Source organism: Micromonospora humida, from assembly GCF_016901255.1.
Lineage (GTDB): Bacteria > Actinomycetota > Actinomycetes > Mycobacteriales > Micromonosporaceae > Micromonospora > Micromonospora wenchangensis.
On record NZ_JAFEUC010000009.1, the window covers coordinates 1 to 57671 of the forward strand.

Here is a 57671-nt window from a genome sequence, read left to right on the forward strand (position 1 = left end):
CGAATATGCTACGCGTCCACTGTGCAACTCTGAACAAACACCAAACAACCCCCCACAGTGTGGGTGTGTGTGTTGTTTGATATGTTCATAGTGTTACGGCGGTCATGGCGGAGGGGAAACGCCTGGTCACATTCCGAACCCGGAAGCTAAGCCCTCCAGCGCCGATGGTACTGCACTCGGGAGGGTGTGGGAGAGTAGGACACCGCCGGACAACCTTTCAGTTGAGGCCAACCCCGAACAGGGGTTGGCCTCAACTGCATTCCACACCAACTCCCCCCAGAACTGCTCCCCGCCATCGGTGGGAGAACCCCCGCCACCTAAGGCGGGAACTCAAGCCGCCCCGGACGCGGAAAGGTCACGCCCCCGGAACCCCTCGCCTCCGGAACCCCTCGCCCCGGCCCAAGGACCCCAAGGCTGAGCGCTGGTGGGCTGAGCGCTGGTGGGCGGAAGAAGCGGCCATCCCGACACGGGATACCCCTACCTTCCCGACACGGGCGATTGGCAGTCCAGACACAAAGCGGCGCCCAGCCCCAGCCCAGCACGGAATACGCCCACATCCCCGATACCGGGCGGCACGCGCCCAGACACAGACCACACCCGCCCCCGGCCCGGTCCCGACCAGCACGGGATACCCCACATCCCCGACTTCGGAGTAATCAACAACCGCTGAAGCAACCGACCATGACACGCCACGACGGCACACCAAGCGCCAAGCCAAGCTGACCTACCGCCACCCATCAGCAGGCAGCCCCGCACGGCCACCGGCCGGCGACATCACGATCACCCTGACCGCCCCAGTACCGGCGCGGTCAGCTCGACCCCGTATACAGGGACCGCTTGGGTGGCGACGTTGCGGTAATGCTCGGCTGGAAAGGCGCAACGTCGCCGACATGGCACGGTCAGCGCAAGGGCTCCGAGGGAGACAGGGGCGGCGAGGGCAACCGGGGGTCGAGGAGGCGGAGGGCGTCCTGGTGGCGACCGGGGAGCTGGGCGAACGGCGAACTGGGCCAGCGGCGAACGGGGCCAGGGGCGAGCGGGGAGCTGGGCCAGGGGCGAGCGGCGAACTGGGCGAGCGGCGAGGGGCGAGCCGGCGGCGGTCAGTCCCGGGTCTGGATGCCTTCGCGGAGTTGGCGGAAGAGGCCGGCCGAGTCGTCGACGGAACGGTTGGCGAACATGCCCATCGCCACGCTGCCGTGGTCGGCCCAGCCGCAGATCGCGAAGTCGCCACCGTCACCGCTGGTCCGACCACACTTCATCACGCCGCCGTACTTCCCGGCGGGCACTGTACGGAGGTCGGTCACCTTGCCGGTCTCGTCGGCCATCAACCGGAACAGGCTGTCCAGGTCGCGTTCCGGCTGCCAGAGCAGCGTGGTGCCACCGAAGAACAGCACCGTCCGCTTCTCGTCGGCGGGGTCGCGGTAGACCGTACCGATGCTGCGGTCCAGGTCGATGTCGGCGGCGAATCCGGCGCGCAGGTAGTCGGCGGTGCTGCGGGCCCGGTCGGAGTCGTCGCGGGTGAGACCGGCGAGGTGGCCGGGCGGGTCCAGCCGGACGTCCTTCTGCTGGGCGATGCGCCAGCCCGCGGTGCCGAGCGCGGCGGCGCCGACGAGGCCGACCACGAGCGCGCCGGTGAGCGCGATCCGCCGGCGTCGGGACACCGGGCCCCGCCCCTGCGGGCTCTGCTCCGGGTCGTGGGTGCTCAACCGGATCGGCTCGTCGGTCAGCTCGACCGGTTCGGGACCCTCGATGAGCTGACGCTCGGTGAGATGTGCGTCGGACATGTTCGCCACCGTACGCGAATGACCGGTGGCGCACGTCGGGTCCGCCGAAGCGCTCCGTAGACTTTCCCAGGTGACCGAGAGACTGGATGCCCGACGCCCCGACGCCCCGACCCTTGCCGGCCAGTACCAGCCCGGCGAGGTAGAGCAGCGACGGTACGAGCAGTGGGTAGCCGCCGGCCACTTCCGGGCGTCGGCGCAGAGTGACAAGCCCCCGTTCACCATCGTGATCCCCCCACCGAACGTCACCGGTGTGCTGCACATGGGCCACGCCCTGGACCACACCGTGCAGGACTCGCTGGTGCGCCGTAAGCGGATGCAGGGGTACGAGGCGCTCTGGCTGCCCGGCACGGACCACGCCGGTATCGCCACCCAGAATGTGGTGGAGCGGCAGCTCGCGGGTGAGGGGCTGTCCCGGCACGACCTCGGTCGGGACAAGTTCGTCGAGCGGGTCTGGCAGTGGAAGGCCGAGTCCGGCGGGGCGATCCTCGGCCAGATGCGCCGGCTCGGCGACTCGGTCGACTGGGACCGGGAACGCTTCACCATGGACGAGGGCCTGTCCCGGGCCGTGCAGACCATGTTCAAGAAGCTCTACGACGAGGGTCTGATCTACCGGGCCAACCGGATCATCAACTGGTGCCCGCGCTGCCTGACCGCCCTGTCGGACATCGAGGTGGAGCACACCGACGACGAGGGTGAGCTGGTCTCGATCCGGTACAGCGACGACGTGGTGGTCGCCACCACCCGGGCCGAGACCATGCTCGGGGACACCGCCGTGGCCGTGCACCCCGACGACGAGCGGTACCGGCACCTGGTCGGCACCGAGGTCGAGGTGCCGTTGACCGGCCGGCGTATCCCGATCGTCGCCGACGAGCACGTCGATCCGGCGTTCGGCACCGGCATGGTCAAGGTGACCCCGGCGCACGACCCCAACGACTTCGAGATCGGCCAGCGGCACGACCTGCCCGCCCTGACGATCATGGACGAGCGGGGCGTCATCACCGCGCCCGGTCCGTTCCAGGGCCTGGACCGGTACGAGGCCCGCCCGGCGATCGTGGCGGCGCTGCGCGAGCAGGGCCGGGTCGTGGCCGAGAAGCGGCCGTACGTGCACGCGGTGGGGCACTGCTCGCGGTGTCGTACCACGGTCGAGCCGCGGCTGTCGTTGCAGTGGTTCGTCAACACCACCCCGCTGGCGAAGGCGGCCGGCGACGCGGTGCGCGACGGCCGGGTGAAGATCGAGCCGGCCGAGCTGGCCAAGCGCTACTTCGCCTGGGTCGACAATATGCACGACTGGTGCATCTCCCGGCAGCTGTGGTGGGGCCACCGCATCCCGGTCTGGTACGGCCCGACGGGCGAGATCGTCTGCGTCGGCCCGGACGAGACGCCCCCCACCGGCGAGGGCTGGGTCCAGGACGAGGACGTCCTGGACACCTGGTTCTCCAGCGGCCTGTGGCCGTTCTCCACCCTCGGCTGGCCGGAGCAGACCCCGGACCTGGCGAAGTTCTACCCGACCAGTGTGCTGGTCACCGGCTACGACATCCTCTTCTTCTGGGTCGCCCGGATGATGATGTTCGGCCTGTACGCGATGGACGGCCGGCAGCCGTTCGACACGGTCGCCCTGCACGGCATGGTCCGCGACCAGTACGGCAAGAAGATGTCGAAGTCGTTCGGCAACGTGGTCGACCCGTTGGACTGGGTCGACCGGTACGGGGCCGACGCGACCCGGTTCACCCTGGCCCGGGGCGCGAACCCGGGCGGGGACGTCCCGGTCAGCGAGGAGTGGTGCCAGGGCTCCCGCAACTTCTGCAACAAGCTGTGGAACGCCACCCGGTTCGCGCTGCTCAACGGCGCGCACACCACCGGCCCGCTGCCGGCCGCCGACGGGCTCTCCACCGTCGACCGGTGGATCCTGTCCCGGCTGGCGCACGTCACCGCCGAGGTGGACGAGCAGTTCGAGGCGTACGAGTTCGCGAAGGTGTGCGACCTGCTCTACCACTTCGCCTGGGACGACGTCTGCGACTGGTACGTGGAGCTGGCCAAGCCGGTGCTCGCCGAGGGCGGGCCGGCCGCCGACGCCACCCGCCGGGTGCTCGGGCACGTGCTGGACCAGTTGCTGCGGCTGCTGCACCCGGTGATCCCGTTCGTCACCGAGGAGCTGTGGACGGCACTGACCGGCGGCGAGACCGTCATGACGGCAGCCTGGCCGACCGCCGACCGTACTCTGGTGGACGACGCCGCGGAGCGCGAGGTCGGCACCGTCCAGCGGGTGGTTACCGAGATCCGGCGGTTCCGCTCCGACCAGGGGCTGCGGCCCACCCAGCGGGTGGCCGCCCGGCTGGACGGGCTGGCCGGGGTCCAGATCGCCGCGCACGAGCCGCTGATCCGTTCGCTGGCCCGGCTGGACGCCCCGGCCGACGACTTCCAGGCCAGCGCCACCCTCGCCATGCCCGGTGAGGTCAGCGTGGCGCTGGACACCCGGGGGTCGATCGACGTGGCCGCCGAGCGGGCCCGGCTCACGAAGGACCGGGCGGCGGCCGAGAAGGAGGTCGCGCAGGCCCGGGCGAAGCTCGACAACCCGGCGTTCGTCGGGAAGGCGCCCGAGCCGGTGGTCGCGAAGATCCGCGACCGGCTGGCGGTGGCCGAGGCCGACCTGGTCCGCATCGACGCCGCTCTGGAGGCGCTTCCCTCGTGACCGACCGCACCGATCAGACCAGCCGGCCCGGGGCCGGGCGCGGTGAGTTCGCCGCCGTCGACGCCGAGCTGGCCGCGCGCGGGTTCACCCGGATGCACTTCGAGCTGGACCGCATCGAGATGCTGCTCGACCTGCTGGGGAGCCCGCAGCGGGCGTACCCGTCGATCCACCTGACCGGGACGAACGGCAAGACGTCCACGGCCCGGATGATCGACTCGCTGCTGCGGGCCTTCGGCCTGCACACCGGCCGCTACACCAGCCCGCACCTGGAGACCGTCCGGGAACGGATCAGCCTGGACGGGGAGCCCGTCGACGAGGCCCGCTTCGTCGCCACGTACCGCGAGGTGAAGCCGCTGGCCGACCTGGTCGACCAGCGGTCGGCCGAGCCGCTCACCTACTTCGACCTGACCACCGCGTTGGCGTTCGCCACGTTCGCCGACGCGCCTGTCGACGTGGCGGTGGTGGAGGTGGGGCTGGGCGGTGCCGAGGACGCCACCAACGTGCTCCAGGCCGGGGTGGCGGTGCTCACCCCGATCGGGTTGGACCACACCGAGTGGCTCGGTGACACCCTGGAGGACATCGCCCTGCACAAGGCCGGCATCATCCACTCCGGGGCGACGGTCATCGCCGCCGCGCAGGAGGAGGAGGCGGCCCGGCCGATCCTGGAACGGTGCGCCGAGGTCGGTGCCACGGTCGCCCGGGAGGGCGCGGAGTTCGGGGTGCTGCGCCGGGCGGTGGCCGTCGGCGGCCAGGTGCTGACCCTCCAGGGCCTCGGCGGGGTGTACGACGAGGTGTTCCTCCCGCTGCACGGGGCGCACCAGGCGCAGAACGCGGCGGTGGCGCTGGCCGCCGTCGAGGCGTTCCTCGGGGCCGGGGCGAAGCGGCAGCTCGACGTCGAGGCCGTCCGGGAGGGTTTCGCCGCGACCAGTTCCCCGGGCCGGCTGGAGAAGGTGCGCAACGCCCCGACGGTGCTCCTCGACGGGGCGCACAATCCGCACGGGATGGCCGCCACGGTCACCGCGCTGCAGGAGGAGTTCGCGTTCAGCAAGCTGGTCGGGGTGCTCGCCGTGCTCGGCGACAAGGACGCCGCCGGCCTGCTGGAGCTGCTGGAACCGGTGCTCGACTCGCTCGTCGTCACCCGCAACTCCTCACCCCGGGCGATGCCGGCCGAGGAGCTGGCCGAGCTGGCCCGGGAGGTCTTCGGGCCGGACCGGGTCCAGGTGGCCGACTCGATGCCGGATGCCATCGAGGCGGCCGTCGCCGAGGCCGAGTACGACGTGCCCGGCGAGTTGGCCGGGGTGGGGGTGCTGGTCACCGGTTCGGTGGTGACGGTGGCCGACGCCCGACGGCTGCTGAAGCGATGACCGGCCCGACCCCGGGCCGCCCGCACCCGGACCGCCGCCCTGCCGACCCCCCGGAGCCGGCCGGAAGCGCCGGCCCGGCCGGAAGTGCCGGAACACCCGACCGCACCGCCCCGACCGCAGGCACCGGCCCGGCGCAGGACACGGACCCGGCCGTAGGCAGCGGAACGTCCGACCGTACCGGCCCGGCCGGGCGGCGTTCGGGGCTGCGTAACCCCGAGGCGGCCGTCCGGGGTCTCGGGGCCGGGACGCTCGGCCTGGAAGCGCTGGTGCTGCTGCTGGCCATCCAGCCGATCCGGCTGGTCGGCGGGCACTTCGGCGGGGCGGCGATCGCGGCCACCGTGGCGCTGGCCGTGGCGGCGGTGCTGCTGGCCGGCCTGATGCGACGCCCGTGGGCCTGGTCGGCGGGCACCGTGTTGCAGGGGCTGCTGCTGCTCGCCGGCCTGCTGCACTGGTCGCTGTTCGGGCTCGGGGTCATCTTCGCCCTGGTCTGGGCGTACGCGTTGCACGTGCGGCGGGTCATCCTCGGCTGAGCCGGGTCACGCCTCGGCGCGTTCCCGCCACTGGGTCAGTGCGATGCCGTGCCCGTCCGGGTCCCGGAAGGCGGCGGCCCACACCTCCAGTTTGGTGCCCCGGTTGACCACCCGGGGCGCGTAGGTGAACCGGACGCCGGTGTCCTTGAGCCGCCGGTACGCCGCCTCGATGTCGTCCACCTCCAGGTTGACGTGGACCAGCCGGCGGCTGATCGGGGCGGCCCCGGTCACCTCGCGCAGCACCAGCCGGGTCTGCCCGGAGGCGAGCACCGCGTTGCCGGTGCCCCGGTCGAACTCCTCGAAGCCGAGGTCCCGGTAGAAGTCCAGCGAACGGGACAGGTCGGTGACCAGCAGGGTCAGCCCGACGCCGCTGATCGGGCCGGCCGCGTCGTCGCCCCCGGCGGTCGCGGCAGCCGGGTCGTACCCGAAGATCGCCTCGTCCAGGTCGGGGTCGAGCCGGCCGTCACCGGTGGTGGGCCCGTCCAGCGGTACGTCGACCGGGTCGAGGATCGGCGCGTCGAACCGTTCCTCGGCGGGCGGCCGGGGGGCGGGCGCAGCGGTGGCCGGGCCGGCGGCGGCACCGGTGGGGGTGGTGGTGCCGGCAGGGCCGGTGGCGGCAGTGGACGCGGCGGCGGTCGAAGCGGCGGCGGTGGGGGCGGTGGCGCGGCGGGGGAGTTGGCCGGTCGCCGGCTGCTCGACCAGGGTGCCCTCCAGCACCACCGGGCCGCCCGGCCGCTGGTGCACCACCACCCGCTCCCGCTCGTCGGTCAGTACCTCCACGTCGTCGCGCAGCGGCTCGGCTCGGACCGGGTCCGGGTGCGGCGGCTCCGGACGCAGCGGATCGGCCCGGACCGGGTCGGCGGGCGGCGGGTCGCGCAGGTCGTCCCGGAACTCGTCGTGGAAGTCGTCGTCGGCCGTGCGGCCCGCCCACGGCGGGGCCTCCTGCTGGATCAGCAGGTCGTCGAGCGGCTCGGCGTCGGCGTACTCCGGGGGCAGGTCGGTCACGCCCGCGGCGGCCTCGGTGTGGGTCGGCACCTCGTCCCACAGGACGCGGACGTGCCGCTGGTCGTCCAGGGCCACCCGGATCGGCAGGGTCTGCCCCAGCGACGGCCACTTCGCCACCGGCACCCGGGGCTCGATGATCTTCTTGGACCGGGGCGGCAGGCCCGGCGCGTCGATCACCAACTGGAGCTCGCACCGGCCGAAGGAGTACTGGGTGGGGGGTTCGGAAGCGCTGTGCACGTGCCCGACGCCGACCACCCAGGTGCGTCCGCCGCCGCGTACGGTGCCCAGGGCGACGGCGAGCACGACCAGGGCCACGCCGAGCGCGACGATGGCCCAGCTGGTCATGCCCAGCCCGAACAGGACGACGAAGACCGCCACGGTGCCGAGCACCGCGGCGATCAGCTTGCGTACCGGCGCGATGGTGCGGTTCCCGCCATTCGCCACAGTGGACCTCCCAGGGGTCAGAGCCAGGCTAGGCCGCGCGGCGACCGAGGGAAAGAGCAGCCGCCGCGCCGGTGCCGGTACCGGGTCGCTAGGCTGACCGTACCCAGCCGAACCGCCTTGTGCGCACAGGAGGAACCCAGCGTGTCCAGCAGCAGCCCGGATGAGCGCACCCTCGTACTGATCAAGCCCGACGCCGTGCGTCGTGGCCTGGTCGGCGAGATCATCTCCCGTTTCGAGCGCAAGGGCCTGCGGATCGACGCGCTGGAGATCCGGACGCTCGACGGCGGGTTCGCCGACCAGCACTACGCCGAGCACGTGGACAAGCCGTTCTACCCGCCGCTGAAGACGTTCATGACCAGCGGGCCGCTGGTGTCGCTGGTGCTCTCCGGCGACCAGGTGATCGAGGTGGTCCGGGCGATGATCGGCAGCACCGACGGGCGTAAGGCCGCCGCCGGCACGATCCGGGGTGACCTGTCGCTGTCCAACCGGGAGAACCTGGTGCACGCCTCGGACTCCACCGACAGCGCCAAGCGCGAGATCGCGCTCTGGTTCCCCGCCCTGGGCTGACCCCGGGACACCCGGCCGGCGGCCCAGGGGCGCGGAGCCGCGTCAGGTGGCCGGGCGGTCGCGGAACGGGCGACCCCGGCCGAGCGCGTCGGCGTACCCCCAGCGGCCCCTGATGTCGAGCAGCTCGATCTGGCCCAGTTCCTCGGGGACCGCGGCGTCGACGGCGAGATGGTCCTCGTACGGTTCCAGCCCGAGCAGCGCGCGCAGCAGCATCAGGGGCGCTCCGGCCGACGGCGCGTACGGGCTGTCGGTGAAGCCGTGCGGGACGGGGACGTGGGTGGTGGCCCGGTCGTAGCCGGTGAGGTACGCCGGCAGCCGGCCCTGGAAGTGCCGGGCGGCGTCGAGCAGCCCGGTGGCGACCCGGGCGGCCTGCGCCCGGAACCCGGCCCGGCGCAGCCCCCAGGCGATCAGCGAGTTCTCCCAGGGCCAGACCGCGCCGGTGTGGTGGCCCAGCGGGTTGTAGTCGGCTGCCGTGCTGGCCAGGGTGCGGATGCCCCAGCCGGAGTACAGCGCCGGGGACATCAGGTGCGCCACCAACTGCTCGGCGCGGTGCGGGGCGACGATGCCGGTGCACAGCAGCTGTCCCATGTTGGACGTGAGGGAGTCCAGCGGGACGCCGTCGAGCTGCACCGCCACCGCGTAGTGGCCCTGGTCGGGCAGCCAGAAGTCCCGGTCGAACCGGTCCCGCAGCCGGGCGGCGTCGCGTTCGAGCCGGTCGGCCCAGGCGGGATCGTCCCAGAACCGGCGGGCCATCCGGGCGGCCCGGCGGCGGGCCTCGAAGGCGTACCCCTGGATCTCGCAGATCGCCAGGGGGTAGGTGGCCGGTCGGCCGTCGGCGAAGCAGATCGCGTCGGCGGAGTTGCGCCAGCTCTCGTTCTGCGGTCCGGTGCGGGTCGGGCGTCGGGTGGACCAGACGTAGCCGCTGTCGGCCCGGTCCGCGTCGTGGTCGAGCCAGCCGATGGCGGCCCGGATCTCGAACTCGAACCGGCGTACCAGTTCCGCGTCGCCGGTCCAGCGTTCGTACTCGTCGAGCAGGATGACGAAGGCGGCGGTGGTGTCGGCGGCGCTGAAGCTGGCCGACTCCGGGGTGTCGTTGAACGCGCCGGAGTCGCCGTACCGGCTCTCCTGGACGATCTTGCCGGGTTGTTCGCCGCGGAACGGGTCGTGCCGGACGCCCTGGCTCAGCGCCAGGATGCGCAGCGTGTTGACCGCCCGTTCGGGCATGAAGGGCAGGGCCTGGAAGCTGCTGACCAGGCTCTCCCGGCCGAGCAGCGCCATCGACCAGGGCAGCCCGGTGGCGGGTAGCGCGGTCTGGAAGTTCAGCCCGGGGTAGTGCAGCGCGGCCAGGTCCCGCACGCCGTACTCGTACGCCTGCTGCAGGGGTTTGTGGTCGGCGCGCAGCCGGGGTACCCCGGCGGTGCGGGCGCTGATGTCCCGGCCCCGCTGATGCTGGCTGCGCCCCACCGAACTGGTCAGCCGTTCCCGCAGGTCACGGCGGTGCAGGTCGCGCAGGAGGGCGAGCACCCGCAGCCGGGTGGACCAGGTGCCGTGGGGGTCGACGGTGAACGTCCAGGTCAGGCCGTGCTCGTCGAGCGCGGCCGGCGTGCTGGAAGTGATCACGGTTTCCCGGTGCAGGCCGGCCCGCTTGTAGTGCAGCCGTAGCGCGTCGTCGGCGATGGCGGCGGTCACCGGCCGGGCCCGGCGGAAGCCGTCGCGGACCTCCAGTACCTCGGCGAAGTCCGCACCCGCGTCGAGCCGGACGACGTAGCGCACCGGTTCCGGCGCGTAGTTGAACAGGGTGATCTCCTCCTCGTACTCCGGACCGACCCAGCGGTGCCGCAGCACGGAGGTGGTGGCGTTGACGTAGTGGGTGGGTTCGCCGGGGACCAGTCCGAACTTCGCCTCGTAGGTGGCGACGTCGTCGACGGAGAGCACCGAGAGGGACTCGGTGTTGATGGTCAGCGCCCAGGTGGACAGGAACCGGGTGTCGAAGGAGAAGAGCCCGAGCGGGGAGGTCGGGGTGGCCCGCACGTCTCCGTTCTTCTCGCTGATCATGAACATGTTCCCGGCGAAGACGCTGGTGACCTCGTGCAGCCCGATGACACCGGAGGCGGTGTGGGGGACCAGTTCGGCGGCGGGTTCGGTGCCGACGCTGTCGGCGGCGACCGGGAGCAGCCGCCGGAAGGTGAACAGCAGCGCCAGGTCGCCGGCGACCGAGGCGTCGCCGCGCAGCAGCATCGACACCATGTTGTCCCGGCCGGCCAGCAGCCGGACGAACGCCTCGGGTCGGACCTCGACCGTGCAGTCGGGGTGTTCGCCGGTGCGTGCGACCTGGATCTGTGCGCCGTCGAGCCGGACGAACCAGGTGGCGGTCTCGCCGCCCTCGGCGACGACGTCGAACCGGAGCAGTCCGCTGGGGGCGACGGGCAACCGGCCCCGGCCGTCGGCGACCAGGGCGGCGAAGAACTCGTCGATCCGCCCGTCCACGGCCCGCTCCCGTCCCACCACTGCGCCACCCGAAAAAGGTCCAGGTGTGCCAAAAGGAACAATACGCCGTGCCCGAACCGACCGGGCGCGCTTAAGTGGAAGAACGCCACTACCTGCGAAAACGCCGGGGAGGGTTCGACGATGGACGGGCAGACTGCCGCCGGGATGCGGTACTGGACGTACGGGCACGGCAGGCGCGGCACCTTCCTGCTGGTGCACGGCTGGTGCTGCGACCACGACTTCATGATGCCCCTGGCCCGGCACCTGGCCACCCGCCAGGACCGGGTGATCGCCGTCGACATGCCGGGCCACGGGGCCAGCCCACCCCCGGCCGACGGCTACGCGGTCACCGCGATGGCCGGTCACCTGCGGGCCTTCGCCGCCGCGCTCGACCTGCGCCGGGTCTTCGTGATCGGGCACAGCCTGGGCGGGGTCTGGTCACTGCAGGCCGCCGCCGGGGACCGGGACCGGTTCGCCGGGCTGGGGCTGCTCGACTCCGCGGTGGCCGGGGCACCCGGTTCCGCCGCCGCGATCGCCCAGGTGGCGGCGTCGCTGCGGGAGGACACCTCGGGCGCGGTCCGGGAGTCGATCGTCAGGTCGTACTTCCCGCCGTACTCCGACCCGCGCCTGGTGGAGCGGGTGGTGGCGGCCACCGCCCGCCCGTCGACCGAGGTGGCGTACGCGCCGATCGCCGGGCTGGCCGACTGGATCGCCGCCGAGCAGGACGTGGCCGCCCTGCGCCGCTGGGACCGCCCGCTGCTCTTCGTGGGCAGCAACGCCCCGTTCGCCGACTACGCCCGGCTGGCCGAACTCGCCCCGCAGGCGTTCATCGGGCAGGCCGTGGGTTCCGGGCACTTCGTGCAGCTCCAGGTGCCGGCGCAGGTCGACGCGATGGTCGACCGCTACCTGGAGGTCACCGACTAGCGTCGCCCGCACCGCCTCAGAGGGTGTCCAGCGAGGCGCGGCGACGGGACTCCGCCTCGAAGACCGTCAACAGACCGGCGGCCAGCACGGCGTAGCCGACCCCGACGGCCAGCTCCGCTCCGATCGCCGGCAGGACGTCGCCCAGCGGGGCACCGCCGGCCAGCCGCCGGGCCGCGTCGGCGGCATGGGTGATCGGCAGCACCGCGCCCACCGCACGGATGCCCGCCGGCAGGCTGTCGGCCGGCACGTTCACCCCGGTGAACAGCAGCAGCAGCGCCACCGCCACGTTCGAGATCAGGAAGACGTCCCGGAAGCGCAACCCCAGCGCCCCCAGGGTCAGCCCGAAGAAACCGCAGGCCAGCGCGGCGGTGGCCAGCGCCAGCAGCAGGCCGGGCAGGGCGGTGGCCGGGACCCGCAGGCCGAGCAGGAGCGCGGCCACGGTGAGCGTGCTCGCCGCGATCAGCAGGCCGTTGCCGGCGTACGGCAGCACCCGGCCGAGGAAGATGGCGGTGCGGCTGCGCGGGGAGAGCAGCACGTGCCCCAGGGTGCCGAAACGCCGCTCGTTGGCCACCGCCATGGTGCCGCCGTAGACGCAGGCCAGCGCGGCGGTGAGCACCGCGTTGCCGACGATGTAGAACCGGTCGTCGGCGACCCCGAACTCCCGCCCCAGGTAGGCGAAGAAGAAGAGTTGGAACAGCGGGCCCACCAGCAGGGTGCCCACGAAGATCGACGGGGTGGTCCAGTTGAACAGGGCCCGGTAGGCGATGACCCCGCCCACCCCGACCAGCCGCAGCAGCGCGCCCACCGGTGCCTCCTCAGGCCAGGGCCAGGGTCGCGGTGACCCGGGCCCGGCGCTCGACGTACGTCATCAGGGCCCAGCCGGCGGCCAGGCAGGTCAGGCTGATCGCCAGGCAGACGGCCAGCGCCGGCCAGACCGGCCCGCCGGACGCGGCCTCGTGCACCGCGCGGGCACCCCAGGTGGTCGGCAGCACCGCGGCGACCGGCCCGGTCCAGCCGGGCAGCGCGGTGACCGGCACGAGCATCCCGGAGACCAACCAGATCGGGTACTCCAGCATGTTCGCCAGCGCGTTGGCGTGCCGCAGCAGCACGAAGCCGGACGCCAGCAGCAGCCCGAACATGCCCAGCCCGGCGATGCAGCCGGCGACGGCCACCGGGAAGGCCACCGGGTGGGCGAAGTCGAGCGGGATGCCGTACAGCAGCCGGCCCCAGGCCAGCGTGGCGAGCATCGCGTACGTGCCGGTGATGCCGGTGGCCAGGGTGACCGGCAGCAGCACCAACGCCGGCGACCGGGGCGCCAACATGATCATTTCCAGGGTGCCCTGCCAGCGCTGGTTCTGGATCGCCCCGCCGGAGCCGAACAGCACCGTCGACCAGACCCCCATCAGGCCCGCACCGACCGCCGCCTCCAGTAGCCGGTCCGGCTCACCGCCGGCCCGGAACAGGTAGACCGCCAGGGTCGCCTGCACCACCGGGACGATCAACGCGATGGCGATCTCGAACGGGGAACGGCTGAGCTGCTTGACGTGCAGCAGCGCACCGACCGCGATCATCCGCACGGTGTTCACGCCGGCACCGGCCCGGCCACCGGCGTCGGAACCGCCGCCCGGTTGACGATCGCCACGTACGCGTCCTCCAGGGTGGGCTGTCGGGCGGTCACCCGGCCCAGCCGTACCCCGTCCAGCTCCCGCAGCACGTCGGCCTGCACGTCCACCCCCGCGTCGGACTGCACCCCGAGGACCTGCGCCGCCCCGTGCACCGCCAGGCTCACCTCGCGTACGCCCGGCCGGGCCCGGATCGCGGCCAGCTGCCCGTCGGTCACCCCGTACGCCTCCACCTCCAGCACCCGCCGGCCGTCGGCGTGGTGGCGCAGCTCGGCGGGAGTGCCCAGGGCCTGGATCCGGCCGCCCGCGATCACCGCCATCCGGCCGCACAACTCGTCGGCCTCGGCCATGTAGTGCGTGGTCAGCAGCACGGTGGTGCCGGTGGCGGCCAGGTCGGCGACGGTCTGTCGCAGCTCCCGGGCGGCCACCGGGTCGACCCCGATCGACGGCTCGTCGAGGAACAGCACCCGGGGCCGGTGCAGCAGCCCCCGGGCGATGTGCAGCCGCTGGCGCATCCCCCGGGAGTAGCCCTCGACCCGGTCGTCCTCCCGGCCGGTCAACCGGACCAGCTCGAACAGTTCGGCGATCCGGCGCTTCTGCTCCCGGCCCGGCACGCCGTACAGCTCGGCGAAGTAGCGCAGGTTGTCCCGGGCGGAGAGCCGGTCGTAGAGCCCCCGGTCGCCGCCGAAGACGTACCCGATGCGACGGCGCACCTCGCGGGTGTGCCGGACCACGTCGAAGCCGCAGATCCTCGCCGTGCCCGCCGTCGGGACGAGCAGGGTGTTGAGCAGCTTGATGGTGGTGGTCTTGCCGGCGCCGTTCGGGCCGAGCAGGCCGAACAGCTCACCGTGGCCGACCGCGAGGTCCACCCCGGCGACGGCGTGCACCTCCCGGCGCTGTGGTCGTAACCATCCGGTCCGGCTGCGGTAGCTGCGGTGCAGCCCGACCGCCTCGATCGCGTGCTCACCCATGGCCGCGAATCTATGGGCCGGCCCGGCCGCCCGCACCCCCGTTACTCGGCGGCGGCGACCCGGACAGGTCGAGTATCCTTGCCGGTACAGGCGACGACCCGGCCATCACCGGTGAGCCTCCGGAAGAAAGGGCCCGCAGGGCCCGACTAGAACCGGACGGGGCGGCCCGTCACAGCCGGCCAACGAGCGGGCGGTCGATCCTGACCGTCAAGCGGGGTGGTACCGCGGGCCCGGCCCGGGGCGTCGACCACGACGTACCGGCGCGGGCTCGTCCTCGCAGACCACGAGACCAGTGAGCTGCCAGAGGAGACCGACCCCCGATGGGCTATCCGCTGCACGACCCGACCGCCGCCGGCGTCCCGGCGAGCCCGGACCTGCCCGACGTCGAGCGCCGCGTCCTGGAGCACTGGCGCACCGACCAGACCTTCGAGGCGTCGGTGACGGCCCGGCCGGCCGGCGACGACGGCAAGAACGAGTACGTCTTCTACGACGGCCCGCCGTTCGCCAACGGCCTGCCGCACTACGGACACCTGTTCACCGGGTACGTCAAGGACGTGGTGCCGCGCTACCAGACCATGCGCGGCCGGCACGTCGAGCGGCGCTTCGGCTGGGACTGCCACGGCCTGCCCGCCGAGGTGGTGGCCGAGAAGCAGCTCGGCATCACCAGCAAGGCGGAGATCCTCGACCTCGGGGTGGCCCGGTTCAACGAGGCGTGCCGCTCCTCGGTGCTGGAGTTCACCCAGGACTGGGAGCGGTACGTCACCCGGCAGGCCCGCTGGGTCGACTTCACCAACGACTACAAGACCCTCGACCTGGACTACATGGAAAGCGTCATGTGGGCCTTCAAGACCCTGCACGACAAGGGCCTGGTCTACGAGGGCTTCCGGGTACTGGCGTACTGCTGGCGGTGCGAGACGCCGCTGTCGAACACCGAGACCCGGATGGACGACGTCTACCGCGACCGGCACGACCCGACGCTTACCGTGTGGTTCGGGCTGACCGCCGACGAATCCGCCCCGGAGCTGCTGCGTGGGCCGGTCAGGCTGGGCGTCTGGACCACCACGCCGTGGACCCTGCCGTCCAACCTCGCGCTCGCCGTCGGCCCCGACATCGAGTACGCGGTGCTCGACCGCGACGGGGAACGGTTCGTCGTCGGCGCGGCCCGGCTCGGCGCGTACGCCAAGGAGCTGGAGGGCTACCAGCAGGTCGGCACCGTGTACGGCCGGGACCTGGTCGGACGGCGGTACACCCCGCTCTACGACTTCCTCGTCGAGCAGGCCGGCGAGAACGCCTACCGGGTGCTCGGCGCGGACTTCGTCACCACCGAGGACGGCACCGGGATCGTGCACCTCGCCCCGGCCTTCGGTGAGGACGACCAGAACGTCTGCAACGCCGCCGGCATCCCCACGATCGTCACCGTGGACGACCACACCCGGTTCACCGCGCTGGTCCCGCCGTACTCCGGTGAGCAGGTCTTCGACGTCAACAAGCCGGTTATCCGGGAGCTGAAGGAGCGGGGGGTGGTGCTGCGGCAGGACACCTACACCCACTCGTACCCGCACTGCTGGCGCTGCGACACCCCGCTGGTCTACAAGGCGGTGTCGTCGTGGTTCGTCGCGGTGACCCGGTTCCGGGACCGGATGGTCGAGCTGAACCAGCAGATCAACTGGACGCCCGGCCACATCAAGGACGGCTCGTTCGGCAAGTGGCTGGCCAACGCCCGGGACTGGTCGATCAGCCGCAACCGGTTCTGGGGCTCGCCGATCCCGGCCTGGAAGTCCGACGACCCCACCTATCCCCGGGTGGACGTCTACGGTTCGCTGGCCGAGATCGAACGGGACTTCGGCGTACGCCTGACCGACCTGCACCGGCCGGCCGTCGACGACCTGGTCCGCCCCAACCCGGACGACCCGACCGGTCGGTCGATGATGCGCCGGGTGCCGGAGGTGCTGGACTGCTGGTTCGAGTCCGGGTCGATGCCGTTCGCCCAGGTGCACTACCCGTTCGAGAACGCGGACTGGTTCGAGCACCACTACCCGGGCGACTTCATCGTCGAGTACATCGGGCAGACCCGGGGCTGGTTCTACACCATGCACGTGCTGGCCACCGCGCTGTTCGACCGGCCGGCGTTCCGCAACTGCCTCAGCCACGGCATCCTGCTCGGCTCCGACGGGCGCAAGATGTCCAAGAGCCTGCGCAACTACCCGGACGTCTACCACGTCTTCGACGCGTACGGCTCGGACGCGATGCGCTGGATGCTGATGTCCTCGCCGGTGCTGCGCGGCGGCGACATGCCGGTCACCGAGCCGGCGATCCGCGACGCCGTCCGGCAGGTGCTGCTGCCGCTGTGGAACGTCTGGTACTTCTTCTCGCTCTACGCCAACGCCGACGGGCACACCGCCCGGCGGCGGGTGGACAGCACGCACCTGCTCGACCGGTACGTGCTGGCCAAGACCCGGGAACTGGTGGAGACCGTCGGCGCGCAGATGGACGCGTACGACATCTCCGGGGCGTGCGGCACCGTCCGGTCCTACCTGGACGCGCTGACCAACTGGTACGTGCGTCGCTCCCGGGACCGGTTCTGGTCGGGCGACGCCGACGCGTTCGACACGCTGTGGACCGTGCTGGAGACGCTCTGCCGGGTGGTGGCGCCGCTGGCCCCGCTGACCGCCGAGGAGATCTGGCGTGGGCTGACCGGCGAGCGGTCGGTGCACCTGACCGACTGGCCGTCGGCGCAGGACCTGCCCGCCGACCACGACCTGGTCGCGGCGATGGACGCCACCCGGGACGTCTGCTCGGCGGCGCTGTCGCTGCGCAAGGCCAAGGGGCTGCGGGTCCGGCTGCCGCTGCCGAAGCTGACCGTGGCCTCCCCGGTCGCCGACCAGCTCCGGCCGTTCGCCGACCTGGTCGCCGACGAGGTCAACGTCAAGGAGGTGGCGTTCTCGGCGGAGGTCGCCAGCTACTGCCAGCAGGTGCTGACGGTGGTGCCCCGGGCGCTCGGCCCCCGCGTCGGCAAGCAGGTGCAGCAGGTGATCAGGGCGGTCAAGGCGGGGGAGTGGGAGCTGCGCGACGGCGCTCCGGTCGCCGCCGGGGTCACCCTCGCCGAGGGCGAGTACGAGCTGCGCCTGGTCGCCGCCGACGCCGAGCACTCCGCGCCGCTGCCCGGTGGTGAGGGCGTGGTGGTGCTCGACACCGAGGTCACCCCGGAACTGGCCGCCGAAGGGCTGGCCCGGGACGTGGTCCGGGTCGTGCAGCAGGCCCGCCGGGACGCCGACCTGGACATCTCCGACCGGATCGTGGTGTCGGTGTCGGCCTCCGAGCAGGTCCGGGCGGCGGTGTCGGCGTACACCGGGTTCGTGGCCCGGGAGGTGCTCGCCGACACGGTGGACTTCGCCGACGGCGTCGACGGCTTCGCCGGTGAGGTCGGCGACGGCGAGCGGGTGACGGTGACCGTCCGCCCGGTGTGAGGACGTCGGTGGGTCCCGGCCCGACGGGCCGGGACCCACCGACCACCCGCGCCATCCAGCAGGCGGACGCGCGTGCACCCGTTGGGTCCTACGGGCGTCCGTCCGCTACCGTGACACCGCCTGTTTCACCGTACGACCGCCGGAGGACCCGTGCCGCTGCTCTACACCATCGGCAAGCTCACCGTGGGACCCGCGATGCGGCTCGCGTTCCGCCCGGTCGTGGAGGGGCTGGAGCACATTCCGGCGAGCGGCGGCGCGATCTTCGCGGGCAACCACCTCTCCGTCGCCGACGAGCTGCTGCTCGGCACCGTCGTTCCCCGGCACCTCGCCTTCTGGGCCAAGTCGGAGTACTTCACCGGCACCGGCCCGAAGGGCGCGCTGTCCAAGTTCGTGCTCACCGGCCTGGGGGCCATCCCGGTCGAGCGGGCCGGTGGCCGGGCCGCGCTGTCCGCGTTCGACGCGGCCATCCCCGCGCTGCGCGGCGGTGACCTGGTCGCCGTCTATCCCGAGGGGACCCGGTCGCCCGACGGCCGGCTCTACCGGGGACGGACCGGCACCGCCCGGCTGGCGGTGGCGGCCGGGGTGCCGGTGATCCCGGTCGGGGTGACCGGCACCGACAAGGTCCAGCCGATCGGCACCCGCATTCCCCGCCCCGGCAAGGCGAAGATCGTCATCCGGTTCGGCAAGCCGCTGGACTTCACCGGCCGCTCCGACGACCGCACCTCGCTGCGGGAGATGACCGACGAGCTGATGGCCGAGATCCAGAAGCTCACCGGCCAGGAGTACGTCCCCCGGTACGCCCCCCGCCGCGCCGAGCCCACCTCGGGCGGTACGCCCACCGCCGGCAGCGCCCCGGCCTGACCGCCGCGCCCGCACCCGACCGGCGCGGGCCGGTGTGACCGGCACCGCCGCCTGACCTACCTGCGGGGCTGACCGCAGGACCAGCCCGGCCTCCGTACGGTGGCCGGGCTCAGCCCTGCTTCGGGATGACGATCTGGGCGCGCATGGTGGCGAGCAGTCGGGCGCTGTCGTCCACCGAGAGCCGGGTGAACACACCCGTGGCGCTGCTGCCGTGGTCCACCGAGGTGCAGACCACCACGTCGGTGCCGTCGGACGAGCCGGTGGCGCAGCGTTCGTACCGGCCCCGCACGCCGCTGTCGACAGGTTGGGGGGTATCCAGCTTGAAGGTGTCGGTCAGCCGCACCATCGCGTCGTCCGCGTCGGACTCCGGCCGGAGCCGGAAGCCGGTGTCACCGAAGACGATCACCCGTTTGCCGTCGGAGGTGCTGTAGACCCCGGCGTAGACGTCCTCGGCGAGCAGGTTCGCCTTGCGCACCTCGGTCTTGAGCTTGTCGACCTCGCTGCCGGAGTCCGACCGCAGGGTCAGGTCGGCCACCTGAGCGGGCAGGGCGGCGTCGGCCGGGTACTGCTGCCAGGCCGGCTTGCCGAACCAGGCGGGGCAGCCGCAGCAGCAGACCAGGCTGAGCAGCAGCACCCAGGGCCAGCGTCGCCGCTTGCGGCGGACGTACCCCTTGGGTGGCCGGTTGGGCGGTGGCTGCGGCGGCGGGGCGGGCGGCTGCGGGCGGACCCGCCGCTGCTTCGGCGGGCGGGGCGGCCTGGGCGGTGGCTGCGGTGGCGGTGACGCCGGGCGGGCCGGGGCTGGCGACACCGGGCGCGCCGGCGGCAGGGGCGCCGGCCGCGCGGCGGGCACCGGCGTGACCGGGTACGGCCGGGTCGGCGAGGGCGTGACCGGTCCGGCCGGTGCCGCCGACTGGTACGGCGCCGCCGGGCTGTGCTGGTGGGGCGGGGTGGGGGTGTGCTGGTGGGGCGGGACCGCCGCGGCGGCGGGCGGCGGCTGGTCGACGGCCGCCGGGTAGGGGTGGGTCGGCGGTGGCGCGTACGGCAGCGGCACCGGCTCCGGATGGTGTACGTCCCAGCCACCGGTGTCGACACCCGCCCACGGGTCGACCGGGGTGCGGTGTTCGGGCAGCTCCGGCGGGGGCGGTGGAGGTGGCGGAAGCGGCACGAACTGGACCGACTCACCCCACGCGGGGCGACGCGGCGGCGGTGGGGGCACGGCGGCGGAACCGCTCCACCGGGGTACCGCGGGCTCCTCCAGCGTCTGGTCGGGACGCTGCCCGCCCGGGTGCTCGACCCGGGTGGCGTCCGGCCGCTGCTCCACGCGGGTGGCGTCGGGACGCTGCGCCACCGGCGTGTCGTCGGGATGCCGCTCGATCCGCGTGGGGTCGGGACGCTGCTCCGGCCACCCGGCGTCGGGCTGCTCCACCCGGGTGGCGTCGGGCCGGTGCGGTGCGCCGGGCGGAGTGATCCGGCCCGGAACGGCGGCCGACCCCCGGGCCGGGGTGACCGGGCCGGGTGCGACCCCCCGCGCCAGCCTCGCCGACTCCACCGGATCGGCGGACGCGACCGGGCTGACCTGACCTGCTGGGCTGGTCGGCTCCGCCGGGCTGGTCGGCTCCGGCGGGTCGGATTGAGCGGCAGGGCCGGTAGGTGCCGGCGGGCCGCCCTGCGTCGCCGTGTCGCCCTGCGCGGTCGGGTCGTCCTCCGTGACCGGGTCGCCCTTTGCGGTGGGGTCGTCCTGCGGAACCGTGTCATTCTGCGCGGTCGGGTCGTCCTCCGTGACCGGGTCGCCCTTTGCGGTGGGGTCGTCCTGCGGAACCGTGTCATTCTGCGCGGTCGGGTCGTCCTCCGTGACCGGGTCGTGCTGGTCGGCCGGGGCGTCCTGCGCGGTCGGGTCGGCGGGCCGCGGTGAGGTGTCGGGGGGCGGCGGTGGTTCCGACTCCGTGTCGGGCCCGGGGGAGTTGCCGGCGGGCGGCGACAGGGCGGGCCCCGGTGCGGTGGGGACGGCGACCGGTTCTGCGGGGGCGGTGGCGTCACCGGCCGGACCGGCGGAGTCGGCCGGCGGAACCGGAGCGGGTGCGGCGGCCGGCGTCGCCGGGTCGGTGGGGTCGCTGGGCGGCGGTACGGGGAGGTCGGCCGGACCGGTGGCGACCACCGGATCCTGCTGCCGACCCGGGACGGGGTCGTCCCCGTCGGCCGGCCGGTCTGCTCCCGGCTGCGGCTCCGGCATCGCGGCAATCTCCTCTCGCACCGGTTGCGAGGTTAGTACCGGGCCGCCACCTCGACCAATCGGCCGCCCTCGGCCCCCGCCGACCGGGAAGCCTCGCACAGCCGGCCCGGGGCCCGCCGGTGCGGTCCCCGTCGGTCGGCCGACCGGTGACGGTGGGACGGCTGACGGGAGCGGGCAGGTCGGCGGTGCGACGAGCCGTCCGCCGGTGGACGCGTACCCTTGGGCTCCATGAGTGCTCCGTCCACGACCCCGCGCCCCGCCGCGGCCCCGACCGACGACGCGGCGGTCACGTCGCCGCACCACGACGCCACGTTGTCGGTGTGGCCCCGGCTGGAGGCGCTGCTGCCCCAGGTGACCAAGCCCATCCAGTACGTCGGTGGCGAGCTGGGCGCGGTGGTCAAGGACTGGGACGCCGCGACCGTACGGTGGGCGCTGATGTACCCCGACGCGTACGAGGTGGGGCTGCCCAACCAGGGCGTGCAGATCCTCTACGAGGTGCTCAACGAGCTGCCCGACGTGCTGGCCGAGCGGACGTACGCGGTCTGGCCGGACCTGGAACGGCTGATGCGCGAGCACGACGTGCCGCAGTTCACCGTCGACGCGCACCGCTCGGTGCGCCGGTTCGACGTGTTCGGGGTCTCGTTCTCCACCGAGCTGGGCTACACCAACCTGCTCACCGCGATCGACCTGGCCGGCATTCCGATGCTGGCGGCCGACCGCACCGACGCCGACCCGGTGATCGTGGCCGGCGGGCACGCCGCGTTCAACCCGGAGCCGATCGCCGACTTCATCGACGCCGCCGTGCTCGGCGACGGCGAGGAGGCGGTCCTGGAGATCACCACGATCGTCCGGGAGTGGAAGGCGGAGGGCTCCCCGGGCGGCCGGGACGAGCTGCTGCTGCGGCTGGCCCGCACCGAGAGCGTCTACGTGCCGCGCTTCTACGACGTGGACTACCTGCCCGACGGCCGGATCCAGCGGGTGGTGCCGAACCGCCCGGACGTGCCGTTCCGGGTGCACAAGCGCACGACGATGGACCTGGACGCCTGGCCGTACCCGAAGAAGCCGCTGGTGCCGCTGGCCGAGACGGTGCACGAGCGGTACGCGGTGGAGATCTTCCGGGGCTGCACCCGGGGCTGCCGGTTCTGCCAGGCCGGCATGATCACCCGTCCGGTGCGGGAGCGGTCGATCACCACCGTGGGGCAGATGGTGCAGCAGGGGCTGGAGTTCTCCGGCTTCCACGAGGTGGGGCTGCTGTCGCTGTCGTCGGCCGACCACTCCGAGATCGGCGACATGTGTTCCGGCCTGGCCGAGCAGTACGCCGGCACCAACGTGTCGCTGTCGCTGCCGTCGACCCGGGTGGACGCGTTCAACATCGACCTGGCGCAGGAGTTGTCCCGCAACGGCCGGCGTACCGGGCTGACCTTCGCCCCGGAGGGCGGGTCGGAGCGGATCCGCAAGGTCATCAACAAGATGGTGTCGAAGGACGACCTGATCCGTACGGTGGTCACCGCGTACACCAACGGCTGGCGGCAGGTGAAGCTGTACTTCATGTGCGGCCTGCCCACCGAGACCGACGCCGACGTCCTGGAGATCGCCGACATGGCGCACGAGGTGATCCGGGCCGGGCGGGCGGCCACCGGCTCCAAGGACATCCGCTGCACCGTCTCGATCGGCGGGTTCGTGCCCAAGCCGCACACCCCGTTCCAGTGGGCGTCGATGGAGCGGCCCGAGGTCATCGACGGTCGGCTCAAGCTGCTCAAGCAGGCCATCAACGCGGACCGCTCGCTCGGCCGGGCCATCGGTTTCCGCTACCACGACGGCGAGCCGTCGCTGATCGAGGGCCTGCTCAGCCGGGGTGACCGCCGGGTCGGCGCGGTGATCCACGAGGTGTGGCGCAACGGTGGCCGGTTCGACGGCTGGAGCGAGCACTTCTCGTACCAGCGCTGGGTGGACGCCGCCGCGGCGGTGCTGCCGGGCTTCGGTGTCGACCTGGACTGGTACACCACCCGCGAGCGCGACGAACTGGAGGTGCTCCCCTGGGACCACCTCGACTCGGGCCTGGACAAGGACTGGCTCTGGCAGGACTGGCAGGATTCGCTGGGCGAGTACGAGCAGGACGACTGCCGGTGGACCCCGTGCTTCGACTGCGGCGTCTGCCCGTCGATGGACACCGAGATCCAGATCGGGCCCACCGGCCGCAAGCTCCTACCGCTCACCCCGGTGACCGCGTTGAAGGTGCCCACCGGCGCCCAGCAGTGACAGGCGACGGGACGGGTCGGCGCGCCACGGCGGGCCGCCCGTCCCGTTGCGGCGGGTGTGCGGCTATCGTCACCGGCAGCCCGCGCCACGGCGGCCGGTGACCAGACCGAGGAGTACGACGATCAGCAGGAAACCACAGCCGGAGGGCGGGCAGGCGCCTGTCGTCCAGCGTGTCCGCATCCGGTACGCCAAGCGCGGGCCGTTGCGGTTCACCTCCCACCGGGACTTCGCCCGCGCCTTCGAGCGCGCCCTGCGCCGGGCCGCCGTGCCGGTGGCCTTCTCCCAGGGCTTCACCCCGCACCCGAAGATCTCCTACGCCAGCGCCGCCCCCACCGGCGTGGCCAGCGAGGCGGAGTACCTGGAGGTCGGCCTCCAGGCGGCGGTGGACCCGGAGCAGCTACGGGTGGCCCTCGACGCGGCGCTCTCGCCCGGCCTCGACGTGCTGGACGTGGTGGTCGCGACCGGGGGCAGCCTGGCGGAGCGGATCGAGGCGTCGTACTGGCGCATCGAGCTGCCCGGGGTCGAGCAGGCGGTGGCGCAACGGGCGGTCGCCGCCTTCGTGGCCGCCGAGGAGGTGCAGGTCGAGCGGATGACCAAGCAGGGCCGGCGGACGTTCGACGCGCGGAACGCGGTGACCCGCATCGATGTGTTGCCCCCGGTGCAGACGCCTTCCGGGGCAGCGGAGCCGTCATGTGCGATACTCGAACTGGTCGTACGGCAGGTCACCCCGTCCGTACGACCCGATGACGTCCTTTCCGGCCTCCGCGTGGTGGCCGCCCTGGAGCCGCCGGTCTCCCCGAGGGTGATCCGGCTGGCGCAGGGCGTGTTGACCGCGCAGGGCGCGATCGTGGATCCGTTGGACGCGGATCGCGGCGGGGCAGCCATCGGAGAACGCTGACCGTCGGTCGGCGTTCTGGCAGGCAGACTTCGGCGGTCGCGCACGTCGCGCGCTCGGCGGAAACACTTTTGCGGCGATCCTGCGTGGCAGCGCTCACCCGCGCCCGGGGCCGCCAGAACTGGAGAACGTCCATGCTCGAGAACGAGCCCGAGGGCGGCGAACGGACCGGTTCCCAGCCGGCCGGGGACACCGCCGACAGCACCATCGGCACCGGCGCGGGAGCCGCCGCCACGCCACCGGAGGGCGCTGCGGCGTCCACGGACGGCACGGCGGCACCGACCCGGCGGCGGGCCACCCGGCGACGGGTCGCGCCGCTGAGCCAGCCGGAACTGACCGGGGGAGCGCCCGCCGAGGCGTCCGGCAGCGCCCCGTCGGCCACCGACGAGTCACAGCAGGCCGAGGTGATCGTCCCGGTCGCCGGTGAGCTGGACTCCGCGCCGAAGACCACCCGCCGTCGTCGCAAGGCCACCCCGGCCAAGGCCGCCGAGGAGCCGGTGGTCGTCGACGGGGTCGAGGAGGGCAGCGCGGAACTGGTGCCGCCGGTGAAGGTGACCCGGACCCGGCGGAAGAAGGCCGTCGCCCCGGCGGCGACCGAGCCGCCCGTCGAGGCCCCGGCGTCTCCGCCGGCCGCCGAGGTGGTGACCGGCCAGGCGTCGGTGGGTGAGGTTTCCGCAGCTCAGAGTGATTCTCCCGAGGAGGAGCCCGCCGTGGAGGCGGCTGCCCCGGCCGAGCCGACCGTCGCCGACGAGGCCGAGGAGCCCGCGGCCGACCAGGCCGTGGTCGCGGAGCCCGTGGCGCAGGAGCCCGCGTCCGACCGGCCGGCCGCCGGGTCGCCATCGCCGGCCGCCGGCGCGCAGACCGGGGAGGTGTCGCCGGGCGTCGCCGTGCCGGCCGCCGACGAGCCGGCGGAGCCGGCCGAGCCGCAGCCGCGTACCCGCCGGCGGCGGGCCGCGATCGCCGCGCCGACCGTCCTGTTCATGGCCCCGCTGCCGGAGGAGCCGCCCACCTTCCGGGTGGTCGAGCCCGGCCCGGTCGCCGAGGAGCCCGTCGAGGAACCGGTCGAGACGGGGCGGCGGCGTCGCCGTGGCCGCCGTGAGGCCGAGCCGGTGGAGGCCGTCGAGCCGGTCGAGGTCGTCGCGGAGGAGCCCACCGGCGAGGCCGAGGAGGGCGTCGACGACGAGGACGAGGACGACGACGAGTCGGCCGCCGCGCGTCGCCGTCGCCGCCGGGGCCGCCGGGGACGGGGCCGGGGCAAGGGCGGTGCGGACGACACCGACGAGGACGAGACCGAGGAACCGGCCCAGGCCGAGGCCGAGGGTGAGGGCGACGACGCCGAGGACGAGGGCGACGGGGACGGGCTGACCCGTCGTCGGCGGCGGCGTCGCCGTCGGGGTGCCGGTGACGTCGAGGGTGGCGCCGACGACGGCGTGCCCACGGTGGTCAAGATCCGGGAGCCCCGCAAGGCCGTCGACGAGGTGCAGGGCGTCTCCGGTTCGACCCGGCTGGAGGCCAAGCGCCAGCGCCGCCGGGACGGTCGGGAGCAGCGCCGGACCCGCCCGCCGATCCTGAGCGAGTCGGAGTTCCTGGCCCGCCGGGAGGCGGTCGACCGGGTGATGGCGGTGCGTCAGCGGGGCGACCGTACCCAGATCGCGGTCCTGGAGGACGGCGTCCTGGTCGAGCACTACGTCACCCGTAACTCGTCGGGCACCATGGCCGGCAACGTCTACCTGGGCAAGGTGCAGAACGTCCTGCCCAGCATGGAGGCGGCCTTCGTCGACGTCGGGCGGGGACGTAACGCCGTCCTGTACGCCGGTGAGGTCAACTGGGACAGCACCGGCCTGGAGGGGCGCTCCCGCTCGATCGAGCAGGCACTGCGCTCCGGGGACTCGGTGCTGGTCCAGGTCACCAAGGACCCGATCGGGCACAAGGGCGCCCGGCTGACCAGCCACGTCGCGCTCTCCGGCCGGCACCTGGTCTACGTGCCCAACGGCAACGCCTCCGGGATCAGCCGCAAGCTGCCCGACACCGAGCGCAAGCGGCTGCGGGACGTGCTCAAGAAGCTGGTCCCCGACGGCGCGGGCGTGATCGTGCGGACCGCCGCCGAGGGCGCCAGCGAGGACGAGCTGGCCCGGGACGTCAAGCGGTTGCAGGCCCAGTGGGAGGACATCCAGGCCAAGGCGACCGCCGGTGGCGCCCCGGTGCTGCTCTACGAGGAGCCCGACCTGGTCATCCGGGTGGTCCGGGACCTGTTCAACGAGGACTTCCGCGAGCTGGTCATCGAGGGCGAGCAGTCGTACGGCATGGTCGAGTCGTACCTGTCGCACGTCTCGCCGGACCTGGTCGACCGGGTACGCCGGTACGTCGGCACCGCCGACGTGTTCGCCGAGTACCGCATCGACGAGCAGATCATCAAGGGGTTGGACCGGAAGGTCTTCCTGCCCTCCGGCGGCTCGCTGGTGATCGACCGCACCGAGGCGATGACCGTCATCGACGTCAACACCGGCAAGTACACCGGCTCCGGGGGCAACCTGGAGGAGACGGTCACCCGCAACAACCTGGAGGCGGCCGAGGAGATCGTCCGCCAGCTACGGCTGCGGGACATCGGCGGCATCGTGGTGATCGACTTCATCGACATGGTGCTGGAGTCCAACCGCGAACTGGTGCTGCGCCGGCTCACCGAGTGCCTGGGCCGGGACCGCACCAAGCACCAGGTGACCGAGATCACCTCCCTCGGTCTGGTGCAGATGACCCGTAAGCGGATCGGGGCCGGTCTGCTGGAGGCGTTCAGCGAGCCCTGCGAGTGCTGCAAGGGTCGCGGCCTGGTGATCCACACCGAGCCGGTGCCGGAGAAGCCGCGTACCGGTGGCGGCGCGGGCGAACGGGTCAAGGCCGTCGCCTCGGCGGTGACCACCCCGGCGGCCGAGCCGACGGCCACCGCCACCACCCCCTCCGCACGGCGGCGCGCCCGCAAGGCGGCGACGGTGGAGCGGACCGTGGTGGAGACCACCGAGACCCCCGAGGTCGAGGTCGCCGCCCCGGCGGCCGACAACGGCTACCACGACACCATGGGCTACGACCTGTCCCGGTACGAGTCGCAGGCCCCGGCCGCCCCGGCCGCGGCCGACGCTCAGACCGGCGAGTCGGCCCGGCTCGCCGGGGCGGACGACCCGGACGCGCTGGGCGACTCCGACTCCGAGGGCGACGACGACGGGGAGGCCGGCACGGGCCGGCGGCGCTCCCGCCGGGGCGGTGCCCGTCGCCGTACCCGGCCGTGACCCGTTGAGCCGTACCCGGCCGTGACCGGCTGAGCCGTACCTGACGGCAGTGGGCCCCTTCCCCGGCGTACCGCCGGTGGGAGGGGTCCTGCCGTGCCGTGGGTACGGCGATACCATCGGTCACCCCCGGCTAGGAGAAGACCATGCGCCGCCTGCCCGCCGCCCTCGTGGTGACCGCCGTCCTGCTGGCCGGCGTCGGCTGTTCCGGTGACCGGGCCGACGCGCCGACGGCCTCCGGCCGGCCGTCCGGTGCCGCCACCCCCGCCTCCGTGGTCCCGTCGGCGGCGGTGAGCGGCTCCCCGGCCGGCGGCAACGGGCCGCAGGTCTGCGCCGACGCCGAGGCGGCGTCGACCACGGCGGTGCGCACCTACGTCGAGGAGCTGGGCAAGATGATCGCGGCGGTCGGCGCGAACGACAGCGCGGCGGCGGAGACCGCCCGCAAGCGGGCGGAGACGGCGCTGACCACCTGGCGGACGGCGCTGCGGCAGCAGTCCGGCCGGGCCACCGATCCGCAGCTGAAGACCCTGCTCACCGACCTGGCCACCGAGATCGGCCGGCTCGGCACCGACGTCGACTCGATCGACGAGACCGAGCTGGACCGGCTCCAGCAGCGGCTGGACCAGCTCTGCGCCCGCTGACCGCGGGCCCGGCCGGCGGGGGGTCGGTTTGGGCGGCGGGCGGGTGATGGCGTACTCTTTCCTGCGGCGCACTTTGGTGTGCCGAGTTCCCGCGTGCCCGCGCTGCCGGTGTCACAGCTACCCGGCGAGTTGCCATGGGAACGACCGCCAGCAGCCTCAACGACAGGGAGTCCGCCTCCGATGTACGCGATCGTCAAGACCGGCGGCAAGCAGTACAAGGTCGCCGAGGGCGACGTGATCGAGGTCGAGAAGCTCACCGGTGCCCCCGGTGACGCGGTGAAGCTCACCGCGGTGCTCCTCGTCGACGGTGACGACCTGGTGACCGACGCGGCGAAGCTTGCCAAGGTCGCGGTGTCCGGCGAGATCGCCGCGCACACCAAGGGCCCGAAGATCCGGATCCACAAGTTCAAGAACAAGACCGGCTACCACAAGCGCCAGGGTCACCGCCAGCCGCTGACCCAGGTCAAGGTGACCGGCATCTCCAGCGGGAAGTAGGTCGTCGGACAATGGCTCACAAAAAGGGTGCGTCCAGCTCGCGTAACGGTCGTGACTCCGCGGCCCAGCGACTCGGCGTGAAGCGCTTCGGTGGTCAGGTCGTCAGCGCGGGTGAGATCCTCATCCGTCAGCGTGGCACCAAGTTCCACCCCGGTGACCTGGTCGGCCGCGGTGGCGACGACACGCTCTTCGCGCTGGCCGCCGGTTCGGTCCTGTTCGGCACCAAGCGGGGTCGCAAGACCGTCAGCATCGTGCCGCAGTAACACGCAGGCGAAGCGGGCCGCGGACCTGGGGGTCCCGGCCCGCTTCGCCGTTTCAGGTGGGGGTTGCTCCCACCGCCGGGTGCCCGCCGCCGTCGCGGCGGGGCCCGGGGGGGTGCTTTTCAGGTGCGGGGCCGGACCCCGCTGGAAGGATTGGCGTCGTGACGACGTTCGTTGACCGGGTCGTCCTGCACATGCAGGCCGGCGACGGCGGGCACGGCTGTGTCTCCATCCACCGGGAGAAGTTCAAGCCCTTCGGCGGCCCGGACGGGGGTAACGGCGGGCACGGCGGCAGCGTCTCGCTGGTGGTCGACCCGCAGGTCACCACCCTGCTGGACTTCCACTTCCGCCCGCACCTGAAGGCCGACAACGGCAAGGGGGGCGCGGGCTCGAACCGGGACGGCGCCAACGGCCACGACCTGCTGATCAAGGTGCCGAACGGCACCGTCGTGCAGACCCTCGACGGCACGGTGCTGGCCGACCTGGTCGGCGCGGGCACCACCTTCGAGGCGGCCCGGGGCGGGCGCGGCGGCCGGGGCAACGCCTCGCTGGCCAACGCCCGACGCAAGGCCCCCGGCTTCGCCGAGTTGGGCGAGCCCGGCGACCGGCTCGACGTGGTGCTGGAACTCAAGAGCGTCGCTGACGTCGGCCTGGTGGGTTTCCCGTCGGCGGGCAAGTCGTCGCTGATCTCGGTGATCTCCGCCGCCAAGCCGAAGATCGCCGACTACCCGTTCACCACCCTGGTGCCCAACCTGGGCGTGGTCCGGGTGGACAACCACACGTTCACCGTCGCCGATGTGCCGGGGCTGATCCCCGGGGCGGCCACCGGCAAGGGTCTGGGCCTGGAGTTCCTGCGCCACGTCGAGCGGTGCGCCGTGCTCGTGCACGTGGTCGACACGGCGACCCTGGAACCGGGGCGGGACCCGCTGGCCGACATCGACACCATCGAGGCGGAGCTGGCCGAGTACGGCGGGCTGGCCGACCGGCCCCGACTGGTGGCGCTGAACAAGGTCGACGTACCGGACGGGCAGGACCTCGCCGACATCGTCCGTCCCGACCTGCAGGCGCGCGGATTCCGGGTGTTCGACGTCTCCGCGGCGACCCGGGAAGGGCTCAAGGAACTGACGTACGCGATGGCGGAGCTGGTGGACCAGGCCCGCCGGGCCGCCCCGCCGGCCGAGCCGACCCGGGTCGTGATCCGGCCGAAGGCGGTCGACGACGCCGGGTTCACCATCGAGGCGCAGGCCGACGGTTCGTTCACCGTGCGGGGTGTACGACCCGAACGCTGGGTCCGGCAGACGAACTTCGACAACGACGAGGCGGTCGGTTTCCTCGCCGACCGGCTGGCCCGGCTGGGCGTGGAGGAGAAGCTGGCCAAGGCCGGCGCCAACCCCGGGGACCTGGTCCGCATCGGTGAGCGGGAGTTCGACTGGCAGCCGACCCTGTACGCGGGCGTCGACTTCATCCCCGGCAACCGGGGTACCGACGTCCGGCTGGAGGAGAAGTCGACGCGTCCCGCGGCGGCCGAGCGGTTGGCCGCCCGCAAGGCGCGTCGGCAGCGCCCGGAGGACGAGCTGGACCCGGCCCCGGAACCGGCGGACGACGACGAGGACGGCGACGGGGACGAGGAATAGCCCGGTACCGGTCGGGTCCGGGTCGTTTCCTGGAAACCTTCGTGAAACGGACCCGTCCTACCGTGGGCTGATGCTGATCGAGTCCCGTCCCGCCACCGACCCGGAGGTCGACGCGCTGGTCGCCGCCCAGCAGCGGGAGCTGCGCGAGGCCGACGGCGGGCTGGACGGGCAGGCCACCGTGGTGCACGACGACGTCCGCTACCTGGTGGTGGTCGACGGCGGCCGGGTGGTCGCCTGCGGTGGCCTGCAGTCCCTCGACGACGGGACCGGCGAGCTGAAGCGGATGTACGTGCGGCCGGCGTACCGGGGGCGGGGCATCGCCCGGCAGTTGCTCTGCGCGCTGGAGGAGCTGGCGTTCCAGCAGGGCCACTCGGTGCTCTGCCTGGAGACGGGCAGTTACCTGCCGGCCGCGATCGGCCTCTACACCTCCTGCGGCTACCAGCCGATCCCGGTGTACGGCGAGTACGTCCACAACCCGTACAGCGTGTGTTTCGCCAAGCGGCTGCCGGTGGCGGCCTGACCGGGTGGTGGGTCAGCCCCGGTCGAGGGGGACGTCCAGCCGGCCGCCGGTGCCGGCGTCGTTGGACAGCAGCAGGCCGACGGCGAGCATGCCCAGGCCGAGTCCCAGGTGCAGCCAGCTGTCCGCGCCGTTGACCGGGATGATGTTGGCCGGGGCGTCCCGGGAGACGGCGAAGCCGTACAGCCAGAGCGCCAGGTAGACCGCCCCGCCGACGGTGAGGTAGAGCCGGGCGCCACCGAGCCGGCGGGCCAGCACCAGGCCGACCAGCCCGAAGATCAGGTGCAGCAGATTGTGCAGGACCGACACCTGGAACACCCCGAGCAGCTTCGCCCCGGAGTGGTGCCCGGCGAAGGCCAGCTCGTCGTAGCCGGTGGTGACGCCGGGGACGAAGCCGAGGACGCCGAGCAGCAGGAAGACGGCCGCGACGGCAGCGGCGACCGGCTGGACCCGGGGCTTGGGGGCGGCCGGGGCGGGTCGTCGTACGGCGTGGGCCATCGCTGTCACCTCCACGGGAGCCAACTGCTCGGCACAGTCGGACGATCCTCACATTCTGGGCCGACCGGCGACTTTCGGCGGGGAAAACGCGAATTGTGCAGGGACCCCGGCCGTCAGGTGCCCGACCGCCCGGATCGGTGCCACCCCACAAACCGGTCGCGACGAGCGCCCGCGTCGTGGACCGTCCGGTCAGCGGCCCCGGGCGGCCGGGTCGGCCCGGACCCACCGGGTCAGCTCGCCCGGCTCCACCGGGGCCATCCGGCGTCGTAGCGTCCGCACCGAGTGGGCCGGGCGGCGCACCCGCCGACCGGCGTAGCGCACCCCGCCAGGGCCGACCCGACGGGCCACCGCGAGCCACCCGCAGAGCCCGCGTTCGAGCAGCCAGAACGGCGCGGCCAGGGCGGTGCCCGGGGGGAACACCGCCGTTCCGCCGGCCCGCCGCCGGCCGATCTCCGCCAGCGCCACCGCACCGGCCGCCCCGACGGCCAGCAGCCCCGGTCGGCGGGCCACCGACGCGGCCACCACCGCAGGCAGCACCGCCAGCGCCACCAGCAACCGCGCCGGTCGGGCCAGGTCGTCGTACGCCTGGCGGACCCGCTGGCCGCGGAAGTGCGCCGCGGTCGGCGGCAGACGGCGGACGTAGAGCCAGGCGGGGCTGGCCTCGGTGCCGCCGTACGCGCGCACCGTGCGGACCAGTTCCAGGTTCTCGAAGAGCACGTCCGGGTCGTAGCCGCCCATCGCCCGGAAGGTGCTGCGCCGCACCGCCAGGGTGCCCGGCCAGTCGACGCCGAACGCCCGGTTGAGCAGGGTCCGGCCGGTGTCCCACCAGGCGTGCCAGGGCAGCGGGTCGAAGTAGTTCTGCGGGCGGACCAGGTCGACGGTGTCCAGCAGCCGGTGCACCACCCGCAGCTCCGCCTCGGTGTACCGGACGTCGTCGTCGGCGATCACCACGTGCTCGTGCCGGGCCGCCGCCACCCCGGTCAGCACCCCGCGTACCTTGCCGTTGAGCCCGTGCACCGCCGGATCGGGGGGCAGGTGCCGCAGCAGGCCGTGCCAGTGGGCGGCGTGCCGGGCGAACACCGGCGGCGGCGAGCCGTCGACCACGGTCACCTCGACCAGCCGGCACAGGGCACGCAGGTAGCCGGTCAGCTCGTCCAGGCCGTCGTCGTCGGTCCGGTGCAGGGGCAGGACGTACTCGACGGGGAGCCGGGGCGGGCGTGGCGGGCCGCCCGGCGCGGCGGCCGGGCGGGACCCGACCGGGGCCGGACGCGTCGACCCGGCGGGGGCGCTCACCCGCGAGCCCCGTGCCGCCGGGCGGCCGGCATGCCGCGGACGTCGGCGAGCACCAGGCCGCTGGGCGGCAGGGTCGGCACCTTGGACAGGTCCAGGGCGAGGTCCTGCGGCGGGAGCCGGTAGTCCATCGCCCCGGTGAGCAGGCCGACCGCCTGCTTCATCAGCTCGATGGTGATCCACTCCCCGGCGCAGCGGTGGCCGCCCAGGTGGCTGCCCCCGCCCTGCGGCACGAAACCGTACGGGTCGTCCCGCCAGCCGGCGAACCGCTCCGGGCGGAACCGCTCCGGCTCGGACCAGATCCCGGGGTGGTGGTTGGTGCCGTACAGGTCGAGCAGCACCCGGCGGTCGGTCGGGAAGTGGTGCCCGTGCCACTCGAAGGGGTGCCGCACCCGGGCGAAGGCGACCGGGAAGAACGGGTAGTAGCGGCGGACCTCCTGGACGAACCACTCGGTCGGCTCGTCACCGGCGCGCACCCGGTCCCGCCAGTCCGGGTGGTCGTGCAGGGCCAGGGCGGCGAACAGGACGTACCGGTCGACGGCGACGGTGGGACGCAGCACGTTGATCAGTTCCACGGCGGCGACCCGGCGGGGGAGCAGCCGCCCCTCGGCGTCGCGGTGCTCGGCGATCACCGCGAGCGCGCTGCCCTCGGGCGCGGCAACGGTGCCGACCCGTACCCGTTCCACCAGGTCGGCGATCCAGCGTTCGGCCCGCAGGCGACCGCGCAACCCGCGCCAGTGCCGGGGGCCGAGCGCGGCCGGTCCGTCGATCATGGCCTGCATCTGGGCGTTGCGCCGGCCGACCTCGCTCTCCGGCAGGGGTACGCCCGCCCAGGCGCAGACCGCCCGCAGCAGCATCGGGCCCACCTCGTCGCGGAGCACCACGGGACCGCCGCCACCCCAGGCCGCCAGCCGGATCCGCCACTCGTCGGCGAAGAGCCGGCCGATCCGTTCGACCGCCGAGGGCGTCATGATCGACATGAACATGGCCTTGCGGTCGGTGTGGGCCGGACCGTCCAACCCCTGCACCCCACCCTGCCCGGTCAGCGTCCGCTGGCCCCGCTTGGGTGCCGCACCGGCACGCCGGAAGCGCTCCGGGTCGTAGAACAGTTCCGCCGCGGCCCGCCCCCGCAGGAAGATCGTCGGCTCCAGGAGGAACCGGGCGGTGAAGATGTCCGTGTCGTAGCGCTCACACCTGTTGCTGATGAACCGGTAGCCCTCGCGAAAGAACGCCAGCGTGCTCTCCGGGCTGCGGTCGGCCGGTGTGGTGGCCATCGGGCTCTCCTGACGCGGTGACGGTCGGCGGACCCGGCTGGTCGGCCGCGGGTCGTCTACCCCGGTTCGGGGCCCTGAATCCCGCCGTGCCGCCGGACGGTGACCGGGTGCCCGCTGGCCCCTCCCGGGCCGCCGTGAACCTGGTTGGCTCGACACCGGGCCACCACGGGCGGCCGTGGGGCGTTCGACGACGGGGAGGACCGGATGCGGGAGAACACGCCGCCGTACTGGCGTCAGCGACAGGTGGTCGACGTGCTCGGCCGGGCCGGCGGGGACCACCCGCCGGGGCGGCCGCTGCTCGCCCGGCCGCGCCGGCCGTCCCGGCGGTTCACCGTGCACCTCGGGTTCACCGCCGACGGGCCGGAGCACGCCCGGGAGCTGGCGGTGGCGTACGCGGAGGCGCTGAGCCTGCTACGCCCGGAGCTGGTGCTGGCCTCGGTCGCGCTGTCCCCGGCCGATGCCTGGCGGGACGCGGAGCGGCTGTTCTGTTCCGCCGTCGGCCCGGACGGCGACCGCTGCGCCGACGTCGCCGGCCACCCCGGGTTCCACCATGCCCCGGGGCCGGGCGGGCTGGGCTGGGGCGAGGGGGACGGGTGAGCCGTCGTCCGGGCACCGCCGCGCCGGCCCGCGTCGGCGCGGGGCGGCGGTCGCCCGACGGGCCGGTGCCCCCGGGCGTGGGGCGGGTCGCCGCGTACCGCCCGGGGGTCGCCGCCCGGCGGTCAGTCCAGGTCGAACTCGCCGTCCTGGGCACCGGCGACGAACGCGTCCCACTCGGCCTGGGTGAACACCAGCACCGGGCCGTCCGGCTCGGCCGAGTTGCGCATCCCGATCAGGTCGTCCACGAAGGCCACCTCGACCGCGCTGTCGGAGGTGTCGCCCTCGGCTCGCTGCCAGACCGCCCGGGACAGGTCGAAGTCGCCCTTGGGGTGCTGACCCATTGTTGATCCTCCATTGCCGCGCGTATCGGGGAGCCCGGCCGGCTCCCCGTCGGGCAGGATAAGCGGATGCCGAGCCTGACCCGTGTAGAGGCGACCGCGCGTCGCGCACTGATCGATGTCGAGTCCTATCAGGTGGACCTCGATCTCACCGGTGGCGACGAGCGTTTCCGCTCGACGACCACCATCCGGTTCCGCGCCGCCACCCCCGACGCCGAGACGTTCGTCGAGGTCAAACCCGCAGTCCTGGAGGCGGTCCGGCTCAACGACCGGAAGCTCGACCCGGCGGCCCTCGCCGACGGCCGGTTCCCGCTCACCGGGCTGGCGGCGGAGAACACCCTCACGGTCACCGCCGAGATGGCCTACACCAACACCGGCGAGGGGATGCACCGCTTCGTCGACCCGGCCGACGGCGCGACGTACCTCTACGCGATGTCCTTCCTGGACGAGGCGCCACGCATCTTCGCCGCCTTCGACCAGCCCGACCTCAAGGCCCCGGTGACCCTCGCCGTGACCGCTCCGCCGCAGTGGACGGTCGCCGCCAACGGCCCGCTCGCCGCCAACCCGGCCCCGGGACGCTGGGAGTTCGCCCCCACCGCGCCCCTGGCCAGCTACTTCGTCACGCTGATCGCCGGCCCCTGGCACGTACGGCGGGACAGCCACGGCGACATCCCGCTGGGCGTCTACTGCCGGCAGTCGTTGGCCGCGCACCTCGACGCCGACCTCGACGAGATCCTCACCGTCACCAAGCAGTGCCTGGACCGGTTCCACCAGCTCTTCGCCGAGCCGTACCCGTTCGTCAAGTACGACCAGGCGTTCGTGCCGGAGTTCAACGCCGGGGCGATGGAGAACCCGGGCCTGGTCACCATCCGCGACGACGACGTGTTCCGCTCGGCGGTCACCGACAGCGAGCGGGAGCAGCGGGCCACCACCATCGCCCACGAGATGGCCCACATGTGGTTCGGTGACCTGGTCACGATGCGCTGGTGGGACGACCTGTGGCTGAACGAGTCCTTCGCCGAGTACCTGGGCACCCGGGTCACCGCCGAGGCGACCCGGTTCGACCGGGCCTGGACGACCTTCGCGATCCGCCGCAAGGCGTGGGGGTACGCCGCCGACCAGCGCCCGTCCACCCATCCGGTCGCCCCGGAGGAGGTCGCCGACGCCGCCCAGGCCCTGCTCAACTTCGACGGCATCTCGTACGCCAAGGGCGCCAGCGTGCTCCGCCAGCTCGTCGCCTGGCTCGGCGACGACGCCTTCCTGGCCGGGCTCAACCAGCACTTCGCCGCTCACCGGTTCGGCAACGCCACCCTGGCCGACCTGCTGGCCAGCCTCAGCGCCGCCAGCGGGCGGGACCTCACCGACTGGGCCGACCGCTGGCTGCGTCAACCGCAGGTCAACACGCTGCGGACGGAGACCTCGGTGGACGCCGACGGCCGGTGGTCCTCGGTGGCGGTGGTGCAGACCGCGCCGTCGGAGCACCCGGTGCTGCGCCCACACCGCATCGCGGTCGGCCGGTACGCCTCCGACGGCGCGGTGGAACGGGTCGAGGTCGATCTCGACCCGGCCGCCGACGACGGACGCACCGCGCTTCCCGCGCTGACCGGGCGGGCCGCCGGGCTGCTCCTGCCCAACGACGGTGACCTCACCTTTGCCAAGATCCGGCTCGATCCGGCGTCGGTGGACGCGGTCGGTACGGTGCTGCCCACACTCACCGACCCGCTGGCCCGTGCGCTGCTGTGGGAGGAGACGCTGGACGCCGCAACCGACGGCGAGCGGCCGGTGTCGGCGGTGGTGGCGCTGCTGACGGCGGCCCTGCCCACCGAGACCGAGGTGGCCGTCGCGGAGAGCGTGCTCGCCCGCAGCCGCAACCTGGTCGACCGCTATCTCGACCCGCTCGCCCGGGACGCCGCGCTGCTGCGTACGGCCGACGCCTGCGCCACGCTGCTCGCCACCGCCCCGGCCGGTGGGTCACTGCAACTGGCCGCCGCGCGGGGGCTGCTCTCCGCCACCGCCGACGCCGACCTGCTCGCCGGGTGGCTGGTCGGCCGGGGCGTGCCCGACGGGCTGGCCGTCGACGCCGAGCTGCGCTGGGCGCTGCTGCACCGGCTGGTGGTGCTGGGCGCGGCCGGCGAGACCGAGATCGCGGCCGAGGCGGCGACCGACCGCAGCGCCACCGGCGCGGAACGGGCGGCCCGGTGCCGGGCGGCCCTGCCGGAGGTGGCCGCGAAGGAGGCCGCCTGGGAGATCGTCACCCGGGACACCACCCGCTCCAACCGGCTCGTCGAGGCGGCGGCCGAGGGGTTCTGGCAGCCGGACCAGGCCGAGCTGACCGGCACGTACGTCGACCGGTACTTCACCGAGATGCCGGCGGCGGCGCGGCGGCGTACCCCGTGGGTGGCCGAACGGGTCGCCCGGCTGGCCTTCCCCCGCTACGCCGTGGCGCAGCCCACGCTGGATTCGGCCGCGACCCTGCTCATCCGGGACGACCTGACCCCGGGGTTGCGCCGCAGCGTCGTCGACGCCGCCGACGACCTGCGCCGGGCCCTGGTCGCCCGGACGGCGGTCGCGGCGGCCGCCGCCTGAGGGTCGGTCCGCGCCGGGCCCCGGCGGGCCCGGCGCGGGGCGGCCTACGATCATGGGGTGGAGGACGACATCCGACGGATCGGCATCATGGGCGGCACCTTCGACCCGATCCATCACGGTCACCTGGTGGCGGCCAGCGAGGTGGCCGACCGGTTCGCCCTGGACGAGGTGGTCTTCGTGCCGACGGGGCAGCCGTGGCAGAAGGCGGACACCCCGGTCAGCCCGGCCGAGGACCGCTACCTGATGACGGTGATCGCCACCGCCTCCAACCCCCGGTTCCAGGTCAGCCGGGTCGACATCGACCGCGGCGGCCCCACCTACACCGTCGACACCCTGCGGGACCTGCACCACGAGTACGGCCCGAAGGCGCAACTGCACTTCATCACCGGCGCCGACGCGCTGGAGCGGATCCTGTCCTGGAAGGATCTGGACGAGATCTTCGCGCTGGCCCATTTTATCGGGGTGACCCGGCCCGGGTTCGAGCTGACCGACAAGCACCTGCCCGCCGACACCGTCAGCCTGGTGCAGGTGCCCGCGATGGCGATCTCCTCGACCGACTGCCGGGAGCGGGTCGGCCGGGGGGAACCGGTCTGGTACCTGGTGCCCGACGGTGTGGTGCAGTACATCGCGAAACGACGGCTCTACCAGCGGTGATTACGCCCGGTTACAGCTACTTCGTCCCGGTAAGCGGCCAGAACTGACAAGTCGTCTCCGCGCCGGGTGTGAGACGCTTGACGGGTCGCACTGTTGATCGAAGGAGAACGGTGACAGTTTCCGAACGCGCTCACGAGCTGGCGATGGCCGCCGCCCAGGCCGCGGCCGACAAGAAGGCGCAGGACATCGTCATCATCGACGTGGGTGACCAGCTCGCCATCACCGACGCGTTCCTGGTGGCCTCGGCGCCCAACGAGCGTCAGGTGATGGCCATCGTCGACGCCGTCGAGGAGCGTCTGCTGGAGCTGCCCGAGAAGGCCAAGCCGATTCGCCGCGAGGGTGAGCGGGGTGGCCGCTGGGTGCTGCTCGACTACGTCGACATCGTGGTCCACGTCCAGCACACCGAGGAACGCGAGTTCTACGCCCTCGACCGGCTCTGGAAGGACTGCCCCCAGCTCCCGTTCGTCGACCGCGACCTGGTCGAGGCCGACGCCGCGGGTGCCGCCGCCGAATGACCCGCCTGATCATCTGGCGGCACGGCAACACCGACTGGAACGCCGCCGGTCGGGTGCAGGGGCAGATCGACGTACCCCTCAACGACCTCGGCCGGGAGCAGGCCAGCGCCGCCGCCCCGCTGCTCGCGGCGCTGCGCCCGGCCGTCGTCGTCGCCTCCGACCTGAGCCGCGCCGCCGACACCGCCGCCACGCTCACCCGGCTCACCGGCCAGCCGGTCCGCCCCGACGCCCGGCTGCGGGAACGGCACTTCGGCCAGTGGCAGGGCCTCGCCCTCACCGACGCCGCCGCCCGGTTCCCCACCGAGCACGCCCGGTGGCGGGCCGGCGACCCGGACCCGGGAGCGGGCATCGAACCCCTCGACGACCTCGGCAAGCGGGTCGGCGAGGCGTTGCTCGCCGCCGTCGAGCTGGCCGACGGGGGCACCGTCGTGGTCGCCACCCACGGTGGCGCCGCCCGGCAGGGCGTCGGTCAGCTCCTCGGCTGGGACCACACCGTGCTGCGCAGCATCGGCTCGCTGGCCAACTGCCACTGGACCGAACTACGCCACAACGACCTGCGGGGCTGGCACCTGCGCGCGCACAACGTCGGCCCGCTCACCCCGCCGCCACCGGCCGAGCCGGTCTGAACCGACCGGTCCGCACCGCCCCGGGTCGACCGGTCCGGGAGGTCCGTGCCGGCCGGCCGGGGCGGGCGGTCCCGGCATCGGCTAGCGTGCCGGGCATGTCCGTCGCGGTCGTCACCGACTCCACCGCCTACCTTCCACCCGGGCCGGTGCGGGCGCACCGGTTGACCGTGGTGCCGCTGACCGTCGTACTCAACGGCGCGGAGGGGCTGGAGGGGGTGGAGACCCACCCTGCCGACGCCACCCGGGCCCTCGGCGGCCGGCGGGTCTCGGTGAGCACGTCCCGGCCGTCCCCGGCGCAGTTCGCCGCCACGTACCGGCGGCTGCTGGCCGACGGCGCGGACGGCGTGCTGTCGGTGCACCTGTCGGCCGAGCTGTCCGGCACGGTCGAGGCGGCCCGGCTCGCCGCCGCCGAGGTCGGCGACCGCGTCGAGGTGGTCGACAGCCGGTCCACCGGCATGGGGCTGGGCTTTCCGGCGCTGGCCGCCGCCGGTGCCGCCGAGGCGGGCGTCGACCTGCCCGGGGTACGCGCGGCGGCGCTGGCCGCCGTCGACCGCACCACCATCTTCTTCTACGTCGACACGCTGGAGTTCCTGCGCCGGGGTGGCCGGATCAACGCGGCGGAGGCGTTGCTCGGCACCGCCCTGTCGGTCAAGCCGATCATGCACATGCCGGATGGTGCGATCGTGGTGCGCGACAAGGTGCGTACCGCCAGCCGGGGGATGGCCCGCCTGATCGACCTGGCGGTCGAGGCCGCCGCCGATGCCGAGGTGGACCTCGGGGTGCACCACCTCGCCGCCCCGTACCGTGCCGAGCACCTCGTCGAGGCGCTCACCGCCCGGCTCGGCGACCGCCTGCACGACACGTACGTCTCCGAGGCCGGTGCGGTGGTCGCCGCCCACGCCGGGCCGGGCCTGGCCGGTGTCGTGATCCACCGCCGGCAGGCCTGAACGGGTCGGCCGCCGTGCCCGTCGGTCGGGGTCCGCATAGCAGATCCGGCCATGATCAGGCGGTTGTCCACAGCCGCCGTCGCCGTCCACAGCCGACCTCCGCCGGCCGCAACGGGTGCCGCCCACCGGCCTAACGTCGCGCCGTGTCGGAGGACGAGGAAACCAGGGTGCGGGGACGGCTGTACCGGCTGACCGCAGGGGTGTCGGCGGTGGCACGGACGGCGGACCCGCCGCAGCCGCCACCCCGCCCGTACCGGCCGGCGGCGTCGCGCATACCGGGTGCCGGTGGGGCGTCGCCGCCGGAGGCGGACACGGCCGGGACGTCGGCCCGCCGCCGTCCCCGGCCGGCCACCGACGCCGGTTTCCGCGACGCCGGCTCCCTCGACCTCGGCGACTACCTCGACGGTGTTCCACGCGGTCCAGGGCCGCATGACGACGGCCCTTCCGACGCCGCTCCACGCCGGTATGACGATGACTCTTCCGACGCCGGTCCACGTCGTCACGACGACGGCCCTCGTGACGCCGGTGCACGCCGCCACGACGAGGGCCTTCGTGACGCCGGTGCACGTCGCCACGACGAGGGCCTTCGTGACGCCGGTGCACGGCGTCGTGCGGGGGACGATCCGGCCGTGTTCCGCCCCGGCGACCCGGACCACCGGCATCCCGCCGACGGTGACGACCTGGCACCGGCCGCCCGGTTGCCCGGTCCCGGTGTCTTCGACCCCGGCCGGCGCGGGGTCCGGGCACTGGCGGTCGTGGCGGTGGCCGTGGTGCTCGGCGCGGGATTCTGGGCCTGGCGGTCCCGCCCGCAGCCGGAACCGGTGCGCCCGGCGACGACCCTGGCCGGGCCGGAGTCCTCCGGCGGGCCCGCGTCCGGCGCGGCCGTCGCGCCGACCGGCGAGCTGGTGGTGGCGGTGGCCGGCCGGGTCCGCCGCCCCGGTCTGGTCCGGGTACCGGCCGGGGCGCGGGTCGCCGACGCGGTCGAGGCGGCCGGCGGGGCGCTGCCCGGCACCGACGTGGCACTGCTCAACCCGGCCCGGAAGGTGGCCGACGGGGAGCTGATCCTGGTCGGCGTCACCGCCCCACCCGACGCGGCAGGCTCCGGTGCGGCCCCGGCCGGGCCGGCGGCGGCACCCGGCGGGGCGGTGCCGGGTGGCCGGGTCAACCTGAACACCGCCACGGTGGCCCAGCTCGACGCGTTGCCCGGGGTCGGCCCGGTGCTCGCCCAACGCATCCTCACCCACCGCGACCAGCACGGCGGCTTCCGCAGCGTGGGCGACCTGCGCCAGGTCGACGGCATCGGCGACGCCCGGTACGAACAGCTCAAGGACCTGGTGACGGTGTGACCACCGACCGGGCACCCGACCTGCGGCTGGCCGGGCTGGCGGTGGCGGCCTGGTTGGCGGCGCTGGCCTGCCTGCACCTCACCACCCGCACGGCGGTCCTGCTCGCCGCAGGTGCCGCCGTCCTCGCCGCCCTGCTCACCGCGCACCTGCTCGCGGTGCTGGGCACCCCGGCCGCCCCGGTCCGCCGCTACGGCTGGATCGCCGTCGCCGTGCTGCTCGGCGTGGTCTGCGGCGGCACCGCCACCGCGGCCCGGCTGCACGTGCGCGACGCCGCACCACTGCGCCCACTGGTCGACGACCGGGCCCGGGTCACCGTCGACCTGGTACTCCGCGACGATCCCCGGCCGGTACGCGGGGCGCCCGGCCGTCCGGCGACCCTGCTCGTCACCGCGCAGTCGAGCACCATCACCGATCCGCAGGGCCACCGCCTCCGGCTCCCGGTACGCCTGCTCGTGCTCGCCACCGATCCGGCCTGGCGGGGTCTGCTGCCGGGGCAGCGGCTGACCGTCGAGGGCAGGCTCGCCGCGCCCCGGGGCGGCGACCTCACCGCCGCCGTGCTGACCGTGTCCGGCCCACCGGTCCGGGACGGGCCCCCGCCGTGGCTCCAACGCGCCGCCGGCACCCTGCGGGCCGGTCTGCACCGGGCCTGCGCCCCGCTCCCGCCCGAGCAGGGTGGTCTGCTGCCCGGCCTGGTCGTCGGGGACACCAGCCGGTTGCCGGCCACCGTGGAGGAGGACTTCCGGGCCACCGGGATGACCCACCTCAACGCGGTCTCCGGGTCGAACGTGGCGATCGTGGTCGGTGCGGTGCTGCTGGCGGCCCGGTGGGCCCGTGCGGGCCCCCGGCTGGCGGCGGTCCTCTGCGGGCTCGCCCTGATCGGTTTCGTCGTCCTGGTCCGTCCCTCGCCCAGCGTGGTACGGGCGGCCACCATGGGGGCGATCGGGCTGGCCGCGTTGGCGGTCGGGCGGCCCCGGGCCACACTGCCGGCGTTGGCCGCGGCGGTGACCGTGCTGGTGCTCGTCGACCCGGACCTGGCCGGGGACGCCGGCTTCGCGCTGTCGGTCCTGGCGACCGGCGGGTTGCTGCTGCTCGCCCCGGGCTGGCGCGACGGGCTGCGGCGGCGGGGCGTACCGGCCGGATTGGCGGAGGCCCTCGCCGTCCCGGCGGCGGCCCAGCTCGCCTGCGGGCCGGTGGTGGCCGGCATCTCCGGCACGGTGAGCCTGGTGGCGGTGCCGGCCAACCTGCTCGTGGTGCCGGCGATCGCCCCGGCCACGGTGCTGGGGGTGACGGCGGCGGTGATCTCGCCAGCGTGGCCGGCCGGGGCGGAGTTCGCCGCCTGGCTGGCGAGCTGGCCGGCCTGGTGGCTGGTCACCGTCGCCCGGGTGGGGGCCCGGTTGCCCGCCGGCACCCTGCCCTGGCCGGGCGGGCTGCCGGGCGCGTTGCTGCTGGCCGGGCTGACCCTGGGGCTGCTGCTGGCCGTCCGCCGGCCGCTGGTGCGCCGACTGGTGGCGGTCGGCGCGGCGGCGGTGGTGCTGGGCACCCTGCCGGTCCGGCTGGTGGCGAGCGGATGGCCGCCGGACGGTTGGGTGGTGGTGGCGTGCGCGGTCGGTCAGGGGGACGCCGTCGTGCTGCCGGTGGCGGACGGCCGGGCGGTGGTGGTGGACGCCGGTCCGGAGCCGTCGGCGGTGGACGGTTGCCTGCGGCGGCTCGGGGTGCGCGAGGTCTCCCTGCTGGTGGTGAGCCACTTCCACGCCGACCACGTCGGTGGCGTGGCCGGGGTGACCCGGGGGCGGCGGGTGGCCACGGTGCTCACCCCGACCCTGACCGAGCCGGTGGCGGGGCGGGAGCTGGTGGCGGCCGCCGTCGGGCCGGCGCGTCAGGTGGCGCCGGCGGCCGGCTGGTCGTACCGGTCGCCGGGGGTGGAGGTGGTCGTTCTCGGGCCGCCCTACCCGCTGCGGGGCACCCGGTCCGACCCGAACAACAACTCGCTGGTGCTACGGGCCACGGTGGCCGGCGTACGCGTCGTGCTGCCCGGGGACGCGGAGACCGAGGAGCAACGGGCACTGCTGGACCGGGTGCCGCCGCACGCGTTGCGGGCCGAGGTGCTCAAGGTGGCCCACCACGGCAGTGCCTACCAGGACCCGGCCTTCCTCGACGCGGTCCGGCCGGCGGTGGCGCTGGTGCCGGTGGGCGTCGACAACGACTACGGGCATCCGAGCCCGGTGATCCTCGACCGGCTTGCCCGCTCCGGTGTGCGGGTGTTGCGGACCGACACCGACGGGGACGTGGCGGTGGTGGTGCGTTCCGGCCGGCTCGCGGTGGTCAACCGGGGCCTGCCGCCGGGCCGCCGATGACCTGCCGGGTCGCCGGTGACCCGCCGGGTCGCCGGTGACCCGCCGGACCGGCGTCCCGGCGGAACCAGGGTGGACAGGCGTCCAGGTGACCCGGCGGTGGGGCCTGTCGACCCGGCACCCGAGGGGAACAGAAGCGAGAGAAAATCTGGACTGGAATGGATATTGCGTGCACTAGCTGTCAATCGAGGTAAATGTCTATATTTGCGCTGAGTGCGGGGTGGGCCGTCGCAGCCGTCGATGAGCAGGCGCGATCCTCCGCCCAGCCGTGCCAAGATGAGCGACGTGACCGGCGTCGACCTTGCTCCTATTCTGCTCGTCCTCGGCGACGAGGAGCTGCTCGCCACGCGCGCGGTGACCGAAGCCGTGGCGAAAGCCCGCAGCGTCGACCCGCAGGTCGACGTCCGGGAGTACCAGGCCGGGGTGTTGGCCGTGGGCGAGATCGCCGAGATGCTCAGCCCCTCGTTGTTCGGTGGCCGGCGGGTGCTGGTGCTCCGCTCCGCCCAGGACGCCCGAAAGGACCTGGTCACCGCGCTGCTCGACTACGCCCGCAATCCCGATCCGGACGTCCAACTGGTGGCCCTGCACCTGGGCGGCGGCAAGGGCAAGGCGTTCGCCGACGGGCTGCGGGCCGCCGGTGCCACGGTCGTCCCGGCCGCGAAGCTCAAGGGGCACCGCGAGCGGGTGGCGTTCGTCCGCGACGAGATCCGCCAGGGCGGGGGCAGGTGCACCGACGACGCGGCCGAGGCGCTGATCGCCGCCGTCGGCACCGACCTGAGGGAGTTGGCCGCCGCCTGCTCGCAACTGCTCGCCGACACCGACGGGCGGATCGGCGCGGACATGGTGGCCCGCTACTACCGGGGTCGGGTCGAGGTGAGCGGCTTCACCGTCGCCGACGCCACCATGATCGGCGACGTGCCGGCCGCCTTGGAGGCGTTGCGCTGGGCCCTGCACGTCGGGGTCGATCCGGTCCCGATCGCCGATGCCCTCGCCGACGGGGTCCGCACGGTGGCCCGGGTCGCCGCCGCCGGCCGGGGCGACCCCTACCAGCTGGCGAGCACCCTCGGCATGCCGGCCTGGAAGATCAAGAATGCCCAGCAGCGGGCCCGGGGCTGGACCCCGGAGGGCCTGGTCGAGGCGATGCGGGCGGCGGCCGAGTGCAACGCGGCGGTCAAGGGCGGCGCCGACGACCGGGGATACGCCCTGGAGAAGGCGGTCTTCTCGGTCGCCGCCGCCCGCCGGGGCAGCGCCCGGTGACCGGCCCCTCCCACCCGGTGGCGGGGCACGGTGGGCGGGTGACCGGCCCCTCCCGCCCGGTGGCGGGGCACGGTGGGCGGGTGACCGGCCCCTCCCACCCGGTGGTGGGGCGCGGCGGACCCGGATGGTCGGTCGTACCGGCGGACGACCACCGCTACCGGCCGCTCTACGCCCGGCTGCTCGGCCTGCGCATCATCAACCCCGGCGGGGTGCTCTGTTTCCTCTTCTTCGAGGGGGCGGTGGCGTTCGCGGTGCTCCTCGCCCTGGCCGAGCTGGTGAGCTGGTGGGCGGTGGCGGTGCTGCCGCTGGCGGTGGCGATCATGGTCAAACTCAACGACGAGGTCGCCGGGCGGGTGGTCCACTCGGCGGCACTGGTGCCGGAGCAGGAACGCGACCGGTTCCGGCGGGAACTCGAACCGGTCGTCGGGCGGGCCCCGGTGCCCTACCCGCTGCCCGGCACGGTGGTCACCGACGCGCCCGCACCGGGGAGGCCGACCGGGCCGCCGCTGAGCTCCCGGCGGTACCACGGCTAGCCCGACCACGGTCGTCGTCGTGCCGCGACGCACCCGGGACGGGGCGCGGGCTGCCGTCGCAGCGCGCCACCGCCAGGGAGATGGCAGCACACCCTCGTCAGGGAAACACACAGCCGAGAGCCCCGGGGTGGTGCCCCGGGGCTCTCGGTCAGGTGTGGGTCGCTCGGTCAGGCCGAGAACGAGTCGACGCGCTTCGCGATGGCCGACTTCCGGTTGGCCGCCTGGTTGGCGTGGATGACGCCCTTGCTGGCGGCCTTGTCGAGCTTGCGGGCGGCGTCACGCATCAGGGTGGTGGCCTTCTCGGTGTCACCAGCCTCCGCAGCCTCGTGGAACTTCCGGATGGCGGTCTTCAGCGACGACTTGACCGACTTGTTACGCAGCCGGCGCTTCTCGTTCTGCCGGTTGCGCTTGATCTGGGACTTGATGTTCGCCACGCGACAGCCTCGTCTTGATAGCTCGGTTTGGTCTGCAATCCGCGTGCGACGAGCATGCGCCATCGCCACGCGAAAAGCCAGGCTACCAGGTCGGCCGGGACGAGCCAAAACGCCCTGCCCGCACGAGACCGGGCCGGCCCGCCGCCGGTGGCCGACCGGTCCGGGCCGGTCGGCGTCAGTGCCAGCCCTGCCGGGCGGCGAGCCAGCGGAGCGCCTGCTCCCCGCTGAACCGCCGGTGCGCCCCGAGCAGCGCGGACGTGCCCGCCGGGTTCCCGCCGGCCGGCCCGGCGCCCGGCCCGACCGTCCCCGCGCCCGAGGCGGGATCGGCCGTCGCCGGTGGGCCGGCGGCGGTGAGGTAGTAGCCGGCGAGCGCGGCCAGGGTCACGTCCAGGGCGTCGGGCGGGGCGTCGACCGCTGCCGGATGGGCGGCGAAGACGGCGTCCAGCCCGGCCCCGTCGGCGTACCCGGTGATCAACAGGCCGGCCAGGTCGAACCACGCGGGGCCGTGGCACAGCCAGTTCCAGTCGCAGAACCAGGCCCGGCCGGCGGGGTCCAGCAGCACGTTGTCCACCCGCAGGTCGCCGTGAGCCAGGCCGGGCGCGGCCGCCGCGTACCCGGGCAGGCGGGACTCCAGCGCGACGAGTTCGGGTAACCGGTCGCGGGCCGGCGGGATCAGCGGGGGCACCGGCTCCCGTCCGGCGGCCACCTCCTCCCACCACAGGATGTCGGAGCGGGCCAGGTCGGCCAGCCGGGGCAGGCCGAGTGCGGTCAGCCCGGCGGGTGGGTCGGCCAGCGCGGCGGCGACCCCGGCGTACCCGGCGAGCACGGCGTCCAGTTCGGCCGGGTCCCAGGGCAGGCGGGGTGTCCGCCCGTCGACGGCGTCCAGGCCGACCGCGTACCAGCCGGCCGCGTCGAGCGCCCAGTGCGGGCGGGGCACCGGCAGGTCGGCCGGCAACCGGGCGAGGACGGCCAGTTCCCGGGCGTACCAGTCGGCCAGGTGACGCTGGCGGGCCAGGTCGGCGGCCTTGACGAAGACCCGCGCGCCGGTGGCCGTGGTGAGCACGGCGGCGAAGCCGCCGGTGAAGCCCGCGGTCGCGGTCCGGGCCGCGACCACCGACGCGCCGAGCCGGCCGCCGACCGCCTCCCGCAGGCCGTCGGGCAGGTCCCGCCAGTCGGGTCGCACGGCGGTCTGGTGGTACGGCGGCGGCGTCGCGGACACCCCACCATCGTGCCCGGTCCGGCCGGGCCCGGTGACCGGCCCCCGGCCGGGTGCGGCCGGGGTCGGCGCGGGTCTGGGAGACTCCGAGCCATGAGGACCGACGACTTCTGGCAGTTGATCGACCAGGCCCGTGCCGGGGCCGGGGGAGAGGCCGACGCGGTCGCCGCGCGGGCGGTGGCGCTGCTCGCCGAGCGCACCCCGGAGGACATCGTCGGGTACGCGCACCACCAGCAGCGGGTGCTGGCCGCCTCGTACCGGGTCGACCTGTGGGGCGCGGCGTACCTGATCAACGGAGGTGCCTCCGACGACGGGTTCGAGTATTTCCGGGGCTGGCTGATGACCCAGGGTCGGGCGGTCTTCGCCGCCGCGGTGAGCGACCCGGATTCGCTGGCGGGGCTGCCCCGGGTGCGGTCGGCGGCGCTCAGCGGCGAGGAGTTCGAGTGCGAGGACATGCTGGCGGTGCCGTGGGACGCGTACCGCAAGGCGACCGCGGCTGAGCTGCCGGCGCAGCGGGACCCGGTGCGGATGCCGGACCTGAACGACTTCTGGGACTTCGACGACGAGGCGGAGGCCCGCCGCCGGCTGCCGAAGCTCGCCGCCCTCTTCGTCGAGCCGCCCGAGGAGTGAGCCGCCGGTGGGGCCGCCGCCGGGTACCCGAGGAGTGATCGGACCGGGTTCGGAGCGACGTGGGAGCATAGAGGGGGCCGGCGGCGTGTCGGCCCGCTCACGTCAGCCGACCAGAACGGACCGCTGTGCCACCGACGCTCGATCCCGGCGCGAACGCTCCTGGTGCCACCGACCCGGCGCGCATCCGGAACTTCTGCATCATCGCCCACATCGATCACGGGAAGTCGACCCTGGCCGACCGGATGTTGCAGCTCACCGGCGTGGTCGATCCCCGGCAGATGCGCGCCCAGTACCTCGACCGGATGGACATCGAGCGCGAACGCGGCATCACCATCAAGAGCCAGGCCGTCCGGATGCCGTGGACCATCCGCGAGGGCGAGCGGGCCGGTGAGCAGGCGGTCCTGAACATGATCGACACCCCGGGCCACGTGGACTTCACCTACGAGGTGTCCCGGTCGCTCGCCGCCTGCGAGGGGGCGCTGCTGCTGGTCGACGCGGCCCAGGGAATCGAGGCGCAGACGCTGGCGAACCTCTACCTGGCGCTGGAGAACGATCTCAAGATCATTCCGGTGCTCAACAAGATCGACCTGCCGGCCGCCCAGCCCGAGAAGTACGCCGAGGAGCTGGCCCACCTGATCGGCGGCGACCCGGCCGACTGCATCAGGGTCTCCGGCAAGACCGGTGACGGGGTGCCGTACCTGCTCGACGAGATCGTCAGGCAGTTCGTCCCGCCGGTCGGCGACGCCGACGCCCCCGCCCGCGCGATGATCTTCGACTCGGTGTACGACGTCTACCGGGGCGTGGTCACCTACGTCCGGGTCATCGACGGCCGGATCAGCGCCCGGGACCGGATCAAGATGATGTCCACCGCCGCCGTGCACGAGCTGCTGGAGATCGGCGTCATCTCCCCCGAGATGGTCAAGGCCGACGCGCTCGGCGTCGGCGAGGTGGGCTACCTGATCACCGGGGTGAAGGACGTCCGCCAGTCCCGGGTCGGTGACACCGTCACCATCAACGCCCGGCCGGCCACCGAGGCGCTCGGCGGCTACAAGGACCCGAAGCCGATGGTCTACTCCGGCCTCTATCCGATCGACGGCTCGGACTACCCCAACCTGCGCGAGGCGCTGGACAAGCTCAAGCTCAACGACGCCGCGCTCGACTACGAGCCGGAGACGTCGGGGGCGCTCGGCTTCGGCTTCCGCTGTGGTTTCCTCGGCCTGCTGCACCTGGAGATCATCCGGGAGCGGCTGGAGCGGGAGTACAACCTCGACCTGATCTCCACCGCGCCGAACGTGGTCTACCGGGCCATCACCGACGACGGCGAGGAGATCGTGGTGACCAACCCGAGCGAGTACCCCACCGGCAAGATCGCCGAGGTGTACGAGCCGGTGGTGCGGGCCACCGTGCTCACCCCGAACGACTACGTGGGCGCGGTGATGGAGCTGTGCCAGGGGCGGCGGGGCAGCCTGCTCGGCATGGACTACCTCTCCGCCGACCGGGTGGAACTGCGCTACACCCTCCCGCTCGCCGAGATCATCTTCGATTTCTTCGACCAGCTCAAGAGCCGTACCAAGGGGTATGCCTCGCTGGACTACGAGCCCTCCGGCGAGCAGGCGTCCGACCTGGTCAAGGTGGACATCCTGCTGCACGGCGAGCCGGTGGACGCGTTCAGCGCGATCGTGCACAAGGACAAGGCGTACAACTACGGCACGACGATCGCGGCGAAGCTGCGCAACCTGATCCCGCGCCAGCAGTTCGAGGTGCCGATCCAGGCGGCCATCGGCAGCCGGGTGATCGCCCGGGAGACCATCCGTGCCATCCGTAAGGACGTCCTCGCCAAGTGCTACGGCGGTGACATCAGCCGTAAGCGCAAGCTGCTGGAGAAGCAGAAGGAGGGCAAGAAGCGGATGAAGATGGTGGGCCGGGTCGAGGTCCCCCAGGAGGCCTTCATCGCCGCGCTCTCCTCGGACTCCGCCGACGCCAAGCCGGCCGGCAAGAAGTAGTCGGGCGCGTACGCCCGATCGGGTCGGCCGCGCCCCGCGCGGCCCGGCCGGTCCCGGTACCCACGACGGCCGGCGGCCCCGGTGCTCCGACCGGGCCGCCGGCCGTCTGCGTGCGCGGCCCCGGTGTCGTACGGACGAATTTTTCCGCCCCGGCGTCGCCGCCGGATGGGCTGGCGCGAGTGTCCTGAGCTGCGCGGACATCGACGGCCGGCAAACCGACGCAGTGGCGTCGGATCGACGTGCGGCGACATGTGTGGTGGTGAGTCGGTTTGGTTTTCCGGCGGCTCGGGAATCTAGCTGTCACGACAGGAACCACACATTCCGTGTGACTCAATCTTCAGGAGGAGGGCGACCGTGGAGTTCACCGTCTGGGGCATCATCACCGCGCTCGTTGTTGGTCTCATCGTCGGCGCTCTGGGCCGTCTGGTCGTGCCGGGCCGCCAGAACATGCCGATCTGGCTGCACATGCTGATCGGTGTGGGCGCCGCGCTGCTGGGCACCGTGCTGGCCCGGGCGATGGGTATCGCCACCCAGACCGCCGGCATCGACTGGGCCGAGCTGCTGGTGCAGGTCGTCCTCGCCGCCATCGCCGTGGCCCTGGTGGCCGGTGTGGGTCGCCGCCGCAGCGTCACCCACCGGTAAGTCAAGCGGCACCGCTGAGCGGGCGCCCGACCCCACGGGGTCGGGCGCCCGCTGGCGTGTGGGGGGCCGGGCGGCGCGGGCCGTCGCCGGTGACGGGCGGTCTAGACCAGATCGTTACCGGAGTCGGTTTGGAAATTATCCGCTTCGGGAACCTACCGATCACCACAGCAACAAACACCTCACCAATGACATATCTACTGAAGGAGGACGGCCGTGGAGTTCACCGTCTGGGGCATCATCACCGCGCTCGTTGTTGGTCTCATCGTCGGCGCTCTGGGCCGTCTGGTCGTGCCGGGCCGCCAGAACATGCCGATCTGGCTGCACATGCTGATCGGTGTGGGCGCCGCGCTGCTGGGCACCGTGCTGGCCCGGGCGATGGGTATCGCCACCCAGACCGCCGGCATCGACTGGGCCGAGCTGCTGGTGCAGGTCGTCCTCGCCGCCATCGCCGTGGCCCTGGTGGCCGGTGTGGGTCGCCGTCGGGGCGTCAGCCACCGGTGACCCCGCCCGCCGGTCGGTGACCGGCCGGCACGGACCAACTCAGCGGATGCCCGCCCCCGGTTCGGGGGCGGGCATTCGCTCGTCCGGATGGTGACCGTCGATCCCGACGGGTCGTCGCGGGGCCTGCCAGAGCGGCCCCCGCCTGCGATACGGTCGCCTCGCCGAACGCCCCGCCGCCGGCCGCCGCACCGTCGGCGGTCCGCCCGTGCGGGGCGGCACCCGCCCCCTGTCGTAAAGGAAATTTTCCTACTAGGGTGCGGCAGAGAAGGTTAGTGCCGGACGGTGCGAGGGAGAAGTGGCGTGAACAGGTGGAAACGGCTGGCCCCGGTCACCGCCGTCGTGGCCTCGGCCGCGATGGTGCTCGCCGGTTGCGGCGGTTCCGGCGACGACGACGCCGCCGACGACAGCAAGCTGACGGTCTGGATGATGGGCGAGGGGAGCGACGCCCAGACGGCGTTCCTCGACGGCGTCGAGACCGAGTTCCGGCAGCGGCACCCCGACACCGACGTGGTGGTCCAGTACATACCCTGGCTGGAGGCACCGAAGAAGTTCCAGGCGGCGCTCGCCGGCGGCGAGGGCCCGGACGTCACCGAGCTGGGCAACACCGAGACCCAGGGCTGGGCGGCCCAGGAGGCGCTCGCCGACATCTCCGGCCGCTTCGGCGGCTGGGCCGAGGGCCGGGACGTCCTGCCCGACCTGGTGCGCAACGCGCAACTCGACGGCAAGCAGTACGGCGTCCCCTGGTACGCCGGGGTCCGCGCGATCTACTACCGCACCGACTGGTTCGCCGAGGCCGGCGTGCAGCCGCCGAAGACCTGGGACGAGCTGGTCTCGGTCGCCAAGGCGGTGCAGGCCAAGAAGCCCGGCAGCTACGGCATCGCCCTGCCGGGCAACTCCGAACTGCCCTTCTACTCCTTCCTCTGGGGTGCCGGCGGCGAGATCGCCACCGACCAGGGCGGCACCTGGAAGTCCGGTTACACCAGCCCGCAGGCCCAGCGGGCGGTGAAGTTCTGGACCGACCTGGTGACCGTGCACAAGGTCGCCCCGCCGGCCGCCGCCGGGTGGAACGAGATCGACGCCCGTACCCAGTTCGCCACGGGCAAGGCGGCGATGGCCTTCGCCGGCAGTTGGCAGGCCGGCGCGATCAAGAAGGACAACCCCGACATCGAGAAGGTCTGGGGGACCTTCCCGATCCCCGGCCCGGACGGCGGCCCGGCCCCCGCCTTCGCCGGTGGCTCCGACGTCGCCCTCTGGCAGGACAGCGAGCGGCAGGACCTGGCCTGGGACTACCTGACCGTGCTGCTGAGCAAGAAGAACGCGAAGACCTTCGCCGGCAGCCTCGGCTTCTTCCCGGTCTACTCCGACCTCGTACAGGGCGGCGACTACGCCGACGACAAGCTGATGGCGGCGTTCGCCAGCACCATGCAGCGCACCCGGGTGACCCCACTGACCCCGAAGTGGGTGGAGGTCAGCCGGACGAAGACGGTCACCCAGGCGATGAACAGCTCGGTCATCAAGGGCCAGAAGTCGGTGCAGCAGGCCACCGCCGACGCCGCCGCCGAGATGGAAAGCATCCTCAACGCCAAGTGAGCACCCGGACCGAGCACCCTGCGACGGCCGCCGCCCGGGACACCCCCACGCGGCGGCGGCCCCGGGTGGACCGCCTGCCGTACCTGCTCCTGCTGCCCTGCCTGGTCGTGATCGGGGTGCTGCTGCTGTGGCCGCTGGGCCAGGTGGTGGCGATGTCGTTCTTCCGGCTCAACAGCGTCCGGCAGCTGCGCGGGGACCGGGAGTGGCCGTTCGTCGGGCTGGCCAACTACACCCAGATCCTCGGCGACCCGTTCTTCCGTACGGTGCTGCGCAACACCGTGCTCTTCGCGGCGGCGAACGTGCTGCTGACGATGGTGCTGGGCACCCTGGTCGGGCTGCTGCTGCACCGGCTCGGCCGGAAGATGGCCACCTTCGTGGCCAGTTGCGTGATGCTGGCCTGGGCCACCCCGGCGCTGACCGGCACGATCGTCTGGAAATGGATCTTCGATGACACCTCCGGCCTGGTCACCTGGGCGTTCAACGCCCTGCCGGACGGGCTGTCGCAGGCGCTCTTCGGCCGCACCGACTGGTCGGGTTACGGCTGGTTCAACTCGCCGCTGCTGTTCTTCGCGATCCTGACCCTGGTGGTGGTCTGGCACTCGTTCCCGTTCATCGCGGTCAGCGTGCTCGCCGGGCTCAAGAGCGTGCCGAGCGAGCTGCACGAGGCGGCCCGGGTCGACGGGGCCGGCCCGTGGACGGTGTTCTGGAAGATCACCTTTCCGCTGCTGCGGCCGGTCTTCGGCATCCTGGTGGTGCTCTCCACCATCTGGGACTTCAAGGTCTTCACCCAACAGTTCGTGCTGGCCGGCGGCACCCAGGACCGGCCGACGTTCATGCTGTCGATCTACTCGTACGCCGAGGCGTTCTCCCCGCCGCCCAAGTACGGCGTGGGCTCGGCCATCGCGGTCATCCTCACGCTGATCCTGCTGGTGGTGACCGGCATGTACGTCCGGATGGTGCTCAGGCAGGAGGACGCGTCGTGAAGAAGGTCGCCCTCAACGGCGCGGGCCTGCTGGTGGCGCTCTTCGCCGCCTTCCCGGTCTACTGGATGGTCGCCACCTCGCTGAAACCGAACCGGGAGATCTTCTCGGCCACCCCCCGGCCGGTCCCGGCCCACCCCACCCTGGAGCACTACCGGGAGATCCTCACCGGCAACCTGATCCCGGGCGTGACCTTCGGCGACTTCCTGCTCAACAGCGTGCTGGTGGCCGTCAGCACGGTCGTGCTCAGCGGGCTGGTGGCGCTGCTGGCCGCGACGGCGGTGGCCCGGTTCCGGTTCCGGCTGCGGACCACTTTCCTGATCATGCTGCTGGTGGTGCAGATGATCCCGCTGGAGGCGTTGGTCATCCCGCTGTTCCTGATGATCCAGCGGCTCGGCCTCTACAACACCCTGCCCAGCCTGATCCTCACCTACCTGGGCTTCTCGCTGCCGTTCGCGGTGTGGATGCTGCGCGGCTTCGTCGCGGCCGTGCCGAAGGAACTGGAGGAGGCCGCCGCCATCGACGGGGCCAGCCGCGTCCAGACCTTCCGCAAGGTCCTCTTCCCGCTGGTCGCGCCCGGCCTGGTGGCCACCAGCATCTTCTCCTTCATCACCGCCTGGAACGAGCTGATCTTCGCGTTGACCTTCGTCAACGACCAGAGCCGCTACACCCTGCCGGTGGCGATGACCTTCTTCTTCGGCCGCGACGACACCGCCTGGGGCTCGGTGATGGCCGCCTCCACCCTGTTCACCCTCCCCGTGATCGTCTTCTTCCTGCTGGTGCAGCGCCGGATGGTCTCCGGTCTGGTGGCGGGCGCCGTCAAGGGCTGAGCCGGGACGCCGACCACCCGCGCCCGGCCGTACCCTGGGGCCATGACGGGCAGGGTGGCGGCGGTGAACCTCGGCGTGGTGACGCAGGCGCGGTGGGCGGGTGACGCGAGCGGGCGCAGCGGCATCGACAAGCGGCCGGTCGACGGCCCGGTGCTGCTGCGCGCCGACGGGGTGGCCGGCGACTTCATCGGCGAGCGGCCCCAGCACGGCGGCCCCGAGCAGGCGGTCTACGCCTACGCGCAGGAGGACGCCGGCTGGTGGTCGGCCGAACTGGGCCGCGACATCAGCCCCGGCGGCTTCGGTGAGAACCTGACCACCTGGGCGGTGGACGTGACCGGCGCGGTGATCGGCGAACGCTGGGCGGTCGGCTCGGCGCTGCTCCAGGTCACCAAGCCGCGTACCCCGTGCACGACCTTCGCCGGTTTCTGGGGGGTGCCCGACCTGATCAAGCGGTTCACCGTCCGGGCCGCCCCCGGGGCCTACCTGCGGGTGCTGCGCGACGGCGAGGTGAGCGCGGGCGACCCGGTGGCGGTGGTGGACCGGCCGGCGCACGGCGTCACGATCGGTGAGGTGTTCCGGGCCACCAGTCTGGAGCCGGAGCTGCTGCCCCGGCTGCTCGACGTCCCCGAACTGCCCGCCTCGACCAGGGAGAAGGTGCGCCGCCGGTTGAACGTCGCCGACTGACCACACCGGCCCGCCGGCCGGTCAGGCGGGGTCGGCGAAGACCTCGGCCAGCACCCGTGGCCCGGTCGCCCGGCCGTCGGCGACCTTCGCCCACCGGCCGTTGTCGGCGTTCCACTCCAGCCCGTCGAAGCGCACCCGCTTCACCCCGTGGTCGGGGGCGTGCGAGACCAGCCAGTGCGCGTACCGCCAGCCGTCCCGGGCATCCGAGGCGGGCACCGTCACGTCGGTCAGCTCGGCCACCGCACCGGCGTCGGGCAACCCCCAGTCGAGGGTCAGGCCACGGGTCAGTTCGGCCACCGCGGCCTGCCCGCGCATCACCGGGGTACGCCCCACCGTGCAGGCCACCGCGCCGGTCGCCTCGCCGAGCAGGGCCCGCGCCAGCACCTGGGACTCGTCGGCCCACTTCTGGTACGCCTTCGGGTACGCCGAACGCTGCACCGCCTGGGCCGCGTCGGTGACCTCCATCCGCTCCCAGCCGCGCACTTTCTTCAGCGCCTTGTAGAACCGGTTCGCCGCGTACCGCTGGTCGCGGATCTGCTCCGGGGTGCCCCAACCCTGGCTGGGGCGCTGCTGGAACAGGCCGAGCGAGTCGCGGTCACCGTGGGCGAGGTTGCGCAGCCCCGACTCCTGGTACGCGGTGGCCAGGGCGACCACCACGGCCTGCTCGGGCATCTGCCGCTGCATGCCGATCGCGGCGATGGTGGCGGCGTTGGCCATCTGGTCGGCGTCGAGCTTGACGGTGCCGTCGGCCTGCACGGTGCAACTGCGGCCGGCGACGGGAAGCCGGAACTCCCCGTCGAGTTGACGGACTCCCCAGCCCCCGACGATGGCGAACAACGCCACCACGACACCGGCTGCCACGAATGTCCGTGTCCGCACCCGCACCTCCCGTTTCAACGTTCGCCAAGCGTACGTCGCCAACCGTCGGCCCCGGGTCGGTCGACCGGTTCACGTTCCCGTGCAGAATCAGAAGAAACCAGGTCAATCCCGGGGCACCCAGGCCGCGTCCCGCTTCTGTCGGAACGCCTCCACGCCCTCGCGGCCCTCGGCGGACAGGAAGTAGCCGGTGGACCGGGCGGACAGGTCGGCGATCTCCGCCCGCAGGTCGGTGGCGGCCGGGCGGCGCAGCAGCTCCTTCGTCCCGGCCAGCGCCCCCGGCGCGCCCCGCACCAGCGACGCGCAGTACCGGGCCACCGCCGCGTCCAGCTCGCCGGCCGGCACGGCGGCGGTCACCAGTCCCACCTCGGCGGCCCGCCGGCCGTCGAAGGTGTCGCCGGTCAGGTACAGCTCGGCGGCGGCCCGGGGGTGCAGCCGGGGCAGCACGGTCGCCGAGATCACCGCCGGGATCACCCCGATCCGCACCTCGGTGAAGGCGAACGTCGCCTCGGACGCGCAGACCGCCAGGTCGGCCGCCGCGATCAGGCCCAACCCGCCGGCCCGCGCCGGCCCGGCCACCCGCGCCAGCACCGGCTTCGGGCACTGGCGCACCGCCACCAGCACGTCACCGAGCATCCCGGCCGGCACCGACCCGCTGGCGTACGCCGCCGCCGTCTCCTTGAGGTCCGCGCCGGAGCAGAAGACCGGGCCGGTGTGGTCCAGCACGACCACCCGGACCGCGTCGTCGGCGACCGCCCCGGCGATCCCGGCCAGCAGCTCGGTCATCAACGGGGTGGACAGCGCGTTGCGGTTGTGCGGGCTGTCCAGGGTGAGGGTGGTCACCCCACGGGCCGTGGCGACCCGCACGAGTCGGTCGGGAGAGGTCATGCCGGGCACACTAGTGGCCATGCCCGGCGTCCTTCCAGATGGTGAGACCGTTCCCGTCGACGGCGCGCTGCCCGGCACCGCCCTGCGCGGGGTCGGCGCGCGCGGGTTCGGTGTCTACCTGCACGTGCCGTTCTGCGCCAGCCGGTGCGGATACTGCGACTTCAACACCTACACCGCCGCCGAGCTGGGCGGGGGCGTCGGCCGGGAGTCGTACGCCGACACCGTGCTGACCGAGCTGGCGCTCGCCGCCCGGGTGCTCGCCGACACCCCGCCGCCCCGGGTCGACACGGTCTTCGTCGGCGGCGGCACCCCCACCCTGCTGCCCGCCGACGACCTGGCCCGGCTGCTCGACGGCATCGACCGCACCTGGGGGCTGGCCGCCGACGCCGAGGTCACCACCGAGGCCAACCCCGAGTCGGTGACCCCCGGGTCGCTGAAGACCCTGCGCGCCGCCGGCTACACCCGGATCTCGCTGGGCATGCAGTCCGCCGCCGCCGGGGTGCTGGCCGTCCTCGACCGCACCCACCGCCCGGGACGCGCCGTCGAGGCCGCCCGGGAGGCCCGCGACGCCGGGTTCGACCACGTCAACCTCGACCTGATCTACGGCACGCCGGGGGAGCGCCCGGAGGACTTCGCCGCCTCGCTGGAGCAGGTGGTCGCCGCCGGG

The 57671-nt window shown here is 73.4% G+C and carries 49 protein-coding genes and 1 rRNA gene (1 of these 50 running past the window's edge); 35 read left to right on the forward strand and 15 right to left on the reverse strand.

The genetic code is table 11. The features are described 5' to 3' along the window. Nucleotides 1-94 precede the first annotated feature (94 nt). Nucleotides 95-211, forward strand: a 5S ribosomal RNA gene (gene rrf / locus JQX11_RS18680). A gap of 886 nt (nucleotides 212-1097) precedes the next feature. Here rrf and JQX11_RS18685 read toward each other — a convergent pair. Beyond that, nucleotides 1098-1781, reverse strand: coding sequence for a hypothetical protein (locus JQX11_RS18685; RefSeq protein WP_204926257.1), 684 nt, complete (start codon nucleotides 1779-1781; stop codon nucleotides 1098-1100). A 70-nt stretch (nucleotides 1782-1851) separates the two neighbouring features. Between JQX11_RS18685 and JQX11_RS18690 the strand changes: the two genes are divergently transcribed. From JQX11_RS18690 to JQX11_RS32600, 3 genes are all read left to right on the forward strand, one after another. After that, entirely contained in the window at nucleotides 1852-4470 is a 2619-nt protein-coding gene (locus JQX11_RS18690; RefSeq protein ID WP_204926258.1) for a valine--tRNA ligase, read from the forward strand. Nucleotides 4471-4562: 92 nt separating this feature from the next. Beyond that, nucleotides 4563-5834: a bifunctional folylpolyglutamate synthase/dihydrofolate synthase gene (locus JQX11_RS18695; protein WP_232378176.1), complete on the forward strand. Its 1272-nt coding sequence runs from the start codon at nucleotides 4563-4565 to the stop codon at nucleotides 5832-5834. Beyond that, nucleotides 5831-6364, forward strand: a complete 534-nt coding sequence (locus JQX11_RS32600) for a DUF4233 domain-containing protein (protein WP_232378161.1) — start codon at nucleotides 5831-5833, stop codon at nucleotides 6362-6364. Before JQX11_RS18695 ends, JQX11_RS32600 begins: the two co-directional genes overlap by 4 nt. A gap of 6 nt (nucleotides 6365-6370) precedes the next feature. Here JQX11_RS32600 and JQX11_RS18705 read toward each other — a convergent pair whose 3' ends face one another. Next, a complete protein-coding gene (locus JQX11_RS18705; RefSeq protein ID WP_204926260.1) occupies nucleotides 6371-7813 on the reverse strand; it encodes a VOC family protein in 1443 nt (480 codons plus the stop codon). A 141-nt stretch (nucleotides 7814-7954) separates the two neighbouring features. Between JQX11_RS18705 and ndk the strand changes: the two genes are divergently transcribed. Further along, on the forward strand, nucleotides 7955-8380 hold the full coding sequence (ndk, locus tag JQX11_RS18710) for a nucleoside-diphosphate kinase (RefSeq protein WP_204926261.1): 426 nt from the start codon (nucleotides 7955-7957) through the stop codon (nucleotides 8378-8380). Between the two features lie 42 nt (nucleotides 8381-8422). On the opposite strand, the gene JQX11_RS18715 is transcribed toward ndk, so the two are convergent. After that, nucleotides 8423-10867: a glycogen debranching N-terminal domain-containing protein gene (locus JQX11_RS18715; protein WP_204926262.1), complete on the reverse strand. Its 2445-nt coding sequence runs from the start codon at nucleotides 10865-10867 to the stop codon at nucleotides 8423-8425. 141 nt (nucleotides 10868-11008) lie between these two features. On the opposite strand from JQX11_RS18715, the gene JQX11_RS18720 reads away from it, so the two are divergent. Then, a complete protein-coding gene (locus JQX11_RS18720) occupies nucleotides 11009-11791 on the forward strand; it encodes an alpha/beta fold hydrolase (protein ID WP_204926263.1) in 783 nt (260 codons plus the stop codon). A 16-nt stretch (nucleotides 11792-11807) separates the two neighbouring features. Here JQX11_RS18720 and JQX11_RS18725 read toward each other — a convergent pair whose 3' ends face one another. From JQX11_RS18725 to JQX11_RS18735, 3 genes are read right to left on the reverse strand one after another with little or no spacing between them, the layout of a single operon-like run. Continuing rightward, on the reverse strand, nucleotides 11808-12596 hold the full coding sequence (locus tag JQX11_RS18725; RefSeq protein ID WP_307826245.1) for an ABC transporter permease: 789 nt from the start codon (nucleotides 12594-12596) through the stop codon (nucleotides 11808-11810). Between the two features lie 10 nt (nucleotides 12597-12606). Further along, nucleotides 12607-13377: an ABC transporter permease gene (locus JQX11_RS18730; protein ID WP_307826246.1), complete on the reverse strand. Its 771-nt coding sequence runs from the start codon at nucleotides 13375-13377 to the stop codon at nucleotides 12607-12609. After that, a complete protein-coding gene (locus tag JQX11_RS18735) occupies nucleotides 13374-14384 on the reverse strand; it encodes an ABC transporter ATP-binding protein (RefSeq protein WP_204926264.1) in 1011 nt (336 codons plus the stop codon). The genes JQX11_RS18730 and JQX11_RS18735 overlap by 4 nt, the downstream gene beginning before the upstream one ends. A gap of 320 nt (nucleotides 14385-14704) precedes the next feature. On the opposite strand from JQX11_RS18735, the gene ileS reads away from it, so the two are divergent. Then, nucleotides 14705-17851, forward strand: coding sequence for an isoleucine--tRNA ligase (ileS, locus tag JQX11_RS18740; protein WP_204926265.1), 3147 nt, complete (start codon nucleotides 14705-14707; stop codon nucleotides 17849-17851). 150 nt (nucleotides 17852-18001) lie between these two features. Next, entirely contained in the window at nucleotides 18002-18712 is a 711-nt protein-coding gene (locus JQX11_RS18745; RefSeq protein WP_204926266.1) for a lysophospholipid acyltransferase family protein, read from the forward strand. A gap of 109 nt (nucleotides 18713-18821) precedes the next feature. On the opposite strand, the gene JQX11_RS32605 is transcribed toward JQX11_RS18745, so the two are convergent. Then, nucleotides 18822-20963, reverse strand: a complete 2142-nt coding sequence (locus tag JQX11_RS32605) for a hypothetical protein (protein WP_232378250.1) — start codon at nucleotides 20961-20963, stop codon at nucleotides 18822-18824. Between the two features lie 207 nt (nucleotides 20964-21170). Between JQX11_RS32605 and JQX11_RS18755 the strand changes: the two genes are divergently transcribed. The 8 genes from JQX11_RS18755 (at nucleotide 21171) to JQX11_RS18790 (ending at nucleotide 30921) form a co-directional block, all read left to right on the forward strand. Then, a complete protein-coding gene (locus JQX11_RS18755) occupies nucleotides 21171-23201 on the forward strand; it encodes a TIGR03960 family B12-binding radical SAM protein (RefSeq protein WP_204926267.1) in 2031 nt (676 codons plus the stop codon). Nucleotides 23202-23379: 178 nt separating this feature from the next. Continuing rightward, the gene (locus tag JQX11_RS18760) at nucleotides 23380-24099 is read left to right on the forward strand and encodes a TIGR03936 family radical SAM-associated protein (RefSeq protein WP_204926471.1); all 720 of its coding nucleotides are present in this window, start codon (nucleotides 23380-23382) and stop codon (nucleotides 24097-24099) included. Between the two features lie 131 nt (nucleotides 24100-24230). Beyond that, nucleotides 24231-27374 carry an Rne/Rng family ribonuclease gene (locus JQX11_RS18765; RefSeq protein ID WP_204926268.1) on the forward strand — a complete coding sequence of 1048 codons (3144 nt, stop codon included), beginning with the start codon at nucleotides 24231-24233 and terminating at the stop codon, nucleotides 27372-27374. A 143-nt stretch (nucleotides 27375-27517) separates the two neighbouring features. Beyond that, the gene (locus tag JQX11_RS18770) at nucleotides 27518-28012 is read left to right on the forward strand and encodes a hypothetical protein (protein WP_204926269.1); all 495 of its coding nucleotides are present in this window, start codon (nucleotides 27518-27520) and stop codon (nucleotides 28010-28012) included. A 180-nt stretch (nucleotides 28013-28192) separates the two neighbouring features. Then, the gene (gene rplU / locus JQX11_RS18775; protein ID WP_067312477.1) at nucleotides 28193-28507 is read left to right on the forward strand and encodes a 50S ribosomal protein L21; all 315 of its coding nucleotides are present in this window, start codon (nucleotides 28193-28195) and stop codon (nucleotides 28505-28507) included. A gap of 11 nt (nucleotides 28508-28518) precedes the next feature. Beyond that, a complete protein-coding gene (rpmA, locus tag JQX11_RS18780) occupies nucleotides 28519-28770 on the forward strand; it encodes a 50S ribosomal protein L27 (RefSeq protein WP_088647594.1) in 252 nt (83 codons plus the stop codon). 158 nt (nucleotides 28771-28928) lie between these two features. Beyond that, nucleotides 28929-30401 carry a GTPase ObgE gene (gene obgE / locus JQX11_RS18785; RefSeq protein WP_204926270.1) on the forward strand — a complete coding sequence of 491 codons (1473 nt, stop codon included), beginning with the start codon at nucleotides 28929-28931 and terminating at the stop codon, nucleotides 30399-30401. 70 nt (nucleotides 30402-30471) lie between these two features. Then, a complete protein-coding gene (locus JQX11_RS18790; protein WP_204926271.1) occupies nucleotides 30472-30921 on the forward strand; it encodes a GNAT family N-acetyltransferase in 450 nt (149 codons plus the stop codon). Nucleotides 30922-30933: 12 nt separating this feature from the next. Here the strand turns inward: JQX11_RS18790 and JQX11_RS18795 are convergent, their stop codons facing one another. The 3 genes from JQX11_RS18795 to JQX11_RS18805 all read right to left on the reverse strand — a co-directional run bounded on the left by JQX11_RS18795 (nucleotide 30934) and on the right by JQX11_RS18805 (nucleotide 33980). Continuing rightward, nucleotides 30934-31416: a DUF4383 domain-containing protein gene (locus tag JQX11_RS18795; protein WP_204926272.1), complete on the reverse strand. Its 483-nt coding sequence runs from the start codon at nucleotides 31414-31416 to the stop codon at nucleotides 30934-30936. A gap of 189 nt (nucleotides 31417-31605) precedes the next feature. Then, nucleotides 31606-32709 carry a glycosyltransferase family 2 protein gene (locus JQX11_RS18800; protein WP_204926273.1) on the reverse strand — a complete coding sequence of 368 codons (1104 nt, stop codon included), beginning with the start codon at nucleotides 32707-32709 and terminating at the stop codon, nucleotides 31606-31608. Continuing rightward, the gene (locus JQX11_RS18805) at nucleotides 32706-33980 is read right to left on the reverse strand and encodes a cytochrome P450 (protein WP_204926274.1); all 1275 of its coding nucleotides are present in this window, start codon (nucleotides 33978-33980) and stop codon (nucleotides 32706-32708) included. Before JQX11_RS18805 ends, JQX11_RS18800 begins: the two co-directional genes overlap by 4 nt. A gap of 204 nt (nucleotides 33981-34184) precedes the next feature. On the opposite strand from JQX11_RS18805, the gene JQX11_RS18810 reads away from it, so the two are divergent. Continuing rightward, nucleotides 34185-34577, forward strand: coding sequence for a hypothetical protein (locus tag JQX11_RS18810; protein ID WP_204926275.1), 393 nt, complete (start codon nucleotides 34185-34187; stop codon nucleotides 34575-34577). Nucleotides 34578-34699: 122 nt separating this feature from the next. On the opposite strand, the gene JQX11_RS18815 is transcribed toward JQX11_RS18810, so the two are convergent. Further along, entirely contained in the window at nucleotides 34700-34918 is a 219-nt protein-coding gene (locus tag JQX11_RS18815) for a DUF397 domain-containing protein (RefSeq protein ID WP_067312494.1), read from the reverse strand. Between the two features lie 66 nt (nucleotides 34919-34984). On the opposite strand from JQX11_RS18815, the gene pepN reads away from it, so the two are divergent. The 9 genes from pepN (at nucleotide 34985) to JQX11_RS18860 (ending at nucleotide 45730) form a co-directional block, all read left to right on the forward strand. Beyond that, complete coding sequence (pepN, locus tag JQX11_RS18820; RefSeq protein WP_204926276.1) at nucleotides 34985-37501, forward strand: aminopeptidase N; 2517 nt, start codon at nucleotides 34985-34987, stop codon at nucleotides 37499-37501. Nucleotides 37502-37558: 57 nt separating this feature from the next. Continuing rightward, nucleotides 37559-38155: a nicotinate-nucleotide adenylyltransferase gene (gene nadD / locus JQX11_RS18825; RefSeq protein ID WP_204926277.1), complete on the forward strand. Its 597-nt coding sequence runs from the start codon at nucleotides 37559-37561 to the stop codon at nucleotides 38153-38155. Nucleotides 38156-38265: 110 nt separating this feature from the next. Beyond that, a complete protein-coding gene (rsfS, locus tag JQX11_RS18830; RefSeq protein WP_204926278.1) occupies nucleotides 38266-38670 on the forward strand; it encodes a ribosome silencing factor in 405 nt (134 codons plus the stop codon). Further along, nucleotides 38667-39296 carry a histidine phosphatase family protein gene (locus JQX11_RS18835; protein WP_204926279.1) on the forward strand — a complete coding sequence of 210 codons (630 nt, stop codon included), beginning with the start codon at nucleotides 38667-38669 and terminating at the stop codon, nucleotides 39294-39296. Before rsfS ends, JQX11_RS18835 begins: the two co-directional genes overlap by 4 nt. Nucleotides 39297-39391: 95 nt before the next feature. Further along, on the forward strand, nucleotides 39392-40243 hold the full coding sequence (locus tag JQX11_RS18840; RefSeq protein ID WP_204926280.1) for a DegV family protein: 852 nt from the start codon (nucleotides 39392-39394) through the stop codon (nucleotides 40241-40243). A 629-nt stretch (nucleotides 40244-40872) separates the two neighbouring features. After that, entirely contained in the window at nucleotides 40873-41589 is a 717-nt protein-coding gene (locus tag JQX11_RS18845) for a ComEA family DNA-binding protein (RefSeq protein WP_204926281.1), read from the forward strand. After that, nucleotides 41586-43943 (forward strand): ComEC/Rec2 family competence protein, encoded by a 2358-nt coding sequence (locus tag JQX11_RS18850; protein WP_204926282.1) that lies wholly within the window; start codon nucleotides 41586-41588, stop codon nucleotides 43941-43943. Before JQX11_RS18845 ends, JQX11_RS18850 begins: the two co-directional genes overlap by 4 nt. A 273-nt stretch (nucleotides 43944-44216) precedes the next feature. Further along, on the forward strand, nucleotides 44217-45197 hold the full coding sequence (holA, locus tag JQX11_RS18855) for a DNA polymerase III subunit delta (RefSeq protein ID WP_204926283.1): 981 nt from the start codon (nucleotides 44217-44219) through the stop codon (nucleotides 45195-45197). Nucleotides 45198-45301: 104 nt separating this feature from the next. Continuing rightward, nucleotides 45302-45730, forward strand: a complete 429-nt coding sequence (locus JQX11_RS18860) for a hypothetical protein (protein WP_204926472.1) — start codon at nucleotides 45302-45304, stop codon at nucleotides 45728-45730. 167 nt (nucleotides 45731-45897) lie between these two features. On the opposite strand, the gene rpsT is transcribed toward JQX11_RS18860, so the two are convergent. Both rpsT and JQX11_RS18870 read right to left on the reverse strand, forming a co-directional pair. Further along, complete coding sequence (rpsT, locus tag JQX11_RS18865) at nucleotides 45898-46164, reverse strand: 30S ribosomal protein S20 (RefSeq protein ID WP_088644372.1); 267 nt, start codon at nucleotides 46162-46164, stop codon at nucleotides 45898-45900. Between the two features lie 175 nt (nucleotides 46165-46339). Next, on the reverse strand, nucleotides 46340-47383 hold the full coding sequence (locus tag JQX11_RS18870; protein ID WP_204926284.1) for a phosphotransferase family protein: 1044 nt from the start codon (nucleotides 47381-47383) through the stop codon (nucleotides 46340-46342). 90 nt (nucleotides 47384-47473) lie between these two features. Here JQX11_RS18870 and JQX11_RS18875 point away from each other — a divergent pair, with 90 nt between their 5' ends. From JQX11_RS18875 to JQX11_RS18910, 8 genes are all read left to right on the forward strand, one after another. Further along, on the forward strand, nucleotides 47474-48010 hold the full coding sequence (locus tag JQX11_RS18875) for a DUF4240 domain-containing protein (RefSeq protein WP_204926285.1): 537 nt from the start codon (nucleotides 47474-47476) through the stop codon (nucleotides 48008-48010). 125 nt (nucleotides 48011-48135) lie between these two features. Then, the gene (gene lepA / locus JQX11_RS18880; RefSeq protein ID WP_088644374.1) at nucleotides 48136-50013 is read left to right on the forward strand and encodes a translation elongation factor 4; all 1878 of its coding nucleotides are present in this window, start codon (nucleotides 48136-48138) and stop codon (nucleotides 50011-50013) included. A gap of 354 nt (nucleotides 50014-50367) precedes the next feature. Continuing rightward, nucleotides 50368-50655, forward strand: a complete 288-nt coding sequence (locus JQX11_RS18885; protein WP_204926286.1) for a GlsB/YeaQ/YmgE family stress response membrane protein — start codon at nucleotides 50368-50370, stop codon at nucleotides 50653-50655. A 213-nt stretch (nucleotides 50656-50868) separates the two neighbouring features. Next, complete coding sequence (locus tag JQX11_RS18890; protein WP_204926287.1) at nucleotides 50869-51156, forward strand: GlsB/YeaQ/YmgE family stress response membrane protein; 288 nt, start codon at nucleotides 50869-50871, stop codon at nucleotides 51154-51156. Between the two features lie 300 nt (nucleotides 51157-51456). Then, nucleotides 51457-52746 carry a sugar ABC transporter substrate-binding protein gene (locus JQX11_RS18895; RefSeq protein WP_204926288.1) on the forward strand — a complete coding sequence of 430 codons (1290 nt, stop codon included), beginning with the start codon at nucleotides 51457-51459 and terminating at the stop codon, nucleotides 52744-52746. Continuing rightward, complete coding sequence (locus JQX11_RS32610; RefSeq protein ID WP_204926289.1) at nucleotides 52743-53729, forward strand: carbohydrate ABC transporter permease; 987 nt, start codon at nucleotides 52743-52745, stop codon at nucleotides 53727-53729. The genes JQX11_RS18895 and JQX11_RS32610 overlap by 4 nt, the downstream gene beginning before the upstream one ends. Continuing rightward, nucleotides 53726-54556 carry a carbohydrate ABC transporter permease gene (locus tag JQX11_RS18905; protein ID WP_204926290.1) on the forward strand — a complete coding sequence of 277 codons (831 nt, stop codon included), beginning with the start codon at nucleotides 53726-53728 and terminating at the stop codon, nucleotides 54554-54556. Before JQX11_RS32610 ends, JQX11_RS18905 begins: the two co-directional genes overlap by 4 nt. A 42-nt stretch (nucleotides 54557-54598) precedes the next feature. Beyond that, complete coding sequence (locus tag JQX11_RS18910) at nucleotides 54599-55240, forward strand: MOSC domain-containing protein (RefSeq protein ID WP_204926291.1); 642 nt, start codon at nucleotides 54599-54601, stop codon at nucleotides 55238-55240. Between the two features lie 21 nt (nucleotides 55241-55261). Here JQX11_RS18910 and JQX11_RS18915 read toward each other — a convergent pair whose 3' ends face one another. Together JQX11_RS18915 and JQX11_RS18920 are read right to left on the reverse strand one after the other, a co-directional pair. Beyond that, the gene (locus JQX11_RS18915; protein ID WP_204926473.1) at nucleotides 55262-56125 is read right to left on the reverse strand and encodes a hypothetical protein; all 864 of its coding nucleotides are present in this window, start codon (nucleotides 56123-56125) and stop codon (nucleotides 55262-55264) included. A 96-nt stretch (nucleotides 56126-56221) separates the two neighbouring features. Next, nucleotides 56222-57004 (reverse strand): enoyl-CoA hydratase-related protein, encoded by a 783-nt coding sequence (locus JQX11_RS18920; protein ID WP_204926292.1) that lies wholly within the window; start codon nucleotides 57002-57004, stop codon nucleotides 56222-56224. Between the two features lie 19 nt (nucleotides 57005-57023). Between JQX11_RS18920 and hemW the strand changes: the two genes are divergently transcribed. Continuing rightward, nucleotides 57024-57671: the 5' portion of a radical SAM family heme chaperone HemW gene (hemW, locus tag JQX11_RS18925; protein WP_204926474.1), read on the forward strand. 576 nt of this gene lie beyond the right edge of the window; only the first 648 of its 1224 coding nucleotides appear in the window; it begins with the start codon at nucleotides 57024-57026; the stop codon falls past the right edge of the window.

Bases quoted from the DNA above. Each gene is read 5' to 3' on its own strand.
- JQX11_RS18685 (WP_204926257.1), bottom strand. From the start codon at position 1,781: ATGTCCGACGCACATCTCACCGAGCGTCAGCTCATCGAGGGTCCCGAA.
- JQX11_RS18695 (WP_232378176.1), top strand. From the start codon at position 4,563: ATGCACTTCGAGCTGGACCGCATCGAGATGCTGCTCGACCTGCTGGGG.
- JQX11_RS32600 (WP_232378161.1), top strand. From the start codon at position 5,831: ATGACCGGCCCGACCCCGGGCCGCCCGCACCCGGACCGCCGCCCTGCC.
- JQX11_RS18720 (WP_204926263.1), top strand. From the start codon at position 11,009: ATGGACGGGCAGACTGCCGCCGGGATGCGGTACTGGACGTACGGGCAC.
- JQX11_RS18735 (WP_204926264.1), bottom strand. From the start codon at position 14,384: ATGGGTGAGCACGCGATCGAGGCGGTCGGGCTGCACCGCAGCTACCGC.
- ileS (WP_204926265.1), top strand. From the start codon at position 14,705: ATGGGCTATCCGCTGCACGACCCGACCGCCGCCGGCGTCCCGGCGAGC.
- JQX11_RS18755 (WP_204926267.1), top strand. From the start codon at position 21,171: ATGAGTGCTCCGTCCACGACCCCGCGCCCCGCCGCGGCCCCGACCGAC.
- JQX11_RS18765 (WP_204926268.1), top strand. From the start codon at position 24,231: ATGCTCGAGAACGAGCCCGAGGGCGGCGAACGGACCGGTTCCCAGCCG.
- JQX11_RS18770 (WP_204926269.1), top strand. From the start codon at position 27,518: ATGCGCCGCCTGCCCGCCGCCCTCGTGGTGACCGCCGTCCTGCTGGCC.
- rplU (WP_067312477.1), top strand. From the start codon at position 28,193: ATGTACGCGATCGTCAAGACCGGCGGCAAGCAGTACAAGGTCGCCGAG.
- rpmA (WP_088647594.1), top strand. From the start codon at position 28,519: ATGGCTCACAAAAAGGGTGCGTCCAGCTCGCGTAACGGTCGTGACTCC.
- JQX11_RS18790 (WP_204926271.1), top strand. From the start codon at position 30,472: ATGCTGATCGAGTCCCGTCCCGCCACCGACCCGGAGGTCGACGCGCTG.
- JQX11_RS18795 (WP_204926272.1), bottom strand. From the start codon at position 31,416: ATGGCCCACGCCGTACGACGACCCGCCCCGGCCGCCCCCAAGCCCCGG.
- JQX11_RS18805 (WP_204926274.1), bottom strand. From the start codon at position 33,980: ATGGCCACCACACCGGCCGACCGCAGCCCGGAGAGCACGCTGGCGTTC.
- JQX11_RS18810 (WP_204926275.1), top strand. From the start codon at position 34,185: ATGCGGGAGAACACGCCGCCGTACTGGCGTCAGCGACAGGTGGTCGAC.
- JQX11_RS18815 (WP_067312494.1), bottom strand. From the start codon at position 34,918: ATGGGTCAGCACCCCAAGGGCGACTTCGACCTGTCCCGGGCGGTCTGG.
- pepN (WP_204926276.1), top strand. From the start codon at position 34,985: ATGCCGAGCCTGACCCGTGTAGAGGCGACCGCGCGTCGCGCACTGATC.
- JQX11_RS18835 (WP_204926279.1), top strand. From the start codon at position 38,667: ATGACCCGCCTGATCATCTGGCGGCACGGCAACACCGACTGGAACGCC.
- JQX11_RS18840 (WP_204926280.1), top strand. From the start codon at position 39,392: ATGTCCGTCGCGGTCGTCACCGACTCCACCGCCTACCTTCCACCCGGG.
- holA (WP_204926283.1), top strand. From the start codon at position 44,217: ATGAGCGACGTGACCGGCGTCGACCTTGCTCCTATTCTGCTCGTCCTC.
- JQX11_RS18875 (WP_204926285.1), top strand. From the start codon at position 47,474: ATGAGGACCGACGACTTCTGGCAGTTGATCGACCAGGCCCGTGCCGGG.
- JQX11_RS18910 (WP_204926291.1), top strand. From the start codon at position 54,599: ATGACGGGCAGGGTGGCGGCGGTGAACCTCGGCGTGGTGACGCAGGCG.
- JQX11_RS18920 (WP_204926292.1), bottom strand. From the start codon at position 57,004: ATGACCTCTCCCGACCGACTCGTGCGGGTCGCCACGGCCCGTGGGGTG.